Genomic DNA, 57,671 nt, shown 5'->3' on the forward strand with positions numbered 1-57,671 from the left:
GCAAATGGATAATCAAATTATTCATTTTTTTAAAAGTCATGAAAAAATACTGTAGAACAATTTGGCTTTTTCTTTGAATGTTTTAAAAAGAGTCCCATTATAGATTAAATCTCTTTATTCTTTATTGCGTTTAGATATTATTGGCCCTCCCTGTGCATAAGATGAGGTAAGATTTAATGTTACAGGGAGGCATATTGATATGGACAGGGCTGTGATTTTAGGGACCTATGAGTTTATTGGGTTTCATCTATGTCTTTCGTTACTTGAAAAAGGGATTGAAGTAATAGGTATACATCTACCTTCATTAAGTAATGACGAATATTTAGAAGAAATGCGTTTTAGTGTGGGAAGAAACAGTAATTTTATTGAAAAGGATGAGACTTTCTTCGAGCAGAAACAGACATTTTCAGATAACACCTTCTTTTTTATTGATTATTACAGTTATTATAGGAACTATAAAGAAAGCGAAATGAAAGCAATCTTAAAACAATTGATTGATCATATAAACGTTCATTATATATTCATATTTCCAATTCAAATGTGTAATGAAAAATCTGTTCAGGAATTCCCTATACAGTTAATGAAATGCCAAGATCATTTACAGATTTATTATTTACCGACAATCTACGGACCGTGGCAGCCGCTTCATTTTACATTTCAGCAAGCAATCCATAATCCTGATAAGCCTGTAAATATTGATGAACGTGAATGGATAAATGATGCCCTTTTCATCAGTGATGCTATTGATTACATAATAGGACATGTGGAGGAAAAGAAGAAACAGAAAATCCTTTTGAAAAGCACGATCGATAATCATTGGAAAAAAGCAGCTTCCTTACTATTAAAAAATACAGCTATTGAGAGGTCTAGTGAAGAAGTAAAGAATTGTCAGGATGTAATGATAGTGGATATTGACGGTACAATCATCTCAGAAGGAATAGACATACAGAAGAAACACTTGGCAAAATGGAAACAAATAAAAAAGCAGGAATAGGCTGATCCCCGTATATAAAGGAATCAGCCTATTCCTCTTATTTAATCCATTTATTAATTAAAGGACCTAGCTTAGTCAGTAATGGTTTAAACTGAGAAGCACTGTTCATGATTGTATCAATATTTTTCATTAAATCCTCTACATTTACATTTGATAATAACTCATTTAACTGATTTTCATCTTTGGAAGCAGAGTGATTCCTGTTCTGTACCTCGTCTTGTTGGAAATGATTGTTTCTCCTTTCTCCAAACAAAAATCTTGTAAATGGATCTTGCTCCATATCATGAGTTTTTTTTTGTTCTTCATGGTTCATTCCAAACCCTCCTTTTTCTATTTAGTAATAAAGATTCCTTTTGCTGCTTTAATTAACCCATAGTATAAAATATGAAAAAAAAGAAGAATGGAATGGACTTTTGGATATTCCATATATAAGAAGTATCAATTAAATATCACATATACTGTTGCGGAATATCCATATTATAGGTTAAAATTAGTACCAAGTCATAATATTTGATAATAATGATAGTGTATTTATATTTCGTTTATACGATAAAAGAACTCAGGAGTTTAAGGAGTGGACAAAATGAATGCAGGAATATTAGGTATAGGCAAAGCACTGCCTGAAAAGGTATTAACAAATCATGATTTAGAAAAAATTGTAGATACAAATGATGAATGGATTAGAACTAGGACAGGTATAGAGGAGCGCAGAATTGCTAGCGATGATACAGATACTTCAGATTTAGCTTATGAAGCTGCTGTGGAAGCGTTGAAAAATGCCAACATTTCCGCTGAAGAAATTGGATTAATATTAGTGGCAACCGTTACACCAGATCGTCCATTTCCTACTGTATCATGTATGCTGCAGGAACGTCTTGGTGCGAAAAATGCTGCTGCAATGGACTTAAGTGCAGCATGTGCTGGGTTTATGTATGGAGTGATTACTGCAAAGCAGTTTATTGAAAGTGATTCATATAAGTATGTACTAGTTGTGGGTGCGGAAAAGTTATCCAAGATCACAGACTGGAGTGATCGTAATACAGCGGTGCTGTTCGGAGACGGTGCAGGAGCTGTTGTAATGGGACGTGTTTCGGAAGGAAGAGGAATACTATCTTTTGAACTTGGCGCTGATGGAACGGGTGCAAAGCATTTATACCAGGACGAGTTCATTATCATGAATGGTCGCGAAGTATTCAAATTTGCTGTTCGTCAAATGGCTGACAGTTCTGTTAATGTGATTGAAAAAGCTGGTCTTAATAAAGAAGACGTTGATTTTCTCATTCCACATCAAGCAAATATCCGTATCATGGAAGCATCCAGACAACGCTTAGGACTTCCTGATGAGAAAATGTCAAAAACAATCAAAAAATATGGCAATACATCTTCAGCATCTATACCCATTGCCATGGCTGAGGAGTTTGAAGCAGGGAAAATTAAGGATGATGATATTATCGTAATGGTTGGCTTCGGCGGAGGATTAACCTGGGGTGCCATTGCTTTACGTTGGGGTAAATAATTGATATTTAGGAATAGATGAATGCAAATAAATAGTATAGCAAAGGAGTTGTTTTTATAATGGAAAAACGTAGAGTCGTTGTTACGGGAATTGGTGCTGTAACGCCGCTTGGTAATGATGTAGAAACGACATGGAATAATCTAATTGCAGGGGTTAGTGGAATTGGTCCATTAACAAGAGTAAATGCTGATGACTTTCCAGCGAAAGTAGCAGCAGAGGTTAAGGATTTTGAACCTGGTGATTTTATTGACAAGAAAGATGCCCGTAAAATGGATCGATTTACTCAATATGCTGTAGCTGCTTCACTTATGGCAGTTAAGGATGCGGGTCTTGATATTAATGAAGAAAATTCTGACAGAATTGGAGTTTGGATTGGGTCTGGAATTGGTGGAATGGAAACATTTGAGAATCAATACCAGAACTTTCTCAATAAAGGCTATCGAAGAGTTAGTCCTTTCTTTGTACCGATGTTAATTCCTGATATGGCTTCTGGGCAAGTTTCCATTACCCTTAGAGCAAGGGGGTTTAATTCTTGTACAGTAACTGCTTGTGCAACAGGAACAAATTCAATTGGTGATGCGTTTAAAGTTATTCAGCGCGGCGATGCGATTGCCATGGTTACCGGTGGTGCTGAAGCACCGATTACAAATATGTCAGTAGCAGGTTTTTGCGCCAATACTGCACTTAGTACAAATCCAGATCCTAAAACAGCTTGCCGCCCGTTTGATTTAGACAGAGACGGTTTTATCCTTGGTGAAGGGGCGGGCATTATGGTATTGGAAGAGTTAGAACATGCATTAGCGCGAGGCGCCCATATTTATGCAGAAATTGTTGGTTATGGTGCTACTGCAGATGCTTATCATATTACTGCGCCGGCACCTGCAGGAGAAGGCGGTGCTCGCGCAATGAAAATGGCCATCAATGATGCTGGCTTAAAACCAGAGGATATTGATTATATCAATGCGCATGGAACAAGTACGGCCTACAATGATAAATTTGAAACAGCAGCAATTAAAGAAGTCTTTAGTGACCATGCCAGAAAACTTGCGATAAGCTCTACTAAATCGATGACAGGTCATTTATTAGGAGCCGCTGGTGGAATAGAGGCGATTATTTCTGCCCTAACAATCAAGGACGGTATTATTCCGCCTACTATTAATTATCAAACACCAGATCCGGAATGTGATTTAGATTATGTTCCAAATGAAGCAAGAAAGCAGGAAGTGAAAGCCGTATTAAGTAATTCGCTAGGTTTTGGCGGACATAATGCTACGATTGTTTTTAAAAAATATGAATAATTAAAAGGGTACATTCTACTGATAAAAGCCGCATCTACCTTAGAAGATGCGGCTTTTATCATACCAATTACTGCCCAGACTAACCAAATAATCCTTCTTTCATATATTGAGGTAGGGAGGATGACTATTATGGGGATTGAAAGAACAGATGAATGGCTGAAAAATCATTTTTTTAATCCATTAAAAATTTGCACTCAACTGCGACCGTCCTTTAAGGAAAAAAGTGAATCAGAAATTTATCAATATTTATTATTCTTTGGAATGTACCGGCCTAATCGAATGAATGAAGAAATCTATCATGAATTAATAAAACTAAATATTTGGAAGCAGGCAGAAAAGATTTTGGCCCGCTATCAGAAGAAGTGGAATGGACCTGATGTTTCTGTTTATATCTTTCCTTTTGGCAAAAAAAGATATCCAATAAGCGATATGCAAGGGGGAGTATCCTTTAAAGACGGGATGTTTCTCTTTCTCTCTTCTTTTCATAAAGAAGATAAGGCGCTTGAAGCATTGATGGTTCATGAATATCATCATGTCTGTCGGCTTAATAAATCAAGTAAACCTATTCAAGATTATACCTTGCTTGATTCCCTTATAATGGAGGGACTTGCCGAATATGCGGTTACGAAATATTGTGGTGAGGCTTATAAATCGAATTGGGTCACCTGTTACAGTGATGAAGAGCTTCACTATTATTGGGAAAAAGATGTAAAAAAACACCTGCAATCAAAAAGAATGGATCCCATTCATGACGCTATTCTTTTTGGAAAGGGAAGGTACCCGCATTTACTTGGATATGCCTTGGGGCATTGGCTTATTGAAAATGCAAGTAAAAAGAGGCGTTATTCAATACATGATACCTTTTCAATAAAGTCAGAAGAATTATTGGATTAACTTGATTCCAAAATGAACAAAAAATGGCTGTAATATGTAGTTTCAGGAATAATTTAACTTCTATCTGCCTATACTGAATGACAAACAGTTAGTTGAAGTGAGGGGTTAATAAATGATGTATCTTCATGATGTTTGGGTTAACTGGTTTGAAGGGGAAGAAAATGGCTATAATGTTTGTCATTTTCATGAGTGGCGCAAAGATGACAGCGTTGAATTACTCGATCAAGTCCCTTTATTAAAAATAGACCCTGTTCTTTATAACTACATTGAAAATGACATGGCAGAATTACCACAGCAATTATTGGATGAAATTTATCAAAAAGCATTTTTGCGAAAAAACCATGAGCGTTGTCAGCTTGATTATTGTTTTGTTGTTTCGGATGGAGTAGGTATTTTAGCTGTCGATACGATTGGTTACAGTATCCCCATTCGGAAAAGCAGGCTAATTCCAAGGCAGGAGCAATTGGCTTTTGAAATGTTGGAAACGAGTGAAGTCATGCATTTTGATTTTACTCCAACTCCAACGCAAATGAAGGAATTTCATATCCTTTCACCGCAGCCAGAACTTATGAAAGGGCTTACTAGGAAGGAAAGACAGCTGAAGCAGCTATTATTTATGGCGTTGGACCAGCTGTATACTTCAAAAAATGTAGCTGAAGTCCGTTATTGGTATACGGAGTGGAGACCTGATTTGTATCAAGCCATTCAAGATCTTGAGTTCGATGAAGCATGGGAACAATTGTATGAACAATCTAAATTTGGCTGGACAGCAAAACATGAACACTTTTGTGAGAATATCATAAAGGGACAACCATTTTTTGAGAAATTATGGGATATGGAACAAGGCCATAAAGTGAATTAAAAGGAGCTGACTCATTTCAGCTCCTTTTTCATATCTTCAAATCAATTATCTTCTGCGTTTTCTCCCTAGACCCATTGCATTTTCCATCTTTTTCAGCATTTTACTTGCCGTTTGATTAGCTTTTTCAGCACCTTTATCAAGGATATCGTCTAACTCAGATGATTCCATTAAATCATGATATTTTTGTTGAATAGGACTAAGTGCCTCAATAACGACTTTTGCCAGATCTCCTTTGAAATCTCCATACCCTTTACCTTCATAAGTTGACTCAATCTCAGCAATTGTTTTTCCAGAAAAAATGGAATAAATCGAGAGCAGATTGGAGACGCCTGGTTTATTTTCGACATCATAACGAACAATACCGTCCGAATCGGTAACAGCACTTTTGATTTTCTTTTCAATTTTTTTTGCGTCGTCTAGTAAGGAAATAAATGCTTTTTGATTAGGATCTGATTTGCTCATTTTTTTGGTTGGGTCCTGTAAGGACATAATACGAGCTCCAACCTTTGGAATTCGGACTTCAGGTATAGTGAAAATATCATTGTATTTTTTATTAAATCGCTCAGCTAAATCGCGTGTCAGCTCTAGATGCTGTTTTTGATCCTCACCAACAGGAACTAAATCTGCACTATATAATAAAATATCTGCCACCATAAGCGGCGGATATGTTAGCAATGCAGCAGAAACAGCTTCTTTTCCGGCTGACTTATCTTTAAATTGTGTCATACGTTCAAGTTCGCCAATATAGGAAATACACTGCATCATCCAAGCTGCCTGTGCATGTGCAGGAACTTCAGATTGGATAAATAATGTTGCCTTTTCAGGATTAAGACCGACAGCTAGATATAGTGCAGCTAGTGAACGTATATTTTTACGTAATACGAGCGGATCCTGCGGTACCGTGATGGCATGTTGATCAACGATACAAAAATAACAGTTATACTCTTCTTGAAGTTCTACAAATTGTTTTAAAGCCCCGATATAATTTCCAAGTGTGATTGTACCGCTTGGCTGAATACCGGAAAAAATGGTTTTCATGACTGAATCCTCCTCTAATAATAAATGGTTAATAAGTTTTATCCAGCTGATATAATGGCAATTTCGTTTACTTTAAGTGTCGTGTTGTTATTCTCCTTACAATGATTGCTTAAAAAAGACCATTCGTCCCTATTATCAATAGGGACGAATGGTCCGCGCTGCCACCCTAATTACTCAAGTTTTGAGTCACTTTTTTTCTCCTTTGTAACGGAGAAGTCCCGATAACGTGAGATGAACGTCGAAGTGCAATCCGAACATTGTAAAGCGTTTCCACACGCAAGCTCAAAAATCAATCCACTACTAGGGTTGATTGTTTATGCGATCCGTAAACTCTCTAAAAACCTTCCAAATAGTGTACTAATCTTTGTCAAAGCCGTAAATATAAACTGATAAATATGTATACTTACTTAATAAAATAGCGTAATTGGAGGGAAAAATCAAGTTTAGACAAAAGATGAATATGACATTAACATTAACAATTTATTCTATAAGTGAATGATATAAAACAAAAATGAAAAAGATATATAAAGAAAATAAGAGTATAAAATTATTTCAGATAAATTGTTTTGAATTATACCGTATATGGCAGTTGTTTTTAGTAGGTGAATCAAGGTAGTTGTTAATTATTTAGGAGGGAACAACATGAAGAAAAGAAAACTACTTTTTTTAAGTATGCTGCTGGTTCTAAGTATGTTCTTAACTGCTTGTGCAGGAGGCAAGGATAATGCAGACGGCAGTAAAGATGGGGGAAAAGAAGCAGCACAAGATCTCCGAGTAAATATTAATACAGAACCGCCAACGTTAAATCCTGGTTTAGCTGAAGATTCAACCTCAGGTACAGTTCTTCGTCAAGTATTTGAAGGTCTATCACGTATTAATCTTGAAGGAAAAGCAGAATTGGCAGCAGCCGAAGACGTACAAATCTCAGAAGATCAGAAAACATACACGTTTACACTTCGTGATGCTAAGTGGACAAATGGCGACCCTGTAACAGCGAAGGATTTTGAATATGCTTGGAAATGGGCATTAGATCCTGCGAACGCGTCGCCATATTCATATCAGCTTTATTACCTGGAGGGTGGACAAGCTTTCAATGAAGGTACAGGAACTGCTGATGCAGTTGGTGTAAAAGCGCTTGATGACAAAACTTTGGAAGTGAAGCTTGCGAATCCAACTCCATTTTTCTTAGAACTTACAGCTTTCTATACGTACCTGCCAGTTAACAGCAAAGTTGCTGAGGCTAAACCAGACTGGGCAAATGATGCTGGTGATAATTATACAACGAATGGACCGTTCAAACTGGCTGAATGGTCACACAGCGATAAAATTGTTCTTGAAAAGAACGAGGATTATTGGGATGCAGAAACGGTTAAGTTAAATACCATTACAATGATTATGGTGAATGATCCAAATACAGAATTATCTATGTTTGATAGCGGTGAGTTGGATTGGGCAGGAATGCCAACAGGAAATCTACCGCAGGATGCACTTCCAGCCCTTAAAGATGAAGGAAGACTTCATACAGAATCAATTGCTGGTATTTACAATTACAAACTAAACACAACAGTTGAGCCTTTTACTAATGCAAATATTCGTAAAGCATTCGCGTTAGCTATTAATCGTCAGGAGCTTATTGATAACGTCACACAAGGTGGGCAGCTGCCAGCAATGGCTATCGTTCCGCCGACCATGTTCCCTGAAAATGAAAAAGGTTATTTCAAAGATAATGATGTTAAAAAGGCAAAAGAATACTTGCAAAAGGGTTTGGAAGAATTAGGATATAAGGATGTTTCTGAGCTTCCTCCTGTAGCTCTTTCTTATAATACAGATGAAGGCCATCAAAAAATTGCTCAAGCAATTCAGGATATGTGGAAGCAAAACTTAGGTGTTGAAGTAACTTTAAATAATGCAGAATGGAAAGTATATATCGAGCAAGTCCAATCACTTGATTATAATATTGCTCGGATGGGCTGGTTAGGCGATTTTAATGATCCAATTAACTTCCTTGAATCGTACTATTCTGCAACTGGCGGAAATAATGATACTGGCTGGGAAAATAAAGATTTCCAAGCTCTGTTAGATCAATCAGCTACTGAAGCAGATACGAAAAAGCGTCAAGAATTATTAAAACAAGCTGAAGAGATTTTTATGAATGAAATGCCTGTTATTCCAATTTACTTTTACACGAATAACTGGGTTCAGGCAGATAACTTAAAAGATGTAGCTGTTTCAGGTCTTGGAGATGTCCAATTCAAATGGGCATACTTTGAATAAGATATGAGTTTATTGACGATAGGTATATGGGCTTATGCCCCATATACCTTCGTTGCTGATTGGATATAAAAGTTTAACTTTTTAGAAATTATAATGGAGGTGTTTGACGTTGGTTAAATATATTGGGAAAAGATTGCTGTATATGCTTCTTTCATTATGGGCAATTATCACAGCAACATTCTTCTTAATGCGGTTAGCACCGGGGAACCCATTTACTTCAGAGAAAAAGCTGCCTCCTGAAATTGAAGCAAACTTGAACGCTTTCTATGGACTAGATCAACCATGGTATGCTCAATATTGGGATTATGTAGTAAGGTTGGCAAAATGGGATTTCGGTCCTTCCTTTAAATATAAAAGTCAAACAGTCAACGATTTAATTAGTGATGGGTTTCCAGTATCACTTGCATTAGGAATGGAAGCGATTCTTATTGCGGTTGCTATTGGTGTTCTATTAGGTGTGATTGCTGCACTAAATCATAATAAGTGGGCCGATTATGGTGCAATGGTTGTAGCAGTTTTCGGTATTTCTATGCCATCCTTTATCCTCGCTACTCTATTACAATATGTCCTTGCGATAAAAATGGGAATTTTTCCAGTTGCTTTATGGGAATCTCCTATGCACACCGTCTTGCCGGCATTGGCGCTTGCAGCCTCTCCGATGGCCTATATAGCTCGGCTTACACGTTCTTCCATGCTTGAGGTTTTAGCTAATGATTATATTAAAACTGCAAAATCAAAAGGGTTAAGTAAGGGAGTCATCACTGTAAAACATGCCATACGAAACGCTATGCTGCCTGTCATTTCCTATATGGGGCCTCTTTCGGCAGGAATTATTACAGGAAGCTTTGTTATCGAGCAGATTTTTGGAATTCCAGGTTTAGGCTCTCACTTCGTAACGAGTATTACCAATCGTGATTATACCGTTATCATGGGAATTACCGCTTTTTATAGTATCCTTCTGCTGGTCTGTATTCTCCTTGTCGATATTGCGTACGGACTTATTGATCCTCGCATTAAATTAGCTGGCGGGAAGAAGGGAGAATAAAAATGGAGACGAAAGATCTTTTTAAAGTAGTTGGAACGCAATCTGAAGATGCTGAAAAAATATCAAAACCAAGCCTTTCCTTTTGGAAAGATGTTTTTTATCGATTTAGAAAAAACAAACTTGCTATGGTTGGTGTGGTTATCCTTATTCTATTAATCATTATGGCGATTTTTGGTCCAATGATTTCCGGCTATGACTATGCAACAAATAATTTATCCAATAAAAATCAGTCTCCTTCCTCTGAACATTGGTTTGGTACCGATGATTTAGGTCGTGATGTGTTTACTCGTACTTGGGAAGGTGCCCGTATTTCTATTTTTATCGGTCTTGCGGCAGCGTTGATTGACCTGACAATCGGTGTATTCTGGGGTGGGATTGCAGGATTTAAAGGTGGACGTGTGGACGAACTTATGATGCGTACTGCTGATGTATTATATGGGATTCCCTATCTATTACTAGTTATTTTATTAATGGTTGTATTAGGATCTAGCGTAGGTACAATGATACTAGCCATGTCTATTACCGGCTGGGTAAATATGTCAAGGATTGTTCGGGGACAGGTCCTTTCGTTAAAAGGTCAGGAATATGTGCTAGCTGCACGTACACTTGGGGCAGGAACTTCAAGAATTATGGCTAAGCATCTCATTCCAAATGCAATGGGACCCATTCTTGTAACGATGACGCTTACCATTCCGTCAGCTATATTTACAGAAGCTTTTTTAAGTTTTCTAGGGTTAGGGTTAACACCGCCTTTAGCGAGCTGGGGAACGATGGCATCTGATGGTTTGCCTGCTTTAAGGTATTACCCATGGCGCTTGTTCTTCCCAGCAACGTTTATCTGCTTAACAATTTTTGCGTTTAATGTCATTGGCGATGGTTTACGAGATGCACTAGACCCACGACTTCGTAAATAGGAGTGAGAATATGGAAAAGTTATTAGAAGTAAAAAATTTAAACGTCTCATTCCAAACCTATGGGGGAGATGTAAAGGCTGTTCGCGGTGTTACCTTTGATTTGTATAAAGGGGAAACATTAGCCATTGTAGGTGAATCTGGTTCGGGAAAAAGCGTAACAGCACAAACTTTAATGCAATTAATTCCAAAGCCGCCAGGGAAAATTACGGGTGGACAAATCTTGTTAGAAGGCCAGGACATAGTATCGAAATCAGAGAAAGAAATGGAAAGTATTCGTGGGAAAGAAATCAGCATGATTTTCCAGGATCCAATGACTTCGTTAAACCCAACGATGAAAATTGGGAAGCAAATCATGGAAGTGTTAATCAAGCATCAAAATATGGATAAAAATTCCTCCAAGGCTAGAGCCATTGAACTTTTAAAGCTGGTTGGCATTCCGATGCCGGAAAAACGTGTGAATCAATACCCGCATGAATTTTCTGGAGGGATGAGACAAAGAGCGATGATTGCCATTGCTCTGGCAGCAAATCCGAAGCTACTAATTGCAGATGAACCTACAACAGCTCTGGATGTTACCATTCAAGCGCAAATTCTAGAGCTGATGAAGGATCTGCAGGATAAAATGAATACATCCATTATTTTTATCACTCATGACTTAGGGGTAGTGGCAAATGTTGCTGATCGCGTCGCTGTTATGTACGCTGGTCAAATTATTGAATCTGGAACAGTTGATGAGATTTTTTATGATCCAAGACATCCCTATACCTGGGGATTATTAGCTTCGATGCCAAGTCTTGAAAATGATGAGGAGGAAGAACTTACAGCAATCCCAGGAACTCCTCCTGATTTAACTAATCCTCCAAAGGGAGATGCGTTTGCTGCTAGAAACCAATATGCTCTTGCGATTGATTTCGAAGAAGAACCGCCTTTATATCAGGTATCTAATACACATTTTGTAAAATCCTGGCTTCTTCATCCAGAGGCGCCAAAGGTAGATCCGCCGGCCTCAGTAAAACGGCGCATTCGAAAATTATCCTCCACATTTGAACAACCAATTTTAGTTGAGGGGGGGAAATAAGGTGGCAGAGAAATTACTGGAAATAAAGCACTTGAAACAATATTTTAATGTTGGAAGACCCAATATGGTTAAAGCGGTTGATGATGTTACCTTTGATATCTATAAAGGGGAAACACTGGGGCTCGTGGGGGAATCAGGCTGCGGTAAATCAACAACAGGCCGTTCGATTATTCGTTTATATGATGCAACGGGTGGGCAGGTATTATTTAATGGAGAAAATGTTCATGGGGAAAAATCAAAAGCAGAATTGAAAAAATTTAATCGTAAAATGCAAATGATTTTCCAAGACCCTTACGCATCCTTAAATCCGCGTATGACGGTAGCTGATATTATTGCAGAGGGTATTGATATTCATGGTTTGGCAAATAACAAACAGGAACGGATGGAACGAGTATATGAGCTGCTTGAAACAGTCGGTCTTAACAAAGAGCATGCAAGCCGTTATCCACATGAATTCTCCGGCGGACAAAGACAACGGATTGGTATCGCCAGGGCTCTTGCGGTAAAGCCGGATTTTATTATTGCTGATGAGCCTATTTCAGCGTTGGATGTATCCATTCAGGCTCAGGTTGTAAACTTATTGAAGAAGCTGCAGCGCGAAAATGGATTAACGTATCTTTTCATCGCTCATGATTTATCAATGGTAAAATATATTAGTGACCGTATTGGTGTAATGTATTTTGGTAAGCTAGTTGAGCTTGCAAGCGCAGAGGATTTATATAGGAACCCAATGCATCCATATACAAAATCATTATTGTCAGCTATTCCTATACCGGATCCAGATACGGAAAGAACGCGTAAGCGGATAGCATATGATCCGGCGGTTCATCAGTATCCAGCAAATGAGAAACTAGAAATGCGAGAAGTTGGACCGAAGCATTATGTCTATTGTTCAGAGAAAGAATATGATGAATGGAAAAAAGAGTATAAATAAGAAAAACGATCTCATAGCGAGATCGTTTTTCTTATTTATTACTTCCTCCAACATTTTTCCATCCTGTTTGAATGCGGGCCGATTGATTAACGAATTGAGATTTTTTATTTCTGCCAAAAAGTTTATTTCCAATACCATCTGTGATAATTCCGTTAATAGCAGTTATTCCAATAACTAATAATGCAATTAATAGAAAATCTACAAAATATGCAATCATAATAAACCTCCAATGAATGGGTTTTGAAATATAAAAAATATTTAGGGATTGTCCTTTCTAATATTGTATTATAAAATCTTATGTTTTTGAATTGAAATCTTTTAAATAGTTAAAAAATAAAGTTAAAAAGTTTTATGTGAAGAATTATCTTTTTATAAAATTATATTATTATAATATTTATCTGTTTATTTTCAAATGAATATCAGCATGTTTTCAGTATTAAGACTATAATTGAGAAAATAACTACTATTTTTTAGTGGAATGAAAAGTGCTGTATGAATAATGGATAGTAAGTTATTTAAGTTGATTTCAGCTAAAATAAACAAAAACTTTTTGAAAAAAAATGAAACTTTTTCCTTTCTAAAACGTTAAATATAGTAGACTCGTGGCAGTGAAATGAAATGTTGAATAATTCAATTAATTTAAATTCTTTTTTCAAAAAAAGGATACCAAAACACTCTGTAATAGTGTATAATAAATGATATAAATTACTTATTTAAACTAATTTTAATTTAAGAATTTAAGAATTTAAAAATAACGACAAAATATTTATACGATATATAGAGTATGTCTAATGATAAGGGAGTGGATTGAAAATGGTTACGTTATATACTTCACCAAGTTGTACTTCATGCAGGAAAGCCAAAGCATGGTTAGAAGAACACGAAATTCCTTATAAAGAAAGAAATATTTTTTCAGAGCCACTAACTATCAATGAGATTAAAGAAATTCTTCGAATGACGGAAGATGGGACTGATGAAATTATTTCAACTCGTTCGAAGTCATTTCAAAAGTTAGATGTGAATCTTGAAACAATGCCGCTGCATGATTTATTTCAATTGATAAAAGATAATCCTGGTTTACTAAGAAGACCAATTATTATTGATGAAAAAAGGTTGCAGGTTGGATATAATGAAGATGAAATTAGAAGATTTCTACCGCGTAAAGTCCGTACTTTCCAGCTCCTTGAAGCGCAACGACTAGTTAACTAAAGAAAGCTGGCTCTCATTTAGTGAGCCAGTTTTTTTAATCTCTAGATGTAATTTAGTCATCAATATTATACTCTAGAATACAGAGTATAATGAAAAGGAGTCGAATCAACGTGCAGGTTAAAGTGTTTGCAAATCTTCGTCAGATATGCGGTGGTGTAACAGTAGAAGTGCATCCTGATGGTGACAGAGTAATTGATGTATTAGAGAAAATGATTTTAATGTTTCCTCCATTAGAAGAAGAGATTTTTACAGAAGAGAGAAAATTAAAACCATTTGTACATGTATATATAAATGGCAGAAATATTATTCATGAGGATGACTTACAAACGAAAGTAACCGAGACTGATCAGTTTGCACTTTTTCCACCGGTGGCAGGTGGGTAAGATGCATATAAAAGAGCTGGAATTTCGCGGGATTTCCTTACGCCATCTTGGTATGTATTTAGAAGAATTAGGCGGGGAAAAGAGCAATCATTCTTTTCCTGTTTGCTATAACGGAGGAAATTGGAAGGCTGAAATATTAAGTGAAGAAGAAATTGCCTTTACAGCTGTATTTAAGGTAAATGCAGTGCATATCCGTTTTCAAGCCGAGAATAATGAAATTCTCGAGGAGCTAATTATTAAATTTCGAAAAAAGACATTTAGAGCTGGCGGTTAGGAATTATAGTGTCAAATAAAGAAGAAAAAGGCTTCTGCTGATCAGCAGAAGCCTTTTCTATTATACCGATTGAATGGGTTCAATCCCTAATTCACGCAGTTTTTCCTCTGTTACGACACCGTCTTTCCAGCCGCGTACTTCATAGTATTCTTTTAGCATGATATCCATACGGCTGACAAGTCCGTGACTGTTACCCGTTGCAGGTTCTTCGGTAAAACGCTTAGGAAGGAAATCATCCTCAGGTTTGTCAAAGCCGGCTAGGTTATTATAATAGCGCTCTAAATTGTAAATGCGTTCTCCTGCCTTCATGACATCATCCGCAGTCATTGGGATGCCCGTCATACCACTGTATTGTTCAGCGTAATGCTCAGCATTTTCAGAGAAAGAAGAGAATTTACAAATATCCATTGAGTCACCAAAAGCATGTAAATCTTGGAATGCTTTTAATAATTCACCTTTTCCTTCTGGTATTAGACGGTCTGTAGGTTCTGGAATACCGGCAATTTCACTGGCAATGGTGTAACCCCGTAAGTGGCATGCACCACGGTTGCTTGTTGCATAACCAAGACCAATACCTTGAATACCACGCGGGTCATAAGCAGGAATAGATTGCCCTTTAACGGACATTGAAATTTCAGGAGCGTTCCACTGGGCAGCTGCACGTGCAGGTCCTTCTGCAAGAACATCTCCAATTCCTTTGCGGAAGACAATATCATTTGTTAGACGAATCATACCGTCCGCATCTCCCCACTCAAGCTTCTCGTTAATAAGCTCTTTTTCAGAAGCCTCCATAGTAACAGAAAAGGCATGTCCGAGTTCAATCGTATCTAAACCATATTCATTACATAAATCAATCATATAGGAAATAGCTTTCGCATCGCTTACTAAACAGTTTGAACCAAGGGCAAACGCAGATTCAAATTCAACGCTTTCCACTCTTGTTTTGTATGGTCCCTCTTTCACTTCTACTTCAATTTTACAGGCAACTGGGCAGGCGTGACAGGCATTGTTCGCTACAAGAAGATGCTCATTTACATACTCTCCACTAATCTTTTCAGCGTGTTCCCATTGTGTAATTTGAGAGTTTTTGGTAGGAAGGGCACCTACTTCATTAATTAGGTTCATTAATACGTTTGTTCCGTAAACAGATAAACCGCCCTTATTGGGAGCTGTTAAACCACCATCAAGGATCGCTTTAACTGCTTTTTTATTTGCGTTTTTATATTCATCAGCATTTTTAGGCTGAGGCATATTTCCTTTTTGTTCTGCTTTAATGACAATTGCCTTTAAGTTCTTGTATCCGGCAACAGCTCCTGTACCGCCTCGTCCCGCAGAGCGGTCGTGTTCATTCATAAATCCGGCATAGCGTACAAGATTTTCTCCCGCCTGACCGATTGTCATAACAGATAAGTCTTTTTCTCCATACTTTTCTTTCATTGCACTAATAGTTGCTCTTGTACTTAAACCCCAAACATCGGAAGCGTCACGAAGCTGGGCTTCACCATTTTCAATATAAAGATAAACAGGATGGTCGCTTTTGCCTTTGAAAATAATATTATCTACGCCAGCCCATTTCAGACGCGCTGCAGTCCAGCCGCCCATATGTGAATCTGTTACAGTTCCAGTTAAAGGTGATTTAGTCACAACGCAAAGGCGTCCACTCATCGATGAGCGTGAACCGGTTACAGGACCTGTCATAATACATAAAATATTATCTTCAGATAATGGTTCAACTTGCGGGCCATTATCAAGTACATATTTTACACCAAGGCCTCGTCCACCGATGTATTTTTTAGCATCCACTTCATTGATAGGTCTATACTCCACTGAACCTGCTGATAAATCTACTAAAACTTCTTTATTTGTAAAACCGCCAAGATTCATTGTTCGTTCACCTCTCCTATTATTGTTTAAAATTAATAAATTACTTGTTAATTTATCTATTATTATATAAAAATTATTATAACTCGACTACTGTTTTTAATTTTTTGCTGAAATTTTTATCTATAACTTTAATGATATAAGCTAAAATATATTAAAGAAAGAAGGGATTATGATGGGTGATAATTGGCAGCGTTATTCTCGGCAAATTCTTTTCCAGCCAATTGGATTAGAAGGACAAAAAAAATTATCAAATAGTAAAGCTGTGATAGTGGGGATGGGTGCATTAGGTACGGTGATAGCCAGTCATCTGGTTCGTTCAGGTGTTGGGTGTGTAAGAATTATTGACCGTGACCTTGTAGAATTATCGAATTTACAACGACAGACTCTTTATGATGAAGAGGATGCAGCAAATAGTCTACCTAAAGTGGTTGCAGCTAAAAGAAAACTGAATAAGATTAACTTCTCTGTTGCGGTTGAAGCAATAATATCTGATGTCAATCTGGATAATGCTGAAGATTTATTAACAGGCTTTGATATTATTCTCGATGGGACCGATAATTTTCAAACTCGATATTTAATAAATGATGTAGCGGTTAAGCATAATATTCCATGGGTTCACGGTGCTGCAGTTAGTTCAAGAGGGATGTTTTCTGTCATTATTCCTAGGAAGACACCATGCTACCGCTGTCTATTTCCAACTATACCGACAGGTTTAGGTGAAACTTGCGATACGGTTGGGGTTCTATCACCATTAACTGATATAATTGGTTCATTTCAAGCGATGGAGGCTATCAAGCTGTTAGTGGGCAGTAATCCTACCTCCAATTTAGAACAAATAGATATTTGGTATAATTCAAGTCTTCAGATGGATTTAACAAAAGGAAGAAGTCCTGAATGTCCAACGTGCGGTAATGGTCAGTATGATTTCTTGGACCGCTCTTCTAATCAGCAGATTGGCTATACGACATTATGCGGCCGAGATACAGTTCATATCAATCCGAAAAATAGACAGGAAATAAATATGAAGGAGCAGGCTGAACGATTAAAGAAAAGCGGTAAAGTGAATGGAAATCCTTATTTGATTCGATTTTCACCTGATAACGAAATAACGCTGATAGTTTTTAAAGATGGAAGAGTCTTGGTGCACGGAACAGATGATATTGTGAAAGCTAAGTCTTATTATGCAAAGTATATAGGTTCATAAATACAAGGGGATGGTGTTGTTAGAGGTGATAACGCTTTTCAAAACCTGTTAAATTTGATACAATGATGGGTAAGATATGTAGGCACATATTGGTTTTATAAAACTTGTTGCATTTTAATTCCCTTTATTGATTTTTTATCATAAAATATAAGTACAAGGTATAGAATAACCTTCATTATGAAGTTATTCGTATTTTTTTAGGGGAGTTTATTGAGCCAGCTCGATAAACAATCCGGACGCAAATTCAATGGGCGAATTTGATAAAGGGAATGATTGTTTTTCTATCTGTATGGGGGTATTTTGTCCCTTCAACCAATGCAGGAAGGGAGAGTTGCTATATGGACATTGAGCGTATTAATGATCACACCGTGAAGTTCTACATCTCTTATATTGACATTGAGGAAAGAGGGTTCGATCGAGAAGAAATCTGGTATAATCGAGATCGAAGTGAAGAACTTTTCTGGGAAATGATGGATGAAGTCCACCATGAAGAAGAATTTGTGGTTGAAGGGCCACTTTGGATTCAGGTTCAAGCGCTTGATAAGGGGTTAGAAATTTTAGTGACAAAAGCTCAGATTTCTAAAGATGGTAATAAATTTGAACTCCCAATATCTGATGAAAAGTTCAAGGATTTACCAATCGATGCAAGAATTGAAGATTTGCTTGATAATCACTTTAATCCTGTTCATGATGAAAGTCAGAGTGAGTTTGATGACCGTATGGATTTTCTTATTAGGTTTCAGGACTTTGAAGACCTCATTGCCCTTTCTAAACGAACTGATTTAGACGAATTAACAACAACACTTTTCTTCTATGAAGGAAGTTATTATCTATATACTGAATTCCAAGAGGATCAATTTGAAGAGGACCAAATTGATGATATATTAAGTATTCTTCTGGAGTATGGGCTTGAATCCGGTTTGACGATTCATCGGATTGAAGAATACGGAAAAGTTATCATGGAATCCAATGTATTTTTTCAAATCAGAAAGTATTTTGTGTGATATACCGATTTCCTTTACGGAATCGGTTTTTTTTTAGTAAGAGAAAAATTTTTCAACTTAGGTTGTTTTTCGGCGGAGGTTGGAATGAAAAATACGGTAAAAATTCTTCTTTTTTTCATTATAATAGCTGTTGTACTCTATTTTCTAAATACATACGTAGATATTATAAGCGGCTTATTTGGTTATGTAAGTATTCTGATAACGATATTGGGTACAGTCATTGGTTTTGTTATTTTTCTTGAAAATCGCCATCCGGCACAAACGTTAACTTGGCTCGTTGTTCTAGGAGGCTTTCCACTTCTTGGATTTATTTTTTATTTATTTTTTGGCCGCAACTATCGTAAGGAAAAAATGTTTCGAGAGAAATATTTTCTTGATCGACAGGCATTTTTACAGCATGAGGGGCAGGATCCAGTCAGTGAAGGAAAAATAAAACAAGCCGGGGCGCACCAAAAGAAGCTTTTTTATTTGGCGCAAAGATTGGGAAACAGTCCTATCTCATTTGGAACTGATACGAAGGTATTAACAAATGGTGATGAGACCTTCAGCCAGATAGTAGAAGAGCTCTCAAAAGCTGTACACCATATTCATTTGGAATACTATATTGTCAGAGATGATGAAATAGGGGAAAAGATTAAATCTATTTTGATTCAAAAAGCCCGTGAAGGGGTTAAGGTACGCTTTTTGTATGATGCGGTAGGGTCATGGAAGCTTTCTAAAAGATATATTCAAAATTTAATAAGTGAAGGGGTTGAAATGATTCCATTTGGTCCAGTCAAGCTGCCGTTTTTAAATAGTAAATTCAATTTCCGCAATCATAGAAAGATCATCGTCATTGATGGCAGCATTGGTTTTGTCGGGGGTTTGAATATCGGAGATGAATATTTGGGCCGGAATGAACATTTTGGTTTCTGGCGTGATACCCATCTAATGTTAAAAGGAGAGGGAGTAAGATCTCTTCAGCTAATCTTTCTCCAAGATTGGTATTATATGACAAACAGAAGTTTTTTAACCTCAGAATATTTATCACCTATTCTTGAAGAAAATAAACACGGCGGGGTTCAATTGATTGCCGGAGGACCAGATAATGAATGGAGTGCCATAAAGAATATCTTTTTTTCCATGATTACATCAGCTAAGGAATCCGTTTGGATAGCGTCGCCCTACTTTATTCCTGATGAGGATATTTTTTCTGCCATTAAAATTGCTGCGTTAAGCGGGATTGATGTTCGGATTTTAGTACCGAATAAACCGGATAAAAGGATTGTTTTTCATGCCTCACGATCTTATTTTCCTGATTTGCTCGATGCAGGTGTGAAAATATATGAATACGAGAAAGGCTTTATGCATAGTAAGTTTCTCATTGTTGATCACGAACTTGCTTCCATAGGGACATCAAATATGGATATGAGAAGCTTTCATTTGAATTTTGAAGTGAATGCCTTTTTATATCGAACAAAGAGTACGGAAAAGCTGGTTAGGGAATATATGAATGATCTTAAGAACGCTAGGGAAATTCATGCTGGGACGTTTAGAAAAAGACATCTTGGTTATCGCTTGCTTGAGTCTACATCTCGATTATTATCACCGCTATTATAGCGGCTCAAAAATCCATTCTAATTAGGATGGATTTTTCTTTTCTAAAGGCTTTGTTAAAGTATCATGTTGATAACCAGATTTTTGATTCATCCGTGTGAAAGGTTCATTTCACACGCCTTTCAGCATAGCTTAAATGAGTAAAAATCAGCAATATTATTTAACAAAGCCTTTCTAAAAAGAAGGAATATGCTTAGCTTTAGCGAAATCTTTTCCAGAAGGAAAGGAGTTGTGAAACAGTAGTTAAAAATGTATATAAATAGATACAAAAGTGAGCAAATATACTTAACATAATGGGTTTGATTCCTTCTTCCATTTATAATCCCGTTTTATCGTTTAGGCATCCATCCATCTAACCTTTCTATATAGGTCATTTTCTGATAACTATTCCATCTTCTCCCTTGTATTTTATAGTAAAATGGAACTGTAAAATAGGTAAACATAAAGGGGGGATGGTCATGAAAAAAGCCTATAGGACAGAAATTCTATTAAATGAAAAACAGCAACAAAAAGTCCATCAAACCATCGGTGTTTGTCGTTATGTTTACAATCTCTATCTTACTACTGCGCAAACACACTATAAAGACACAGGCAAGCACTTATCAGGCTATGATTTTTCCAAGTGGTTGAATCGTGTTCATACGAAACAAACGGATTTTTGAATTAAAGACGTATCCAGTAAAGCGGTGAAGAAGTCCATTATGAATGGAGATCAAGCCTTTAAAAACTTTTTCAAAGGAATCGCTCAGTTTCCGAAGTTTAAGAAAAAGAAACATCAAGAGGTGAAAGCCTATTTTCCCAAGAATAATCCGACCGATTTGTTAGTGGAGCGTCACCGAATTAAGATTCCTACACTTGGATGGGTTCAGCTAAAGGAATACGGCTACATTCCATCTAACGCAAAGGTTTCCAGTTGTACGGTGTCGCAAAAAGCCAATCGGTACTATATATCTGTTTTGTGCGAGGTGGAACAAAAACAAGAGGTTCAGCTCCCTGTTCATGACGGAATAGGGGTTGATTTAGGGGTGACAGATTTTGCTACCTGCAGTCATCATGAAACCTTTAAAAATATCAATCAAACACAGAAGGTCAAGAAACTGGAAAAGAGTCTTACACGTCAACAACGAAAACTGAGTAGAAGTTACGAACAAAATAAAAACCGAGAGCGAGGTGAATTCTGCGCTAAAAACAGGCAGAAGCAACTGATAAAAGTTCAAAAACTGCATGCTAGACTAGCCAATATTCGAAAAGAATATGTTCGATTGGTGGTCAATCAGCTGGTGAAAACCAAGCCGGCTTATATCACCATCGAAGATTTAAATGTGAAAGGCATGATGAAAAATCGACATGTATCCAAAGCAGTCGCCGGGCAGCGCTTCTACTATTTTAAAGAATGGCTCACTTCTAAATGTAAGCAGTACGGAATTGAGCTTAGACAAGTCGACCGATTCTATCCATCTTCTAAGCTTTGTTCTTGTTGTGGGCAGAAGAAAGTGAAGTTAAGTTTATCTGAACGAAAGTTTATATGTGATGCTTGTGATACGGAATTAGATCGAGATTTTAATGCCTATTTAAATCTGAAATATGCAACAGAATATACAGTATTAACCTAAATAATCTGTATATATGTAGGGTGGGCTACATCCGAATGAACGCCTGTGGAGTGTTATACCAACCGTAGTAGCGAGTTTTGGCAAGGCGGAACACGTAGAAGCAGGAAATAGTCTAGCGTAGATAGATGAGTACATTTGTCTATGTTTTTAGTAGCAGGAGATGGTTTTGTTAACTGCCATCCGTAAAGACGGGACACTTGTTCATTTGCTTCCAAGGCGTCCAAAAGAACTGCTGAAAAGAGAGAAAGGAAAGGGGGAATTTTTTTGTCCAGAATGTAAAGAAAAGGTAATCATGAAAATTGGAACGAAAAAAATGGAACATTTCGCTCATGAAAAAGGTTCAGTTTGTGCTGAAAGCTATGAAAGAGAGACAGATTATCATATAAATGGAAAACTTCAATTATATCAATGGCTCGAAAAGCAGCAATTTGCTCCACAATTGGAACCTTATTATTCATCCATCCGGCAAAGACCTGATATTGGAGTTTCTTGTTTTGACAAGAATTTCGCTATTGAATTCCAGTGCGCAGTAATTCCTTCAGAGCTTATGGGGAAAAGAACAAATCAGTATCGGTCCAAAGAAATTGTCCCCATTTGGATATTAGGAGGTAAAAATATTAAACGAAAAGGAAAAGGCAAGGTTTCTCTTTCGAGTTTTGATTATTTATTCCTCACAAAAAGTTCCTCAGGACTATGGTATCTTCCTGCATACTGTCCTTCATCAAATTTCTTTATCCTCTTATCCAATATTTCACCTGTTACGACCAAAAATGCTCTATGCGATCTATCCATTTTTTCACATCAATGTTTTCTGTTTCAACATCTGATTGCACCTGTCAAAAGAAATATCACATATAACAGCAGTGCTTGGAGGCATGAAATAGGAGCGCAAAAGTCAAACTTGCTTGTGCAAGGGTACTATTCTAGTCATTTTATAAAAGAGCTGTACCTTCGAGGGATGAATATTTCTCTTCTGCCTTCCATAATCGGCTTACCTGTACCAAATGCTCCTTTCATTGAAACGCCGCCGCTGATTTGGCAGGCATATTTGTTTATGGATCATATATATAAGAAAAAAGAGGGAATCATAACATTGGGAGAAGTATACCGCAGTTTTGTGCAACGTATCAATAAAGGGCAAATCAAATTACGTTCACTCCCTTTAGTTCCTGAGTGTACTCCTGCGAGACCATTATCAGAATATCTTCACTTATTAGTTAGACTGAAAGTGTTAGAAGGAGTGAATTTTAATACATTTAAAATTAGAAAAGAAGTGCAAATTCCTGAACATTATATAAAGCAGCAGGAGCAAGAGGATGACTTTTATCATCAGTTTGAACATGAACTTTTTAAATAGAACATATAGGGGGAAACTTTTTTAATTGGGAGGAAATTGCGGTAAACTAATAGAAGTTAGTAGTAATCTTTTTTATAAAGTTTTGCCAGTATGTCTTTAAATAACAAGTGAATGGAGGAGTACGATGGCGAATGAAGCAGCAGTAAATAAACTTCCTTCAAGAAGTGGAATTGCAGTTGAAGATACGTGGAGACTAGAAGATATTTTTGAAAGTGATGAAGTATGGGAACAGGAATTTCAAGAAGTAAAGTCACTTATTCCTGGTGCGAAAGAATTTCAAGGTAAACTTGGCGAAAGTGCAGATACACTTTACCGCGCCTTACAATATCAGGATCAATTGTTAGAGCGTCTTGGCAAGCTTTACACTTATTCTCATATGCGATTTGATCAGGATACGACAAACTCCTTTTATCAAGGTCTCGATGATCGGATGAAAAATCTGTATGCACAGGCTGCCAGCAGTCTTGCGTTTATTGTTCCTGAGTTACTATCAATAGAGGAAGACAGGCTGAACGGCTTTTTAGCTGAAAAAGAAGAATTGAAGCTTTATGAACACTCACTAGAGGAAATCAACAGGCAGAGACCGCATGTGCTGACAGCTGAGCAGGAGGCCTTACTTGCGGAAGCCTCTGAAGTGCTGGGTGCTTCAGGAAATACATTTAGTACATTAAATAATGCAGATCTTGAGTTTCCGTGTATTAAGGATGAAAAAGGAGAGGAAATCGAAGTAACACACGGCAGATTCAGCCGCTTTTTAGAGAGTGCAGATCAAAGAGTACGACATGATGCCTTTAAGGCGGTATATGATACGTATGGAAAATTCCGCAATACATTTGCGAGCACATTAAGCGGGAATGTAAAAAAGGATAATTTCTATGCCAGAGTGCGTAATTATTCATCCGCACGTCATGCCGCCCTTTCGGAAAATAATATTCCTGAAAGCGTATATGATAATCTAGTTAGTACGATTAATGAAAACCTGCCTTTATTACATCGCTATGTCAAGCTTCGTAAGAAAGTGTTGGGCCTTAATGAGTTACATATGTATGATTTATATACTCCGCTTGTGAAGGATGTAAAAATGGAGATTAGTTATGAGGAAGCAAAAGACCTTATTTTGAAGGGATTAGCGCCACTTGGCGAAGAGTATATTGGGGTCTTAAAGGAAGGCTTTGAAAACCGCTGGGTAGATGTTCATGAGAATAAAGGAAAACGAAGCGGCGCCTATTCTTCAGGGGCTTATGGTACAAATCCATATATATTAATGAACTGGCAGAATAATGTTAATAACCTTTTTACTCTTGCACATGAATTTGGTCACTCGGTACACAGCTATTATACGAGAAAAACTCAGGCCTATCCTTATGGCAATTATTCAATCTTCGTTGCAGAAGTTGCTTCAACCTGTAATGAAGCATTGTTAAATGATTATCTATTAAAAACGATAGATGATGAACAAAAACGAATCTATTTATTAAATCATTATTTAGAGGGCTTTAGGGGAACTGTATTCAGACAAACGATGTTTGCCGAGTTTGAGCATTTAATTCATCAGAAAGCACAAAACAATGAAGCATTAACAGCAGAAAGCTTAACGAAGGATTACTATGAATTAAATAAAAAGTATTATGGTGTTGAGGGAATGGTCATCGATGAAGAAATTGGATTAGAATGGTCCCGGATTCCACACTTCTACTATAATTATTATGTCTATCAATATTCAACCGGTTTTAGTGCAGCAACTGCTTTGAGTAAAGGAATTCTTACAGAAGGGGAACCAGCTGTAAAACGTTATATTGATTTCTTAAAAGCCGGAAGTTCTGATTATCCTATCGAAGTGTTGAAAAAAGCAGGTGTGGATATGACAAGTAAACAACCAGTTGAAGATGCATGTAAAGTCTTTGATGAAAAACTGTCAGAGTTGGAGCAGCTACTTTAATGAAAAAGAGTTGGCCTCTAGAGGCCAGCTCTTTTAGCAATCAAATTCCATTTTAAAAACCTTTAAATCTTTTTCTGTTATTAATGTAGTGCAGTAATAAAAAAAGAGAAAGAAACAATAGTGGTGAAGTAAAATAAATAGGCAGTAGTTCCATTAATCCTAGGACCTGTAAGAAGAAGGAAAAGATAATAAACAAGATAAGGAAGATGAAATAAATTTTCTTCAAAGCTTTATCCTCCTAAATAAGAATATAAATAAATGAAACATAGCTCATAGTTATATTAATATGTATGCTGAACATGCCAAAATAGGCTTGCTTTTTGACAATTATGTGAATCCTAACACAAACTCCTTGTCACCGGTTTTAGCAAATGATATATTATTGGTGTGAAGTTGATCACAAGCAAACATATACCCCTTTGTTTGACCGTGAAAAATTTCTCCCATCCCCTTTGTTCGTATTTAATTGAAAAAGACCTTGCGAGAGCAAGGTCTTTTTCGTTTTATAACATATAAAATTTTATTGTGATTCTGGCAGATATCTCCAAAATGTTCCGTATTTTGCAGGGACCTTTTCAACAAGCTGTTTTAATTGCAGTTTCTTAAGTTCCCGTTCGACTTCCTGTACGGTCTTATTATAAACCACTGAAATTTCCTTTGAAGCAACTAAATGAAAATGCTTAAGAAATACCTCTAACGGCGGTGGATTGGATTTTACTGGCTGCTCCTGTAACATTTCCTCAATGATTTGCACATAAACCTCATAAGGATAATTTCCTGTAATCTTAATTCCTTCTTCTTCAATATTTTCATTAAAAAATACAAGCGTTGGAATTTCTGAAACATCCATTTCAGACGTAATTTTTAAATCACATTGGAATGCTTTCGCGGCACTATTCGAATGAATATCTGAAATAAACTCTGGTACATCTAACCCCGCACTTTCTGCGCAAGATTGTAACACTTCAAGCGTGGAGATATTTTGCTTCTCAAGAAATAAAGTTTCCTGAAGCTTTCTCAGAAAACGAATTCCTGCTTTTCTGCCTTGAAGTTCAGCGGCTTTGATAGCAATCGATGCAAGATATGGAGCTGAGATAGGGTTCTCCAACCATAGACTTCCGTCACAGGACATTCCAAATCTGCTTCCTGTTTTATCCCATAGTTCTGCAATATTTTCATACTTTTGTTTCCTGCCTAGATTAAGCATGGCCAACCGTCCACTAACAACGTGTTTTATTTTAAAATATTGTCCATATTCAATTTGCAGTTTTTTCATGATTGGTTCAAGAGCCCAGCATTCCGGGCAAATCGGATCGATGAACCTATAGATTTCAATAGGCTTTTTCTCATTGCAGTGAAAGGGATGGGAAGCAGTGTTAAATTCAAATGCTTCTTCGTTTGTCACGTTCTCTCACCTTTCATGTCTTGGTTTTCATCAGTGTTTATCATATGTTGAGCAGTTTGGACTAGCCTTGCAAAGAAGAAATCACGAAAAGAACCTGTAAGTTCAACCTCATCCATTGCTTTATCCATACAGGAAAGCCAAGCCTTGGCTCTTGTCTCTGTTATTTCAAATGGCATATGCCGTGCTCGAAGCATTGGATGTCCATGCTCCGAAGTATATAAAGGCGGTCCGCCCAAAAATTGTGTCATAAATTGCTTTTGTTTTCGGACAGTCTCTGTTAAATCGTCTGGGAAAATGGGTGCGAGATTAGGATGGTTTGCAACACGACGATAAAAAGCATCAATTAACCGGTACAGATTTTCTTCCCCAATCATATCGAATGGTGTAGGTGCGTTTTCGACCATATATAAATCCCCTTTGCCATGTAGTTTAAGCATCCTTGATAATAAAAGATATATTGGGCTGATATATAACAATAAATAAATATACTTCTATTTTAACAAGCTGACTTTTATATCTCAATTAAATAGCCTTAATGTAGATAAATTATAGGGATTTATGGGAATAAAATAAAAAAAACGCATATTTTAGTTAAAATTCAGATAATTAGGCGGAATTTGTCAATTTATTATTTAATAAAAAACCCGTTATTAAACGGGTTCGTTTTGTTGGCTGCTATGCTAAATAATGACTTTTTACTTTTTGAACGTAATTTTGCGTTTCTTTAAAGGGAGGGATTCCTTGATATTTGTCTACATTACCTGGACCAGCATTATAGGCTGCGAGTGCAAGCTCTGTATTCCCATTATATTTTTTTAACATTTGACTTAAATATTTACTGCCGCCCATTATATTTTGATAAGGGTCAAAAACATTTTCAACTCCAAGCGATTTTGCTGTTTTCGGCATTAATTGCATGAGTCCGCCTGCCCCGGCAGAGCTGATGGCATTTGGGTTGAAATTGGATTCTTGTTGAATCACCGCTTTAATTAGTTTGGCTGGAATTTGGTAAGTTTCAGCAGCATCATTTATAATGTTTTCAAAGTTATCATTTGAGATTGACAGCTTTGTCAACTGTTTTGGAAGAATGGATAAAGTATTTACTCTGGTTGCTGAAGTATTACCTGTCTCTGCTGTTGTGAGGGTTCCTTCTGTTGGTGTAAGGCTATTTAATATATTATAAAATAAACTAGTTTGGTCAGAATTAGCTTTGCTCTTGAAATTTAAATTTTGCAAGGCCTGTAATTCGAGCATGACTTTTATCTGATTAACATTCATCGTTTTATCACCCCATAATCTAAACAACTATTTATCTATCTTTTCTATGGGCGGTTCCCTTTTAATACTTTGTAAAAACGCTTCACCTTGTTTTCTGTTTGACGAATAGGAATATGATTATCACTTAATAACTGTAAAAAGGTGGATCTTCCAGTATCCCAATTACTCACTTCATATTCTACCTCATAATCTTTTACATTTAAATAGGAACTAGAATCCAACACAAGCAGCCCTCCTTGATAGGCAGTTTCTGCTCTTTCGGTTACCAGAGTTCCAAAATAGTGCAGGCTATCTATGTCGATTCCTAACTTAGTCATCTGTGTATGAATGATTCCAGCATGTATTTGTCCGCCATTAAGCAACATTTGTGCCTGTTCTGGGGTAAGCATCTCATTTGTTTCAAGCAGGCCGTCAGGATGTGGTTCTTTCAATGTCATTTCATATTGACCTTGTTTTTCTCTAATTCTGAGAGCGCATCTTTTTTGCTTTAAGGAAAAGTCTTTTGTATCGAAATAATGATTTTCTTGCCTGAAAAAGTCTGAAGATGTTAATTGAAATACCGTAAGTAATCGTTCAAATTCTTCTTTTTCTAACATATTTTTAAATTCAATTTCTATATTTTGAGACATTTTCTACTTCCTTCTCCAATCTTTGTTCATGTTGTATAACAATTAATGCAGGCAGTGCTGACGTCTATGTTCGCCACAGGACGTGGCGGTTTTTAGTAGATGTTCCGCTTTCAAGGCGCTTACGCTTTTCCTAGCTCCAGCGCCTAGCCCCTCGAGTCATAAGCCACTCCTGAATTGAAGGCAAAAAACGCCTTCTATTCAGGATCGTCTTATGCTAGCCGGACTTGCGCAGGCAGTGCTGACGTCTATGTTCGCCACAGGACGTGGCGGTTTTTAGTAGATGTTCCGCTTTCAAACGCTTACGCTTTTCTTATTATCTCTCTTTCCATTAATGAAGGCAATTTTTAGGGTATAATAGATGTTCATATGATAAAATAAGTATAGGATAGGAAGGAAATATTATCATGACGAAACGACTAACAGTAACAGATGTAATAATCATTCCTGATAAAGAAGTACAGTTTAAATTAGACAGCCAGGATAGTCTAAATGATTTGAAGCCAAGCGGGCAAATGCTTGTTGATTCAGAAGGCTTGTCATTTATTTATTTGTTAGAAAATGAAGAGGCTTATACATATATTTCAGTGCCTGACACTGTATGGAGCAGTTTAAAGGAAGTAATCTCTAACTCTCTTGCAGTCGTCGTTATAAACGGAGGAGAGCGGTTGCTGCTTCCTCAGTTTCAAGAGGAGCTGGAATATTTGATAGATAATATTAAAGGAAACAGTAATTATGGTGAAAAAATGATGAACAAGGTTGAGGCTGTTTTTGGATAGGGTGGTGTTTTTTTGGAAGATTGGCAAAGTTTTTTATCCCCATATAAACAAGCTGTCGAGGAGCTAAAGGTTAAGTTAAAGGGAATGCGAGGTCAGTTTGAACTGCAATCCAGTCATTCGCCAATTGAATTTGTAACTGGCAGAGTAAAACCAATTGCCAGCATTTTAGATAAAGCTCAAAACAAAGGAATTCCGCTCGATAAGCTTGAATTAGAAATGCAGGATATTGCCGGATTAAGAATGATGTGTCAGTTTGTTGATGATATTAGTAGAGTAGTTGAGCTGCTTCGTAAACGGAATGACTTTGAAATTGTTGAGGAAAGAAACTATATTTCAAATAAAAAGAAGAGCGGTTATCGCTCCTATCATATGGTTATCCGTTATCCGGTACAAACGATTAATGGAGAAAAGAAGATATTAGTTGAAATTCAAATACGTACATTAGCTATGAATTTTTGGGCAACGATTGAACATTCATTGAATTATAAGTATAAAGGACAATTTCCTAAGGATATTCAAATGAGACTGCAGAGGGCTGCAGAAGCAGCTTTTCGATTGGATGAGGAAATGTCCTTAATAAGAGGTGAGATTCAAGAAGCACAGGCATTTTTTAGCAGTAAAAAGGAATCCTAGCAAGAAGGGGGTAGCAAATAAAAGTTGATGAAAAGGGAGCTTAAACCGATGAAATTCGCAATTACTTCAAAAGGTGATTCAAACTCCAATACGCTTATGCATAAAATTAAAATGTATTTGCTTGATTTTAATTTGCAGTATGATGAGGATCAACCGGATATTGTCATATCCGTTGGCGGAGATGGAACACTTCTCTATGCTTTTCACCGTTATTGCAGCCGCTTAGACAAAACGGCATTTGTTGGAGTTCATACTGGACATTTGGGTTTTTATGCTGACTGGGTTCCGGAGGAAATTGAAAAGCTTGTTATTGCGATAGCAAAGACACCGTTTCAGGTAGTGGAATACCCATTGTTGGAAATCATTATCAGGTACCAAAATGGAGAAAGAGAATCAAGTTACTTAGCCCTGAATGAATCAACTGTTAAATCGGTCGAAGGAACGCTTGTAATGGATGTGGATATTCGAGGGCAGCATTTTGAGCGATTTAGAGGTGATGGATTATGTATAGCCACACCATCAGGAAGTACGGCTTATAATAAAGCGTTAGGCGGGGCAATCATACATCCGGCTATTCCTGCTATTCAGTTAACAGAAATTGCATCAATCAACAATCGTGTGTTTCGTACAGTCGGTTCTCCGCTGATTCTGCCAGGGCATCATACCTGTACATTGAAACCGGTTAATCAAACAGATTTCCATGTTACTATTGATCATCTCACCCTCTTGCATAAGGATGTGAAATCCCTTCAGTTTAGGGTAGCAGACAATATGATTCGATTTGCACGTTTTCGTCCATTTCCATTTTGGAAAAGAGTGCATGATTCATTTATCTCCAACAGCTAACTGATGTAAAATCGGAATAGGAGCGGTACTTTTATGTCACATTTTGTACTGCAATGGGAGATTCGCTCCCAGGATGCAGGAAAAATGATTAGAGAATTTTTGAAAGAAAAGAGCATTTCCAAAGCGGCCTTAACGGATATTAAGTTTAAAGGCGGCAGGATAGCTGTTAATAGCCAGGATGTCAATGTCCGCTATTACCTGAAAGATGCAGATCAGCTAACAGTTCATTTTCCAATGGAGGAGCCTAGTGAAGGTTTAGCAGGGGAAGATATCCCATTAGATATCCGGTATGAGGATGATTATATTTTGATTGTCAACAAGCCTTCTGAAATGAATACGATTCCTTCTCGAGAACATCCAACAGGAAGTTTGGCAAATGCGTTGATTGGCTATTTTAATAAGATTGGATTACAAGCAACGACGCATATTGTAACAAGGCTAGACCGAAATACAAGCGGACTAGTCTTGATTGCCAAGCATCGTCATATCCATCATTTACTGAGTCGTGAGCAAAAAGCAGGCAGAATACAAAGAACATATGAGGCATTTGCAGAGGGAGTATTTAAAGAGAAGTTCGGTAAAGTTGAGGAACCAATTGGCCGAAAAGAAGACAGTATCATTGAACGTGAAGTTAGAGAGGATGGACAGTATGCATTGACCCATTATCAGGTTATTCAACCATTCCCTCGATTTACATGGCTCAAGCTGCAGTTGGAAACGGGAAGAACACATCAAATTCGGGTCCATCTCTCTTATATCGGACATCCATTAGCAGGGGACACTCTATATGGGGGTCATATTGATTTGATTAAACGACAAGCCCTTCATTGCCAAAAAATCATGTTTACTCATCCCATCCTTGGGAGCCCGTTTGAATTTACTGCCGAATTGCCCTCAGATATGCAAAGTCTGTTGGAAATCGACTAGATATATAGAATAAAAGCCGGCACAGTGCCGGCTTTTATCTGTTAATGGGATCTATACACCTGACATATTTATTACTTTAACTCGCGAAATTTTTCTGGAACAAAAGGCATGGATGATGGTACCGAATAAATCTCAAACTCTGGGTACCTTAATGAAGAGAGTTTGCCGCCAAAGACTGCACCAGTATCAATATTATATGTATTGCCCACTTTTCGAACTTCACTTACGGGAGTATGACCATACACAATATAGGCCGGACCCTTGTATTCTAGCGCCCAGTCCTTTCTAACCGGTGAACCGTCAGCATGTTTTTCACCAGTTATATCACCGTAGAGGACAAATGTTTTCACTCTTGAATTTTGCTTGCCAATTAATTCTTCGCTTATTCCTGCATGGGCGATAATAAGTTTCCCGTTATCAAGGATACGATATAAGGGAGCATTTTCATATAATTGCATAAATGCACGGCGAATTTTTTGTTGTTCTTTTCTTTCGAGGGCTTCGTACTCTGCTACAGTTGTTTCTAATCCGTGTGTAACTTGCACTTTATTGCCCAGAAAATAACGATAAAGCTTGTTACAATGATTTCCTGGTACATAATAAGCCAAGTCCTTTTGGATAAGAGAGAAAATAGTGTTAATGACACGGATAGATTCTGGTCCACGATCTGTTAAATCGCCTACAAAAGCAAGCTTTCGGTTATCTGGATGAATTGGAATCCCAGTATTCCAATCGTACCCAAGCCTTACAGTTAAATTATGGAGTTCCTGAAAACAGCCGTGAATGTCTCCAATAATGTCGACTTTCATACTTAACCCCTCCTTTTTGTTTCAATATTAAATACTAATGATAGAACAAATGAATAATGATATTATCCTTACAGTTTTATTTTTCTTTCTTAATATGTTCAATTATTTGTTAAATAGTACCCAAATTGTCAATTACTTGATATAGGGTATTCCTTATTTCTAGCAATATTAACTTTTTTATGATAAAAATTTAAAATAGATATTTACTGACCGAATAACTTCGAGATTTCTATATTATTTTTAATATTGCTAAGAATAATACAAGGGGGCTTTGTATGGAACATGGATTATCTGTTACATCTTTATTAATTGTCATTTTAGTTGCTTTTTTAACACCTTTATTATTACACCGATTAAAACTGACCATTATTCCTGTTGTAGTTGCGGAAATTTTAATGGGTTTAATCATTGGAAAAAGTGGATTTAACCTTGTGGAAACAGATATGTGGATTGAAACATTATCAACGCTAGGTTTTATTTTCCTCATGTTTTTAAGTGGACTGGAGATTGATTTTAAAGCTTTTACAGGAGGAAGCAAGCGAGTAAAACTTCCAAATGGCAAGCTAGAGCCGAATACGTTCCTAGCTGCATCTATTATTTTCATCGGTATTTTTCTTATCTCTCTAATCTTATCCTATGTTTTTGTTTTGACAGGTTTTACTGATAATGCCTTTCTTATGACATTAATTATCTCTACTATTTCACTCGGTGTAGTCGTTCCTACTTTAAAGGAAGCACATCTTATGAAAACAGCAATAGGGCAAATTATTTTACTAGTCGCTGTTATTGCTGACTTAGTTACGATGATTCTGCTGGCTGTATTTGTTTCTTTAAACGAGGGTGGAGGGAATACTTGGCTTCTCCTTGTTTTATTTGGAGCAGGAGTTCTGCTGTATTTTGTCTTAAAGTTGTTCAAAAATCGCACCTTTATGGAAACAATGGCAACAGGTACAGTTCAGATAGGAACGAGAGGCGTTTTTACCTTAATCATTATGCTTGTTGCTATTTCTGAAACTGTCGGCGCTGAAAATATTTTAGGAGCTTTTCTGGCAGGTGTCTTAGTATCACTCATGTCACCAAACGCCGAATTAGTTCATAAACTTGACTCATTTGGCTATGGATTTTTAATTCCAATCTTCTTTGTTATGGTTGGAGTTGATTTGGATTTATGGACATTGTTTGGAAATCAAAAGATATTGATGCTCATTCCGTTATTGTTGATTGGATTATTCATTTCAAAAATTATACCGGTTTATTTATTGAAAATTTGGTATGATCATAAAACGGTTGTTGCTTCAGGGTTCTTATTAACATCAACTTTATCGCTTGTCATTGCTGCAGCAACAATTGGTGAGAGAATGGGTGTTATCTCAAAGGAAATGGGAGGTATGTTTATATTAGTCGCCATTATTACGTCGATATTTACTCCCATTGCTTTTAAGAAATTGTTTCCATTTGAAGCAGAGCATATTAAAAAAACAAAGGTTGCAATTATCGGAGCAAACCAATTTACACTTCCTGTTTATTCAGAACTAAAAGCTGGAGCTTATGAACCAATTATTTACCATAAAGTACAGGGGAAAACAGATCATTCAAACAGCCAATCTTTGTTTGATATTACTGAGATTCAAGATTTTACAATGCAAGCATTAAACAAAACAGATGTTTTTGAAGCTGAAATTGTTGTTATTTCAACCGGTGATGAAAAGGTAAATGCTGAGCTTGGTTCGGCGTTCAAGGAAAAGGGCATTGAACGGGTTATATGCCGTATCGAAAGCCAGGAGCTTGAAGTCAGCTTAAAAGACAAGGAAATAGAAGTTTTTTCGGTGCTGCTCTCAACGAAAACCTTATTACGTGCTTTAATTGAATCACCGCATGTAATGAACATATTAACGAATCAGGAATCGGCATTATACGAAATTAATTTAACTAATCACAGGTTCGAGGGAATGACATTACGTGAATTTCCTTTTACGGGCGATGTTATATTTGTCCGTATCTTCCGTGGAAAAGACTCCATCGTTCCGCATGGAGAGACGGAACTGCATGTAGGGGATCGTTTAATTGTAACGGGTACGAAAGAATATGTAGAAGAATTGAAACAAGAGCTTCAATTCGGACTTTACTATTAAGAGTAATTAAAAGAAAGAAGATCAATGTCTATAATAGGAACTTCTTTCTTTTCTTTTCAATTAAACTGTAGTAAAGTTAGTACTAGGTACTAATAACTTGTTATAATAATGGAGGTATAAGATATGACGATAAGTTTAGCTGGTAAAACATTTGTTGTCATGGGTGTTGCAAATAAACGCAGTATTGCCTGGGGGATTGCCCGTTCATTGAACAATGCAGGTGCTCGGTTAATTTTTACATATGCTGGTGAACGCCTTGAGAAAAGTGTGAGGGAGTTAGCTGAGTCTTTAGAAAAAAAGGATACACTTGTGCTTCCTTGTGATGTGACAAAGGATGAAGATATCGCACAATGTTTCCGAGAAATCAAAGAACAAGTGGGCACCATTCATGGTTTGGCACATTGTATTGCTTTTGCCCATAAAGAAGAGCTTGACGGGGAGTATATGAGTACAACGCGTGACGGTTTTCTTTTAGCACATAATATCAGTTCCTACTCTTTAACTGCTGTTGCAAAAGAAGCGCGTTCTTTAATGACAGAGAGCGGCAGTATTGTAACGCTTACTTATCTTGGCGGCGAACGAGTTGTACAGAATTATAATGTCATGGGTGTTGCAAAAGCTTCTCTTGATGCGAGTGTTAAATATTTGGCAGCAGACCTTGGAAAAGAAAATATCCGTGTCAATTCTATTTCGGCTGGCCCAATCCGGACGTTATCAGCAAAAGGAATCAGTGATTTCAATTCAATTTTGAATGTTATCGAAGAACGTTCTCCACTGCGTAAAACAACAACTCCTGAAGAAGTTGGTGACACAGCAGTTTTCTTATTCAGTGATATGGCAAGAGGAATTACAGGAGAAAATATCCATGTTGATTCAGGATACCATATTTTAGGATAAACTAGAGGTTTAATTATATGTAGGACAAGACCTGCTTTCTTTTAGAAAAGAAAGGCAGGTCTTTTTTTGCTGCAGGATTGAGATTTTTTAATATTTATGGCCAATTAAGAAACCAAATTTCAGTTATTGCATAAATATATTCATAGATTCCTTAGAGGAGGAGAGAAGTATGCCTGAAAATCAATCGCGTGATCCGCTCCTTTATATTCAACAGCCTGATTTTGCTTATCCAAAGGCTGATATGCAACAAACATATATCGTGAAGAGGCCAAATCAAAAAAGGGAAAAATCTACAATCGCTCCGTTTCCCGAATTAGACAGCGGGGAATCACTATCAGACCAAACGGCTGAGCTGATTGAGAATGAAACGGAAAAAGCGGTTGAAGAAAAGAAGCAAGCAGTAACAGATGAACAGCCATCTAAAAAGGCTATTGATGCTGATAAAAAACAACAAAAGCAGGAGCTTGATCGAAAAGCAGTTCAGGAAGTAATCAATCAGTATCATCAACAAAGAGAGGAAAAAGAAGAGCCAGGCCAGGCAAAATCAAAACAGCATTCTTATTCATTTAAAAGAGTGAAAAGTTTTAAAGAGATGAATACGTTAGAAAAACTCAATTATCTAGATCATTTTCCGAAGCTGCTCCCTCCGGTACCTTGTATCTTCGCAACTGGAAGCAGTTCTGTGAGAGGATATTTATTGAATAAAACAGAGGATTTTATTGAAATTAAATTGTTTAATGATAAAACATTGGAAATTCCAATTGAACAAATTACAGAGGTAAAAATGCTTGGTTTACAATAGTTATAACTGGCATTATACGTAGAGAAGCCAGCTTGAATTGCTGGCCTCTTTAATTGATTATTCACAAATGCCAAGATCTACGTCAGCAATACATTGAACTGCGCAGAAGCAGTTTAAGTCAACTGTAATACAGTCATTCGTGCTTTCGAATCCGCATAGCTCACAGAATGAGCCTAAATCAATGCAGCAGTTTTTAACCATGTTTAGAGGTGCCATTTGACCATTCTCTTTCGTAATTGGTTTAATTACGCGTAATGTTGCACAGCAGTTGTCAAACACTTCCTCTACTCTAAAGAAAATGGATACGCATGCACAGTCTTTGCCTTTAAAGAAGGCATGGAATGGAGATCCGTCAGCGGTTTTTAAAACAAATACTCTCGTGTCGGCATTAGTTCTTCTTGCTGGTGAAACCAGCGAGCCAAGCGGTTCTTGAAAACAATTTTTCGGACATTCACATACATCTTCCGCATTATCTTGGATATCTTTAATCGCACGAACTACATCACATACACAGCCTCTTGTATCAGTTGTACCTAATACATCATCGTTTCTTCCGCAACCCATAATGTTTTCCTCCTTATTTATTTCTTATGTGTTTCTACACTAATAACATATTGTTGGATGGTAATTTGGGATACGGACAAACGCCTTGTTTTGTGAAATTGGGCTTATCAAGCGGCAAAAGAGAGCTGTTAACTCGTATAGGATTAGACCGCTTAAGATAAGTTTGGAGGGTAATGAAACATGGAGATTACTTTTCTTGAGTTGATAATTTTAGGGTTATCTTCTTTTCGACTTACTAGATTATTTGTATTTGATAAAATAACTGCTTTTATTCGGGATATGTTTATTGATGAAGTAGAAGAGATAGATGAAAGAGGGAAAACGGAAATTTATCTAGTTCCGAAACCAGGATTAATAAAAGGGTTTATTGGGGAGTTATTAAGCTGCTACTGGTGTACCGGTGTTTGGACTTCTATCTTTTTATGTGGTTTATATCTATTATTTCCTTCTGTCGCTATCCCAGTATTATTAGTACTTTCTGTCAGCGGGCTTGCAGCCATAATTGAAACAATTATCCAATTATGGCTTTAACTTCATTCATCCTCCATTTCAATAAATGGAGGATGAATGTACAAAGGCTCTCTGATTCTATAGGGGTTCAGACGCTGGCTGAATGAAGTTAAGTCTCCGGCAGATGCCACGGATTTTTTTAGGGAAATTCGACGAGCGAATTTGATGTACAACAATTGGAACGGTAGGCACCTGATTTACACAAGCTATTCTTTCCTGCATAAACTGCTATATGGAGTGGAAGCTATGTGAAGGGAGGATAGCCTCATGAGTCAACCGTGGAAGAAAAATGCGTCGTCCCAAAATGTAAAAAGTAGCAGTACCAAATCGGCTGCAAAAAAGAAAGGCTGCGGGTGCGGTAAAAAATCATCTGGTTAAAAACGTAAAGAAGTCTTCCATCAGTGGTTTTTTTCCACTGATGGTTAGTCGCGCTTAGCCTGACTGACCTTTATGGGCCGGATACCTAACCTAACTTCTTTGTATAATATATTCGAGTTTTAGGATGAGGATACTATTGCCCGTTAAGGTGGGGCAAATATAAATGAAACGGTAAAGGGTTCTTAATAAGAAGAAAAAATAGTATCTGTGTTCAGATGCTATTTTTTTCTGGAAAATATCTAATCTTATAAGATTGGTAATTATTTTTGTAAAGCAAATCATCATAAATTTGTTTATTAGGAAGAAAATATAATCAACGGTAAGTATTATTACATAGGAAGGGTCGCAAATGAAAAATATACAGAAGATACTTTACGTTTTTATTATTCTATGTCTGGAAGTTATGGCGGCAGGTTGTACCCCAAGAAATCAGACTAATCAGGATTATTTAGTCTTGATGAAAACGACTAATCCCGCTCCAAAAGCTATTGCTTCAGATTCAAAAGGAAAAGATCTTATTAAAGAAATTGAAAAAGATATTGAAGCTCATAAAGATCTTTATGATGTTGCTGTGATTAAAGGAAAAGAGCACATTCTTGTCGTGTATAAGGTAAAGCATATGCAGCGATTTCATATGAAAAAAATTGAAAAGGAAGTGAATGAAAAGCTGGAGAAAAAGCATCCAGGTGAGAACTTTATTGTTTCAAGTGATTACAAAATTTTCTTAGAAGCAGTCAGGTTGGAAGAAAAGATGAAGGATCCGAACTACCCTGAGAAAGAGGCCGAAAAGGAGCTAGAAAGAATTGTTAAGCTTAAAAAGGAATTAACCTAAGAAAGGAGATGCTAGAAATGGGGAAGCAGAATAAGACACCGGAGCAGCAGCAATATGAGCAGCTGCAGCAAAAACATGAGACAAAACGGCCCGTTTTCAAAAATTGCCTAAAAGCATTCTTTGTTGGGGGATTTATTTGTACCATAGGACAAGCAATCAGCTACTTTTATATCTATTTCTTTAATTTCACAGAACAAACAGCGGGAAATCCAACGGTTGCAACGATGATTTTTATTGCGATGCTGCTGACAGGTTTTGGTGTATACGACCGTATCGGCCAATTTGCCGGGGCAGGCAGTGCCGTTCCGATAACCGGCTTTGGAAATGCCGTTATCTCGGCTGCAATTGAACATCGAACAGAAGGATTTGTTTTAGGTGTCGGCGGAAATATGTTCAAGCTTGCAGGTTCTGTTATTCTATTTGGTGTTTTTGCGGCATTTGTAGTCGCATTAATTAAAACATTACTAATAATGTGGGGTGTAATCTAATGCTTGTTGGAAAACAATCTTGGATTTTTCAGCAGCATCCGGTAATTGCTGCAACCGGAGTTTCAGGCGGACCATTTGAGGCTAATGGGCACTTAGCTGAAGATTTTGATATTCTGCATGATGATTTATGGATGGGGCAGGACTCTTATGAAAAAGCACAGCGAGTATTGATTGAGGAAGCCATCCAAACTGTAGTGCAGAAAGGTAATATACAAAAAGAGGATGTCCAATTTTTGATTGCCGGAGATTTAATTAATCAAATTACACCGACAAGTTTTGCAGCAAGAACGGCTCAGATTCCATACTTTGGTCTTTTTGGTGCATGTTCGACGTCGATGGAAGGGCTTGCATTAGCCTCATTTATGGTTAATTACCAAGGTGCGAAGAATGTACTAACTGGTGCATCTAGTCATAATGCGGCAACTGAGAAGCAATTCCGTTACCCGACTGAATATGGCGGACAAAAACCACCGACAGCACAATGGACCGCAACTGGTGCAGGAGTGGCTCTTGTAACGGAAAATAAGAAACAAGAGAATCTCCCGTATACAACATCAGCTACAATTGGGAAGGTGATTGATATGGGTCTGACGGACCCGTTTAATATGGGTGGAGCCATGGCGCCGGCTGCCGCTGATACTATTTCAGCCCATTTTACAGACCTGAAGCTTGATCCTTCTCATTATGATTTAATTGTGACAGGTGATTTAGCAAAAATTGGCCGGGAAACCGTGCTGGACTTATTAGAAAACAAAGGTCTAAAAATGAATCCTGACCGTTTCTTGGACTGCGGTCTTATGCTTTATAAAGAGGATCAGCCGGTTCAAGCGGGAGGAAGCGGTGCTGGCTGTTCGGCTATTGTATTATATGGTCATTTATTGAACCAAATGAAGAAAGGGATATATAAACGAATTCTCCTCGTAGCTACAGGTGCATTGTTATCTCCGCTCAGCTTTCAGCAAGGTGAATCCATCCCTTGCATAGCCCATGCAGTTTCTATTGAAATATAACTAATACAGTGAATGATTAGGAGGGGAACGTAAAATGCTGCCAATGTTTTTTTGGGCGTTTGTGGTAGGAGGACTAATTTGTGTAGTTGGACAATTATTATTTGATGTAGCTAAATTAACACCTGGCCATACTCTTAGCCTATTGGTTGTTTTCGGGGCGATATTAGATGGGCTAGGTCTGTATGAACCGCTCGTCGATTTTGCCGGTGCGGGTGCAACCGTACCAATATTAAGCTTTGGTAATTCCCTTGTTCATGGTGCATTGCAGGAGGCAGAGCAGCATGGACTAGTAGGAGTTTTGACTGGAATGTTTGAAGTGACTAGCGCCGGAATATCAGCAGCCATCGTTTTTGGTTTTTTAGGGGCACTAATGTTTAAACCAAAAGGTTAAAATGAATGGCATAAGGCCGGTTTCTTTTTCTTTTGATGTTATGGGAGAAAAGGAATCGGTTTTATGCTTTTTATTTTTCAGCTTGCCCTCACACTTTCTATTCCTGTACATATTTTATATTGACTCCACTTTTAAGTGAGGTGAATGGATATGTACGGATGCGGTGGATTTGGCTATGGAGGCGGCTACGGCGGTGGCTATGGTTACGGCGGCAACACATTTGTTTTAATTGTTGTGTTGTTTATTCTTTTAATTATTGTAGGTGCAAGCTTCTATAACTAATCAATCCAATGTAGAGGGAAGAGGCCACTCAATTATTTGAGTGGCTTTTTTTAGGCAGTTTGTGTAAAAATGACACGATTTTTTCTGCTTCTCATAGTATATAAAAGGCTTGAAAGGGAGGCATTATTTAAAATGGATAATCAGTTTTTCAAAAATATTGAGAAAAAAACCGGCGTTAATATGAAGGATATTTTAGATTTAGCTAACTCATTGCAAAATGCAAATTTTAAAGATGAAAATACTGTTCGTCAAGTGGTTAGACGTGTTTCACAAATTGCTAATAAACCAGTTTCAAAAGAAACAGAGGATAAGATTGTTCAGTCAATCGTGAAGGATGGCAAACAGCTTGATCTTAATACCATTTCTAAAATGATCAATAGAAAATAGGCAATGAAAAAAGCTGTCCCAAATGGGGCAGCTTTTAATATCGAATCGATGTCAAGAAACGAGATGGACTTGCCTTTTTTCCACGCCTGTTTTGCGGAACGGATAGGAATAATTTCTCTTGTGCTCGTGTAACTGCTACATATAGCAAACGTCTCTCCTCTTCAAGCGGTTCACTGTCACCGGCGCGGAGAGAATCCAGCGCGTAATCATGCGGGATACTGCCATCGACAGTTCCAATGACGTAAACAATCTTATATTCGAGACCCTTTGCACGATGAATCGTGCTTAATGTAACAGCATTTTTTCGTTGTTTACTTTGCTGTTTCATTTCCTTATTCATAGCAGCCATATGGTCTGCATGTTCAAGGAATTCATGAATCGAAGTAAAGTTTTTCGCAGCTACTTTGAGGTCACGTATATCGTCTGATCCTTTATCCCACTGATTTCCTTCATTTCCCCGTTTTTTCAGAAACTCTTGAAAGCCCAGTTCTTTCTCAATTTTTTCAATTGCAGCGAGTGGTGTCTTCGCTGTAAGTGAGCGGATAATAGGAACGGCCTTTTTCAATTTCTTTTCTTGAAAAGAGAAGTTTGTCTTAATGCGACCGATGCATTCAAGCAGGGTACAGTCATTCAAAATACTTTCTGCTTTTAAATCGGTAAGTACAGTTTGTTTAAGAAAAAGGGTCGGCAGAATGTTAGCTATTGCATGCTGATCATCTTCATTCAACGATAATTTTAAAAAGGAAAGCATGCTTTTAATAATAAAGCGCTCATAAAAGGAGTCTATGTCTTGATCAATTTTAAATGGCAGGCTTGAAGTAGTGAGTCTTTCAAACACAGCTCTGCTCGCTGTATTGGTGCGAAAGAGAATAGCAAAATCACCAGGATCCGCACCGGAAGCAATTTTCTCCCTTATATCCGTTATAATCATAGTGGCTTCCTCTTCCTCATCCTCTGGGAAGAATAATACAGGTGCATAGTTATTGGTAAATTGAGCATGCATTTGTTTTGGGCGTCGCTGCTTATTTTGGGCAATGATTTTATTTGCAGCCTCAACAATTGAATGAGAGGAGCGGTAATTTTCACTTAATAGAACTACATCTGCCTTCGGGAAGTCTCTCTCGAAATAGCGGATATACTGTGGATCGCTGCCGCGAAAAGCATAGATGGATTGATCATCGTCTCCAACGACACAAACATTTTTCTTTTTATCAGACAGCAGTTTAATCAGCTCATATTGAACCTTATTCACATCCTGGAACTCATCAATTAAAAAATAATCAAAGCGGTTTTGATAGCGTTCAAGCAAGAGAGGCTCTTCTTGAAATAGTTGATAACAGCCTATCAGCATATCATCAAAATCAAATAGTGCCTTTTCCTTTTTGAAATTTTCGTACCGTTCATATAAAAACAGGACCTTTTCATCCCAGCTTGTTTCTGTCTTAACCTGCTCAGGAGTCACCAGTGAATTCTTCCAATAACCAATTTGTTGAAGGGCTGCATCATAGGCAAATTCTTTCTCTTCAAGGTCTAGTTCTCTGCCCGCATCTTTTAAAATTTGCCGGCGTTGCCATTCAATATTTAAGAGCCTTTTACTGTTCCATTTTTCCGGATAATGATAGGCAAGTATTCGATAGAAAATACTATGGAATGTCCCTGTAACAAGACCGTTTATTTGGCTTTTTGAAACATTGGGATAGTTTAATAGTCTCGTTTTCATTTCAGCAGCAGCTTTTGCCGTAAATGTAACAAGCATAATCCGATTTGCTTGTACCTTTTGTTCTGTTAACAAATAAGCTGTCCTAGCAGTAAGAACTCTTGTTTTACCGCTGCCTGCACCGGCTAGTACAAGAAGGGCCCCATTTGAATGGATAACTGCTTCCGCTTGATTGTCATCTAAATAAATATTTGCTTTCAAAAGAGCCTTTATATAAGGAGAATGTATGGTAGACATCGCTTTATCTTTTGTAATAAATGGGGGAAGATGAGCTATAGCCTTTGCAGATTTAAAACGGGTTCCGCTGTTTTTTGTCATGGTAATCACACGATTAGCTGGAATGCGGAAGCCATTTATCTCTGTTTCTATGTCGGTTGTAGACTGTACTTCAGTTTCTTGATCCTTACAATTTGGACTTTTTGTATGAAGGTGTTGAAAATAGGGATCCTTATCGATTCCTAGAAATAGTCGGACTTTTTCAGAGCATACTGGGCATTCTAAGTGCCCCTTTTTTCCTTCTTCATATATACGCTGATAGGATGATCGATTCGTGTTATCAAGATCGATTAATTGATTTCCTTGTTTAGCAGTTCTCATATATATTTCTCATCCTTTTTACATCAATAAATAAGACAAATTTAATCATATCAAAAATGAACCCCTTACAAAAGGATGATTTCGAAAAAGGATTTGTTTGGCAGGGGGGATCAATAGAAAAAAACCCTGCTATTTGCAGAGTTTATATTTCCTTTATCATGGTTTTATGTGGAATTCCGGCATCGAGAAATTCCTCTGAAACAACCTCATAACCTAATTTACTATAAAAAGGTATAGCGTGTATTTGTGCATTAAGCTTTAAACGCTTAAGGCCTTCTTTTCTTGCAAAGGATTCTATTTTTTTCATAATGGCATTACCAGCACCAGTACCGCGGAAGTCTTTTAATACACATATCCGTTCAACCTTGCCATATCCATCAACCGTTCTGAATCGGCCGGCACCTGCTGGCTCTTCGTTGACATATAATACAAAATGCGTAGCCTCTGATTCAAGGTCATCAATTTCTTCTTCTGGCGGAACTTGCTGCTCTTCGACAAAGACCTTTTTGCGAATATCGAAAGCGTCATTTAGCTGCTGTTCATTGCTGATAATCTGTACATCCATTGATTTTACATTCATTGTTGTTATTCCTTTCCGAGACGAAATGTTTCATATACGGTCCAAGATCCATTTTCAAGCTGATATAAAAGATGAAAACGATCCACTTTATCCTGCATATTTACTTTTAGCATTTGTAATGAACCAAATACATCAGAATGTTCATCGTTTGTCAGCTGTTGGCCGACTGTAATATGGGGTACGTAAACATATTCTGATACATGACCTGGGATTTTTGTATCAATTTCATTGTGCAAGTATTCTAAGTTGTCCTTTGGATCAATTTTTAGATAAATGACATTATTAACCGGTTTAAACGAACTGAATTTTGTGATTGTAATATCAAAGGGTTCAGTTTTTTGAGCAACCTCATGAAGTTTTTGCACGATGTCATTGATTTGATGGTTTTCAGCATCAAAGCCTGGTTTTAATGTGATATGTGGAGGTATATGTGTATAATGTGGGTCGTATCGTTTGCGATATGAATTAACAAAATCTTGTAAAGGCTTTGCAGGGAAAATCACAATACCATATTTCATCTATTTACCTCCGTTTAGGAAATTTGTCTTAAACTTAAGCTTTGTTTATTAACATTGTTTATTTTTGACCCATCCGTGAGAAATGGACATTTCTCACGGATGGGTCAAAAATCTGAATTATCAATATTATTGGTTAACATAGCCTAAATTTATGATAAGTAATGCGAGATTATTGGTTTTCATTATATCAAAATTTGTCTTAATGCTGAACTAATCAAGCTTAGAAGATATGTTTAAGAGCTCTCTTTAAATCTGGCTGCCAATACTTCCAAGTGTGGTTTCCATTATATTCCTCATAAAAATAAGAGAAATTTCTTTCCTTTAGCAGTATCGATAGCTCGCGGTTAGGTGTTAAGAAGTCTTTTATGAATCCATCGGTTGTTTTTACTTTTGTTTCTTCAGTACCTATCACATGATAAATGGTTAATCCAGTTGCCTCTGCCTGTTTAACAGCGTCCATAACATCTTCGTTTACAAACGGTGATTGCATAAGCACGTTTCCAAATGTATTCGGATATTCAAGTGCAGTCATGAAGGATACCGTAGCACCTAGTGAATCTCCAATCAAGGCTCTTGTTGATCCAACTTGTAATGTTGGATACTCTCGATCTAAAAAGGGAATTAACTCATGAGCCAGAAATCGTATATAAGCCTTCTGTTGGGCTCCGTTAGGATGATATTTGTTCCTGCGATCCGTTGTATTTTGATAGGGAATACCAATAATAATGACATTGTCAATTTCCTCATTCCATAATAATTCATCTGTTATTCGTCCGATTCGGCCAAGCTGAAAGTAATCACGGCCATCCTGAGCAATAACTAAATAATATTTTTTTAGCGGAGTATAGGAAGCCGGCAAATAAACAAGGAGCTCGATTTCTTCATCAAGTTCTTTGCTGTACAACGTCACGTCCTGAATGGATCCTCTAGGAACATTCATGAAAAAACCTCCCATTAATAAAATCACCAATGATTTTAACACAATGAAGCAGAAAAGGGTGGCGAAGGAGCCCAAAAGTCAAAGAAATTTTATTGGTTCTAGGAAATATTTAGTATGAATGAACAAAGTCAACAAAAAATATGATAAGATTATAGTTGGAAAATTAAGATTTTATTAATTTTTCCGAAAACTATTGCAAAGGGGGAAATCTTTTGAAGAAAAAAACCTCATATTTTATGACGGTACTAGTTGTAGCTCTTTCGTTGATTTTGGCAGCCTGCAGCGGTTCAAGTGAAGAAACAAGTGGGAATTCTGATAAAGGTGGTGCTGATTCTGAAAAGCCGAAATTTATCAGTATCCTGACAGGTGGAACAGGCGGTACATATTATCCGCTTGGCGGGGCTTTTGCAAATATTATTTCTGAAGAGACAGGAATTGAAACAAATGCGGAAACATCAGGTGCATCAGCTGAAAATATGACTACATTAAAAGATGGGAATGCAGAGATTGCTTTTTCACAAACAGACATTGCTGCGTATGCTGCGGAAGGAAAATTAATGTTTGATGGGGCAAAAATTGAAAATGTACAAGCGATTGGAACTCTTTACCCTGAAACCATTCAAATAGTTACAACTGAAAAATCAGGAATTCAATCAGTTGAAGATTTAAAAGGGAAAAAGGTGTCTGTTGGTGCACCAGGATCCGGTACAAATCCAAATGCTGAGCAAATTCTTGAAATGTACGGCATGACTTTTGAGGATATTGAAAAGAAAGATCTTTCCTTTGATGAATCCACTGCTGGAATTCAAGACGGTACAATCGATGCTGCCTTTGTTACAGCCGGTACCCCTACAGGAGCCGTTGAAGGTTTGTCGGCTACAGAAGATATTGTAATTGTGCCGATTGATCAGGACAAAATTGATGCGCTTATTAAAAAATATCCATATTACATTCAAGACGAAGTAGCAAAGGGAACCTATGGCCTTGAAGAAGCCGTTCCGACTGTTGCTGTACAAGCAATGCTGGTTGTAAGAGATGATCTTGCAGAAGATGTTGTCTATGATATAACCAAAGCAATTTTTGAAAACCTTGATCAGGTTACCCATGCTAAAGCAAAATTAATTAAAGCTGAAAATGCTCTAAATGGGGTTGGAATTGATGTACACCCTGGAGCGAAGAAATACTTTGATGAAAAAGGTATCAAAGCAGCAGAGTAGCTATCAGTTTTATAGCATAATTGCAATTACCTTTTCCTAACAGGGAGATTTCTTCTTAGAATAATAATAAATGGCCGGCTTGCAATCATTTGGTTATAGGCCGGCCATTTGTCTTTTACTTGGGGAGAGGAGAAAACATGATGAAGGGTAAATCTGTTCATGTGCTCTTTTTATTACCTTTATTTCTGTTCATTATCTTCCTTCTTTTACTCACTCCTGTAACGACAGCACTTGTATTTCAATATCAAAACAGCGGGAAAACACTTGCCTATATCCCCATTTCGGAAGGACAAACCTTTAAGATGAAATACACACATTCGATTCATTTATCAGATGTTGTGGAAAGTTATAAAGTTATGAGTGATGGACAAATCAAACAATATGAATTGATGTATGAAGATTTTGCTATAGGCATGCCGGAAAATGCATCTAAAGGAGAAACCTTTGAGCAGAAAGATGGAAAATATTATTTGAGGAATATGGATAGAAGGTTTCTGTCCTTTGATCTGCGAGTTGGAAAGGTGCGGGCTAACCATACACTGATTTTTGCAGAACAGGAATATCTACTTTCACATTTTATAGAGCCCGGAACTTGGATACGAATTAAGATTGATCGAATGAATCTATGGGAGAGATGGAAAGGAGTGAATATGCTTGAGTAATCAATATGAAACACTTTCGGAGGAACAGCAACAGGAGCTGTTGGAAAAATATGATCCTGAGGCTGGGACACGGAAACTAAAGGGAATCATGGGATGGATTGTATTCTTTGGTCTGCTAGCCTTTTCTCTTTTTCAAGTGTATACATCGGTGTTTGGTGTATTAACGGCACAGCTGCAGAGAACTATTCATTTGGGGTTTGCATTGGCATTAATTTTTTTACTTTTTCCTGCAAGAAAAAGAGAGGCAGGAAGACGAAATAAGGTTGCTTGGTACGATATCATTTTTGCCCTTCTTTCTGTTGCGGTTGGTGCTTACTGGCCATTAATGATTGATGAACTGGTGAATCGTGTGGGACGCTTAACACAGCTGGATTTTATTGTCGGTTTACTTGCCATTCTATTGGTTTTAGAAGCAACAAGACGGACGGTTGGATTGCCGATTACGATTATTGCCACCTTATTTCTTGGTTATGCGATATATGGTCCCTACATGCCTGGTCCCTTAGCGCATCGCGGCTTAGAGCTTGACCGGCTTGTTCAGACGATGTTTTATACAACAGAAGGGATTTTGGGAACACCATTAGCGGTCTCATCCACGTTCATTTTCTTATTTTTACTTTTTGGTTCATTCCTAATTAAAACAGGTGTTGGGGAGTATTTTAATGATTTATCGATAGCCATTGCAGGGCGGAGTATCGGAGGTCCAGCAAAGGTAGCTGTATTTTCAAGTGCCTTACAAGGAACAATCAGCGGAAGCTCTGTTGCAAATGTTGTGACGAGCGGGGCATTTACCATACCAATGATGAAAAATCTCGGTTATCGCAAGGAGTTTGCCGGTGCAGTAGAAGCGGCCTCTTCAACCGGTGGTCAGCTAATGCCTCCTGTTATGGGTGCAGCTGCTTTTTTAATGGCTGAATTTATTGGCATTCCTTATGCGGAAATTGCGCTAGCGGCTGTTATTCCTGCAGTCTTGTATTTTACCGGCGTCTGGATTGTAACTCATTTTGAAGCAAAGCGAACAGGATTACGCGGCTTAACAAAAGAAGAGATGCCCAACAGAAAAGAGGTATTGAAGAAATCCTACTTACTCATTCCAATTATCGCGATCATTGTTCTCCTTATGACCGGAATGTCTGTTATGCTGGCTGCTCTTTATTCCATCGTGATTTCCATTGTGGTGAGTGCTTTGAATAAAGAAACGAGAATTGGTTTTAGAGGAATTATTGATGCATTAGTAGATGGAGCTAGAACGGCGTTGGGTGTTGCAGCCGCAACAGCCGCCGCCGGAATTATTGTCGGGGTAGTTACGAAGACAGGACTTGGTTTAAAATTAGCAAACGGATTACTGGATATTGCGGGTGGGGCGTTGCTGCCTACGTTGATTTTGACGATGATTGCTTCTCTCATTTTGGGAATGGGTGCACCGACAACTGCTAACTATGTTATTACTTCAACCATTGCTGCTCCAGCTATTATTATGCTTGGTGTACCGGATTTATCGGCTCATCTCTTTGTATTTTATTTTGGAATCATTGCTGATATCACACCGCCTGTTGCATTAGCAGCTTTTGCAGCTGCGGCGATTTCCGGAGGAGAACCGATTAAAACCGGATTTGAGTCGTCAAAGCTCGCGATTGCGGCTTTTATTATCCCTTATATGTTTGTCTTTTCTCCAGAACTCCTCATGATTGATACAACTTGGTATCAGGTTCTTTGGATTATTGTTTCAGCCTTTACCGGAATGATTGCTATTGGGGCTGGGGTTGTGGGGTATTGGTATAGAAAAATTTTCTGGTATGAGCGCATACCTGCGATAGCTGCCGGATTACTGCTTATTCACCCAGGAGGAATGACAGACTTCTTAGGTTTTGCCATCTTTGCTGCGCTAATAGTAGTACAGTTTATTTTTAAAGGTCATGATACACCTAAGGCTCAGGTATCAGGATGATAAATTTATAGAAGGGGGTTGTCCTGTAGGTGTCAAGCATCCACAATTTTGTCTTGTGGTGCCTGATACCTTTTTTTGCATCTTATACAAACGTGCGTTCTTTTATGCGAGAAATAAGCAGTTAATCACACAAAAAAATCTCTATCATAAAATAATAACAACCGTTTATGATAACTTGCTTGCATCGTTCCTTGGATTATAACTATACCTTTATTGGTGGTGAGATTATTGTCAATTTTTATTATAAAAGCAAAGAAAATTATTACTGTCTCAAAAAAAGGAACAATCGACCATGGAGCAATGGTTGTTCAAAATGGAAAAATTATTAACATCTCAACCTGGGAAAAAATAAATCAGAAATATCATCAAGTACAGGTGATAGATTGCGGTGAAAACATTATTTGCCCTTCCCTTGTTGATTGCCATACACATCTACTTGAATTTGCCCCTCCATCACAATTTCCAATTACAAAAGAAACCCATCTGCTTGCAGGTAAAGCAGTATTATTGGATGCCCTTTACTCAGGAATAACAGCGTTGGGCGAGCAAGTATGCGGCAATCCAATATGTGATTTACGTGTACCCGACCTTAAGCAGGCTGTTCAGGACGTACCGATGGATATAAGCTTTGCAGCGGACTGTTTATCAATAGGATTTCAGAGAATCATTCATTTTTCAGCCGTAACGGGATCTACTCCTATTCCTCGTGAGAATCTTGTTAACAAAGAAATCATTGAAGCTTTGGCAACCGAAAATGAATATGCTGGTGAGAACATCTTTATTACTGCTACTCCAGCTAATTTTCAAAAAAGTGAAGTGCCAAATGCGGGCAAACTGATTTATTCTAAGCAGGAGTTAACAACTATCGTTTCAATATTTCATGACTATGGAAAACAAATCGGAGCACATGCAGCGGGAGAGCAGGGAATACAAATGGCTCTTGAATCTGGTTTTGATGTGCTTCATCATGCTCAAGGGATAACAGATAGTCAAATAGAGAAAGCGGCTAGACAAAATACTAAGGTGGTAGTTACGCCTTTAGGAGGACCCTATCTTGAGTCTAATTCCCTTGAAGAAATCTTGAAATTGGTGAATGCTCATCTTACGGTTTCTATATCTACAGATGCATTTCTACCGCCATATGAAAAAAAAGCTGTCGCATTGTCAAACGATAGGAAAACCTTAATGGGTCCTGAAGCGTTAATGGCCATTGCTAATCCTTATATGAAAGGCATGCTGGCAAATGGATATGATGAAAATGAAGCATTAGCATTAATCACAAGGAATCCGGCCAAGGTTTTGGGGAAGGAAAAACACTTTGGCAGTTTAGAAGCAGGAAAAGATGCAAATTTTCTTGTAGCTGAAGGGATTCCTGGAATTGATATCATCAATCCAAGCAAAATTAAAGCGGTTTACTTTCGAGGGGAAAAGGTAGTCTCACGATTATAAGTTTCACCTAGCTGCTGCATGGTAAAATGCTGAGCCTGTTTATTCATTACCTTATGGCAGTAATTAAGAGAGCATCCTATATGGATGTTTTTTTGTTGAGGAAACATACTATCGGGAGGAGGTGAAATGAATGGGGAACGAAGAGCTTTTTGATAGGGAAGCAAATGAGGCAAACATTAAATTAAATCAGGAGTTAGATCAAAACGGTTACAGATCTAATAACAATAGGATAAGTGCAGAAAATTCAACCACGGAAGCAAACTTGAAAATGCAAGAAGACTTTTATAATGATAATAATGCAGATGGAGTTATCCCGATGTATTTGAATAATAATAATACACCAGCAATAATAATTACAGGAAATAAATAACTGCAGAAAAAAACCGGTCTGGCTGACCGGTTTTTTTCTTAGACAATACCATCTGTTTTGTCACTTTTATCTTTATTACGTTTATTACCTTTACTGTTATCTCCGCTAAAAGGCACTTCGCCATGAAGCTTTGGTGAATTCTGATTTTTACTGCCTTTATTATATTTTTTCGTCATAGGGTACCTCCGTTAATCGTTCTTGTGAATGTAATTTCTATTACTGGCCGTCTGCACCATTAGATGTTACTCTGCGGGTATGGCCGTCTTCAAAGTTATTTTCCCTTAGTTCCTTTACTTTGTCATTTAATAATTTTTTCTGATCCACTTCAGGAGATGGAGTTTGCTTTTTCTTTGACATGTGAAACCCTCCTTAAAATTGCTGTTAAGCACCATTAGTATGCTTCATTTTCTACTTTTCATAAGGATGAGTTAAAACTGAATGAAAAAATGTTATTTTTGAAAGCGATGTTTTTCGATGATTTCTAATTGAGTAATTTTTCCTTCATGAATGACAATATTGAGTGAACCAAACTTTATTTTCTCCAATATATCTATTATGTTTTTAATTTTTTCTTGATCAACCACTGCCATTTTCTATTCCCCCTGATTCTTTAGTGTGATTTATTAAAAATTTATGCTTTAAAACTATCCTGCCATTTAAGCAATTGATTTTCCAAAAAGCGGACAATGGAGTCAGAAATTTTACCAGCAAGTGCAAATATGATAATACCTACAAAGACAATGTCTGTCTGCATAAATGAACGGGCATCTTGAATCATAAATCCGACACCTTGATCAGCTCCTAATAACTCAGCAACTACTAAGCACATCCAAGCTGTGCTTAACGCCAGGCGAATTCCAAGTAAAATATTGGGTAAAGCAGCGGGTATCATAAGTTTTGTTATTTTTTCTAAGCGACTATATTCTAATATCTGAGCAACATCGTAAAGTTTTTGATCAACATTGCGAATGCCTAAAAAGGTTTGTAAATATAGAGGGAAAAAAGTGCCTAATGCAATTAGCAATACTTTTGATAATTCTCCAAACCCAAACCACATGATGAATAGCGGTGTCATGACTAGTAAAGGGATGGTACGCAGCATTTGGATGGTAGGGTTTAAATATTGTTCTGATCTTTTATTCATTCCAACAATGATCCCAATTAAAAGACCGAAGAAACCACCAAGAGAAAAGCCGAGAAGCGCACGGGTTAAACTTATTTGTAAATGTGCTCCTAATTCTCCTGATTGTATGAGTTCAAGAAAGCTAGTAAGAATTAATAATGGTGATGAAAATAATTGAGCTGGCAGAATTCCAGAAGAGCCCAATATTTGCCATAATAGTAAAATGGCTAAGGGAAGGACTAATCCTCGAAATAGAGTTTTACTTTTTTTAGATTTTGGTTTCTTTCTCTTAATGGAGATAGATTTGTTTTGAGTAATTGTTTGCGTTGACATATTCGTCATCCTTTCATAAATAAATTAAATACTCCAGTCTTCTGCATCTTCAGCCTTATGATCAAGATGATTTAAAATAACCGTTCTAAATTCCTGAAACGATTTACTTGTTCTTCTTCTTGGATAAGGCAAATCAATAGTTACATTTGCTTTAATTCGCCCTGGTTTCGCATCCATTACGATAACGCGGGAAGATAAAAAGATGGCTTCATCAATATCATGGGTAACTAGAACCATAGTGGTCTTATTTTTCCCCCATATGTCTATTAAAGCTTCTTGAAGGTGGCTGCGGGTAAACGCATCTAAGGCGCCAAATGGTTCATCCAGCAGTAAGATTTCAGGGTTTCGAAGCAACGCTCTGGCTATCGCAACGCGTTGTGACATACCACCTGATAATTGTCTTGGATAAGCTTTCTCAAATCCCTTCAAATTCACCAGTGAGATTAAATCATCGACTTTTTTTCTCGTGTCTGAGTCTTTTAATGAGAGATTGCCAGCAATATTTTTTTCAACTGTAAGCCATGGGAATAATCGGTGCTCTTGAAAAATAAAGCCGCGTTCTTTGGAAGGACCATTCACTTCCTGGCTGCCCACGACTATATTTCCTTCATAATCTAGATCCAGTCCGGCAATTAGCTTTAATAATGTACTTTTTCCGCAGCCGCTCGGTCCAATAACGGATAAAAAATCACCATTCTTTACGGATAGATTAATGTTGTCTAATACATGAACCTTCTCATTTTCATTGTTAAATGTTTTACTTACATCATTGATTTGTAATGTCGCAATCATCATTTTTCATCATCCTTTCTGAAAATAAAAAGAGATTCAGCTAAAAGACACAAATAATCTTTAGCTGAATCTCTAGTGGACTAGTCGATTCGTCTTGAATTTTTAATTTTCTATAAATTAACACGAAATGGTTCGATAAGCAATACCTAATTCCAATTATTTTTATAGGATTAATTATTAAAAAGGGATTGACAGAATATTTCCGCTTCTGTTAAGATTCATTCATATCACAAATCCCTTACAAATATTGTTAAATGAATAGTATGAAAGAGAATCAACTGGTCGACCGGAGATTCAATAAAGAGATGAGCCTCTCATCCTCTTTGTTGGATCTCTTTTCTTTTTACTTATAAATCTGACTATATAGGTTTGTTAAGTAGGAAATGTGATATAAGGAGTACTAAAAATTAATTATTATTTAGGAGGAATTAACATGACAACTCAAACAAATCAATTAAAAGTAGTTCCTGTAGCGGGAAGAATTGGAGCAGAAGTTCAAGGTGTTCAACTAGGAAAGGATTTAGATATTACAGTATTACAGGAATTAAAGCAGCTATTAAATCAATACAAAGTTCTATTCTTTAGAGGTCAACACAATTTAGACGATAGCAGTCAGGAGGAGTTTGCTGGGTTATTTGGAGAACCTTATGCTCATCCAACTGTGCCAGTAAAAGATAAATCTCAATTTATTTTTGAGTTGGATTCTGAACAAGGGGCAAAAGCAAACCATTGGCATACAGATGTTACCTTTGTTCCGGAAGTTCCAAAATACTCTATTTTAAGAGGTGTAACAATTCCGAATGTAGGTGGGGATACGGTGTGGGCAAATACAAATACTGCATATGAAGGACTTCCTGAAGAATTGAAAAGATTAGCAGATGAATTATGGGCCATTCATACAAATGAATTCGATTATGCCCAATTAGTGGCTAAGGCAATAGATGAACAGGATGAAGTCAGACAAAAATATCGTTCTGTATTTGAATCAACCGTTTATAAAACAAAACATCCAGTTGTTCATGTCCATGCTGAAACAGGTAAAAAGCATTTATTGCTGGGAGGCTTTGTTGGAAAATTAGAGGGTTATTCTACAAGTGAATCTGAAAAATTATTTAGCATCCTTCAATCATACGTTACTCGTCTTGAAAATACGGTCCGTTGGAGCTGGACTGAAGGAGATGTTGTTATTTGGGATAATCTGGCTACACAGCATTATGCTGTTGCAGATTACGATGAGCACCGTGTTGTACGCAGAGTAACGGTTGGAAAGGAAATCCCTGTAAACAAAGATAATCAACGAAGCACATTAATAACTAAGCAATAATGAACTTGTAATCTGAGATTCAATAAAGCGCAGGAGTACTATCTCTTTATTGAATCTCTACTTTTTACTAAACATAAATCACTAGTTTAATTGATTAACAGGAATGAGTGATAGGGGAGGGAACCATGAAGAAATCTCAAAAAAGTCTATTAGGAACAGTCTTTATATTTATAGTTGCGATTATTTTAACGGGATGCAGCACAGGCACAAGTTCAACAACGCAAAAAAGTAAAAAAGATGAACAGATTATCGTCAAGATTGCATTAAATGGCAAAATGAGTCCATTAACAATTGGGAGAGAAAAAGGGTGGTTTGAGGAAGAATTAGCTCCTTTAAATGCAAAGGTTGAGTGGAGTGAATTTACTAGCGGGCCTCCGCTTCTTGAATCACTTGCAGCTAACCATGTTGACCTATCTTATCTTGGTGATGGGGCACTTATTGCCGGATTAGATAAAAATCTGCCTTTCGAAGTAATTGCTCAAACTAGTACCGGAAAATCAAACGTGCGAATTATTACACCTAAGGACAGCAAAATCAATAGTATTGAAGATTTAAAAGGGAAAAAAGTGGGAGTGGCATCGGGAACAACAGGGCATGTATATTTGGCTAAGGCATTGAAATATCATGGTTTAACTCTAGATGATGTAAAAATTATTAATTTACAGCCTGATGATGCTCAATCAGCTTTCGAAACAAAACAATTGGATGCTTGGACAGTATGGGAGCCTTATATAACTAATACGGTTGAAAAAGGAATGGCGAAAGAAATTAAAGTAGAGGGAGAGATACTAGCACCTGGAGCTATTATTGCCCGTGCTGGTTTTGCAAAGGAGTATCCAGAAATTGTTGAAGCTTATTTGAGAGCTTATAAAAAGGCTGCTGACTGGAGAATTGAGCACCCGGATGAAGCAGCAGAAATTTACGCAAAAGTAACTAAAATTCCAGTTGAAACAATAAAAAAAATCATCACAGCTGATGAACCGGATATTTTCTTTAGTAAGGAATCGATAAAAGCACAGCAAGAGTCGATCGAGACTTTAGTTGAAGTTGGTTATATCAAAAATGAATTTAGCTTCGAGGAACGTATTAACTATCAATATATTGATGAGGCTTTTAAAAAATAATAAAGATTCTAATGTAAATAAAATTGCAGGTCAAGACAATAGTATAAAAACACATGCTGGAGAAAAAAGTATAAATATCTCCAGTATGTGTTTTTGTTATTTTTACCGTATTTAAAGTTTTGGCACAGAGGTATAGGACAAAGTTACGTCTACTAATCATTGTTTGGAAACGCTTTATAATTTAACATCATAGTTGTAAAGCAATGTTAGAAGGGAGTGGATAATATGTCCCAAGATAATAAAGGTATTAAAGTTAAAGTTCAGAAGTTTGGAAATTTTTTAAGTTCCATGGTTATGCCCAATATTGGTGCTTTCATTGCATGGGGTCTTATCACAGCGTTATTTATTCCAACAGGTTGGATACCTAATGAAAATTTAGCAGCACTTGTTGATCCAATGGTTAAATATTTACTTCCATTATTAATTGGTTATACAGGAGGTAAATTAGTTTATGATACCCGTGGGGGTGTAGTCGGTGCGATTGCCACAATGGGGGTAATCGTCGGTGCAGGTATGCCGATGTTCTTAGGGGCTATGCTCATGGGCCCAATCGGCGGTTGGGTAATTAAAAAGTTTGATTCATTAATCGAAGGGAAAGTAAAAACCGGTTTTGAGATGTTGATTAACAATTTCTCTTCTGGTATTCTCGGCGGTATTCTTGCCATTATTTCTTATTTAGCGATCGGACCAGGGGTTACTGCGTTAACAACTGCATTAGTAGCAGGCGTAGAATGGATGTTAGATGTTGGAGTGCTTCCGTTAACAAGTATCCTGATTGAACCGGCAAAGGTACTATTTTTAAATAATGCGATTAACCATGGTGTATTATCACCAATTGGAATCGAACAGGTAAAACAAACAGGACAATCAATTCTTTTCTTACTAGAAGCAAACCCAGGACCAGGAATTGGAATTCTGTTAGCTTATTGTTTCTTTGGAAAAGGTACAGCAAAGCAAACGGCACCAGGTGCTGCTATTATTCACTTCTTTGGCGGGATACATGAGATTTATTTCCCGTATGTATTAATGCATCCAATGTTATTCTTTGCAGCCATTCTAGGTGGAGTAAGCGGCGTATTCACATTATCCATGCTAGGCGGAGGATTATTAGCTCCTGCTTCTCCGGGAAGCTTTCTTGCCATCCTGGCAGTAACACCGCAGGGTGCAGGTTCTTACCTTGCTAATATCGCAGGCGTACTAGTTGCAGCAGTTGTGTCATTCCTTGTATCCGTTTTAGTGTTAAAGACAAGTAAGTCTAAAGAAGGCAATTTAGAAGAAGCAGCTGAGAAAATGCAAGCAATGAAAGGAAAGAAAAGCAGTGTAGCAAATGCATTTACTGCGAATGAAACAACAGATGCGGAATTAAACCCAAAAAATTTAAAGCATGTTATTTTTGCCTGTGATGCTGGCATGGGATCAAGTGCAATGGGTGCATCACTTTTACGCAAAAAAGTAAAAGAGGCTGGGTTGGACATTAAAGTAACGAATACAGCGATAAGCAATCTTCCAAATGATGCACAGGTTGTTATCACACAAGAAGAATTGACACCGCGTGCCAAACAAAAAGTACCAGCTGCTTATCACATTTCAGTTGATAACTTTTTATCAAGTCCAAAATATGATCAATTAGTAAGCCAATTAAAGGATGGAAACAACAGTAAGGCTGAACAGCGTTCTGAAGAACCAATTGA

Annotated in this window: 60 protein-coding genes and 1 pseudogene (2 of these 61 cut by a window edge); 42 read left to right on the forward strand and 19 right to left on the reverse strand. The window is 37.3% G+C overall.

Annotated features, from left to right (window positions below; translation table 11 throughout):
* On the forward strand, positions 1-55 hold the end of the coding sequence (locus F4V44_RS05980) for a lipase family protein (protein WP_150439086.1). 686 nt of this gene lie to the left of the window's left edge; only the last 55 of its 741 coding nucleotides appear in the window; its start codon lies beyond the left edge, outside the window; it ends in the stop codon at positions 53-55.
* 144 nt (positions 56-199) lie between these two features.
* Positions 200-994: a hypothetical protein gene (locus F4V44_RS05985; protein ID WP_150439087.1), complete on the forward strand. Its 795-nt coding sequence runs from the start codon at positions 200-202 to the stop codon at positions 992-994.
* 37 nt (positions 995-1,031) lie between these two features.
* Here F4V44_RS05985 and F4V44_RS05990 read toward each other — a convergent pair whose 3' ends face one another.
* Positions 1,032-1,307, reverse strand: a complete 276-nt coding sequence (locus F4V44_RS05990) for a hypothetical protein (RefSeq protein ID WP_150439088.1) — start codon at positions 1,305-1,307, stop codon at positions 1,032-1,034.
* Between the two features lie 270 nt (positions 1,308-1,577).
* Here F4V44_RS05990 and F4V44_RS05995 point away from each other — a divergent pair, with 270 nt between their 5' ends.
* The 4 genes from F4V44_RS05995 (at position 1,578) to F4V44_RS06010 (ending at position 5,564) form a co-directional block, all read left to right on the forward strand.
* Positions 1,578-2,510, forward strand: a complete 933-nt coding sequence (locus F4V44_RS05995) for a beta-ketoacyl-ACP synthase III (RefSeq protein WP_150439167.1) — start codon at positions 1,578-1,580, stop codon at positions 2,508-2,510.
* Between the two features lie 59 nt (positions 2,511-2,569).
* The gene (gene fabF / locus F4V44_RS06000) at positions 2,570-3,808 is read left to right on the forward strand and encodes a beta-ketoacyl-ACP synthase II (protein ID WP_150439089.1); all 1,239 of its coding nucleotides are present in this window, start codon (positions 2,570-2,572) and stop codon (positions 3,806-3,808) included.
* A 129-nt stretch (positions 3,809-3,937) separates the two neighbouring features.
* On the forward strand, positions 3,938-4,702 hold the full coding sequence (locus F4V44_RS06005; protein ID WP_191090585.1) for a DUF2268 domain-containing protein: 765 nt from the start codon (positions 3,938-3,940) through the stop codon (positions 4,700-4,702).
* Between the two features lie 112 nt (positions 4,703-4,814).
* Complete coding sequence (locus F4V44_RS06010) at positions 4,815-5,564, forward strand: YjbA family protein (RefSeq protein WP_150439091.1); 750 nt, start codon at positions 4,815-4,817, stop codon at positions 5,562-5,564.
* A 45-nt stretch (positions 5,565-5,609) separates the two neighbouring features.
* Here F4V44_RS06010 and trpS read toward each other — a convergent pair whose 3' ends face one another.
* Entirely contained in the window at positions 5,610-6,602 is a 993-nt protein-coding gene (gene trpS / locus F4V44_RS06015; RefSeq protein WP_150439092.1) for a tryptophan--tRNA ligase, read from the reverse strand.
* 642 nt (positions 6,603-7,244) lie between these two features.
* On the opposite strand from trpS, the gene F4V44_RS06020 reads away from it, so the two are divergent.
* From F4V44_RS06020 to F4V44_RS06040, 5 genes are all read left to right on the forward strand, one after another.
* The gene (locus F4V44_RS06020) at positions 7,245-8,876 is read left to right on the forward strand and encodes a peptide ABC transporter substrate-binding protein (protein ID WP_150439093.1); all 1,632 of its coding nucleotides are present in this window, start codon (positions 7,245-7,247) and stop codon (positions 8,874-8,876) included.
* A 109-nt stretch (positions 8,877-8,985) separates the two neighbouring features.
* Positions 8,986-9,921 (forward strand): ABC transporter permease, encoded by a 936-nt coding sequence (locus F4V44_RS06025; protein WP_150439094.1) that lies wholly within the window; start codon positions 8,986-8,988, stop codon positions 9,919-9,921.
* Positions 9,922-9,923: 2 nt separating this feature from the next.
* The gene (locus tag F4V44_RS06030; RefSeq protein WP_150439095.1) at positions 9,924-10,835 is read left to right on the forward strand and encodes an ABC transporter permease; all 912 of its coding nucleotides are present in this window, start codon (positions 9,924-9,926) and stop codon (positions 10,833-10,835) included.
* Between the two features lie 10 nt (positions 10,836-10,845).
* Positions 10,846-11,913: an ABC transporter ATP-binding protein gene (locus F4V44_RS06035; protein ID WP_150439096.1), complete on the forward strand. Its 1,068-nt coding sequence runs from the start codon at positions 10,846-10,848 to the stop codon at positions 11,911-11,913.
* A gap of 1 nt (position 11,914) precedes the next feature.
* Complete coding sequence (locus tag F4V44_RS06040) at positions 11,915-12,847, forward strand: ABC transporter ATP-binding protein (protein WP_150439097.1); 933 nt, start codon at positions 11,915-11,917, stop codon at positions 12,845-12,847.
* Positions 12,848-12,878: 31 nt separating this feature from the next.
* On the opposite strand, the gene F4V44_RS06045 is transcribed toward F4V44_RS06040, so the two are convergent.
* Complete coding sequence (locus tag F4V44_RS06045) at positions 12,879-13,064, reverse strand: hypothetical protein (protein WP_150439098.1); 186 nt, start codon at positions 13,062-13,064, stop codon at positions 12,879-12,881.
* A 596-nt stretch (positions 13,065-13,660) separates the two neighbouring features.
* Between F4V44_RS06045 and spxA the strand changes: the two genes are divergently transcribed.
* The 3 genes from spxA (at position 13,661) to F4V44_RS06060 (ending at position 14,713) form a co-directional block, all read left to right on the forward strand.
* Positions 13,661-14,056, forward strand: coding sequence for a transcriptional regulator SpxA (gene spxA / locus F4V44_RS06050; RefSeq protein ID WP_150439099.1), 396 nt, complete (start codon positions 13,661-13,663; stop codon positions 14,054-14,056).
* 110 nt (positions 14,057-14,166) lie between these two features.
* Entirely contained in the window at positions 14,167-14,439 is a 273-nt protein-coding gene (locus F4V44_RS06055) for a ubiquitin-like small modifier protein 1 (protein WP_150439100.1), read from the forward strand.
* Position 14,440: 1 nt separating this feature from the next.
* On the forward strand, positions 14,441-14,713 hold the full coding sequence (locus tag F4V44_RS06060) for a hypothetical protein (RefSeq protein WP_150439101.1): 273 nt from the start codon (positions 14,441-14,443) through the stop codon (positions 14,711-14,713).
* A gap of 60 nt (positions 14,714-14,773) precedes the next feature.
* Here F4V44_RS06060 and F4V44_RS06065 read toward each other — a convergent pair whose 3' ends face one another.
* A complete protein-coding gene (locus tag F4V44_RS06065) occupies positions 14,774-16,597 on the reverse strand; it encodes an aldehyde ferredoxin oxidoreductase family protein (protein ID WP_150439102.1) in 1,824 nt (607 codons plus the stop codon).
* A 169-nt stretch (positions 16,598-16,766) separates the two neighbouring features.
* On the opposite strand from F4V44_RS06065, the gene F4V44_RS06070 reads away from it, so the two are divergent.
* From F4V44_RS06070 to pepF, 6 genes and pseudogenes are all read left to right on the forward strand, one after another.
* Positions 16,767-17,801 (forward strand): ThiF family adenylyltransferase, encoded by a 1,035-nt coding sequence (locus tag F4V44_RS06070; protein ID WP_396897478.1) that lies wholly within the window; start codon positions 16,767-16,769, stop codon positions 17,799-17,801.
* A gap of 338 nt (positions 17,802-18,139) precedes the next feature.
* Positions 18,140-18,805, forward strand: coding sequence for an adaptor protein MecA (gene mecA, locus F4V44_RS06075; protein ID WP_150439103.1), 666 nt, complete (start codon positions 18,140-18,142; stop codon positions 18,803-18,805).
* A gap of 84 nt (positions 18,806-18,889) precedes the next feature.
* The gene (gene cls / locus F4V44_RS06080) at positions 18,890-20,404 is read left to right on the forward strand and encodes a cardiolipin synthase (RefSeq protein ID WP_150439104.1); all 1,515 of its coding nucleotides are present in this window, start codon (positions 18,890-18,892) and stop codon (positions 20,402-20,404) included.
* Between the two features lie 455 nt (positions 20,405-20,859).
* Positions 20,860-22,014: pseudogene (locus F4V44_RS06085) on the forward strand (RNA-guided endonuclease InsQ/TnpB family protein).
* 166 nt (positions 22,015-22,180) lie between these two features.
* A complete protein-coding gene (locus tag F4V44_RS06090; protein WP_191090586.1) occupies positions 22,181-23,371 on the forward strand; it encodes a competence protein CoiA in 1,191 nt (396 codons plus the stop codon).
* Positions 23,372-23,495: 124 nt separating this feature from the next.
* Positions 23,496-25,310, forward strand: a complete 1,815-nt coding sequence (gene pepF / locus F4V44_RS06095; protein WP_150439106.1) for an oligoendopeptidase F — start codon at positions 23,496-23,498, stop codon at positions 25,308-25,310.
* 520 nt (positions 25,311-25,830) lie between these two features.
* On the opposite strand, the gene F4V44_RS06100 is transcribed toward pepF, so the two are convergent.
* The 4 genes from F4V44_RS06100 to F4V44_RS06115 all read right to left on the reverse strand — a co-directional run bounded on the left by F4V44_RS06100 (position 25,831) and on the right by F4V44_RS06115 (position 28,622).
* Positions 25,831-26,715, reverse strand: a complete 885-nt coding sequence (locus tag F4V44_RS06100; protein WP_150439107.1) for a ClpXP adapter SpxH family protein — start codon at positions 26,713-26,715, stop codon at positions 25,831-25,833.
* The gene (locus F4V44_RS06105) at positions 26,712-27,119 is read right to left on the reverse strand and encodes a globin domain-containing protein (protein ID WP_150439108.1); all 408 of its coding nucleotides are present in this window, start codon (positions 27,117-27,119) and stop codon (positions 26,712-26,714) included. Before F4V44_RS06105 ends, F4V44_RS06100 begins: the two co-directional genes overlap by 4 nt.
* A 271-nt stretch (positions 27,120-27,390) precedes the next feature.
* Positions 27,391-27,993 carry a lytic transglycosylase domain-containing protein gene (locus F4V44_RS06110; protein WP_150439109.1) on the reverse strand — a complete coding sequence of 201 codons (603 nt, stop codon included), beginning with the start codon at positions 27,991-27,993 and terminating at the stop codon, positions 27,391-27,393.
* 44 nt (positions 27,994-28,037) lie between these two features.
* Positions 28,038-28,622, reverse strand: a complete 585-nt coding sequence (locus F4V44_RS06115; RefSeq protein WP_150439110.1) for a CYTH domain-containing protein — start codon at positions 28,620-28,622, stop codon at positions 28,038-28,040.
* A 404-nt stretch (positions 28,623-29,026) separates the two neighbouring features.
* Between F4V44_RS06115 and F4V44_RS06120 the strand changes: the two genes are divergently transcribed.
* The 4 genes from F4V44_RS06120 to F4V44_RS06135 are packed head-to-tail and all read left to right on the forward strand — an operon-like array spanning position 29,027 to position 31,804.
* On the forward strand, positions 29,027-29,398 hold the full coding sequence (locus F4V44_RS06120) for a UPF0738 family protein (RefSeq protein ID WP_150439111.1): 372 nt from the start codon (positions 29,027-29,029) through the stop codon (positions 29,396-29,398).
* A gap of 12 nt (positions 29,399-29,410) precedes the next feature.
* Positions 29,411-30,031, forward strand: a complete 621-nt coding sequence (locus F4V44_RS06125; protein ID WP_150439112.1) for a GTP pyrophosphokinase — start codon at positions 29,411-29,413, stop codon at positions 30,029-30,031.
* A 48-nt stretch (positions 30,032-30,079) separates the two neighbouring features.
* Positions 30,080-30,877 (forward strand): NAD kinase, encoded by a 798-nt coding sequence (locus F4V44_RS06130; protein ID WP_150439113.1) that lies wholly within the window; start codon positions 30,080-30,082, stop codon positions 30,875-30,877.
* A 33-nt stretch (positions 30,878-30,910) separates the two neighbouring features.
* Positions 30,911-31,804 (forward strand): RluA family pseudouridine synthase, encoded by an 894-nt coding sequence (locus F4V44_RS06135; RefSeq protein ID WP_150439114.1) that lies wholly within the window; start codon positions 30,911-30,913, stop codon positions 31,802-31,804.
* A gap of 71 nt (positions 31,805-31,875) precedes the next feature.
* On the opposite strand, the gene prpE is transcribed toward F4V44_RS06135, so the two are convergent.
* On the reverse strand, positions 31,876-32,613 hold the full coding sequence (gene prpE, locus F4V44_RS06140; protein ID WP_150439115.1) for a bis(5'-nucleosyl)-tetraphosphatase PrpE: 738 nt from the start codon (positions 32,611-32,613) through the stop codon (positions 31,876-31,878).
* Between the two features lie 275 nt (positions 32,614-32,888).
* Between prpE and F4V44_RS06145 the strand changes: the two genes are divergently transcribed.
* From F4V44_RS06145 to F4V44_RS06155, 3 genes are all read left to right on the forward strand, one after another.
* Complete coding sequence (locus F4V44_RS06145) at positions 32,889-34,745, forward strand: monovalent cation:proton antiporter family protein (protein ID WP_150439116.1); 1,857 nt, start codon at positions 32,889-32,891, stop codon at positions 34,743-34,745.
* Between the two features lie 123 nt (positions 34,746-34,868).
* The gene (fabI, locus tag F4V44_RS06150) at positions 34,869-35,642 is read left to right on the forward strand and encodes an enoyl-ACP reductase FabI (protein ID WP_150439117.1); all 774 of its coding nucleotides are present in this window, start codon (positions 34,869-34,871) and stop codon (positions 35,640-35,642) included.
* Positions 35,643-35,811: 169 nt separating this feature from the next.
* Entirely contained in the window at positions 35,812-36,444 is a 633-nt protein-coding gene (locus F4V44_RS06155; protein ID WP_150439118.1) for a CotO family spore coat protein, read from the forward strand.
* A gap of 57 nt (positions 36,445-36,501) precedes the next feature.
* On the opposite strand, the gene F4V44_RS06160 is transcribed toward F4V44_RS06155, so the two are convergent.
* On the reverse strand, positions 36,502-37,008 hold the full coding sequence (locus tag F4V44_RS06160; protein WP_150439119.1) for a CotY/CotZ family spore coat protein: 507 nt from the start codon (positions 37,006-37,008) through the stop codon (positions 36,502-36,504).
* Positions 37,009-37,188: 180 nt separating this feature from the next.
* Between F4V44_RS06160 and F4V44_RS06165 the strand changes: the two genes are divergently transcribed.
* The 7 genes from F4V44_RS06165 (at position 37,189) to F4V44_RS06195 (ending at position 41,286) form a co-directional block, all read left to right on the forward strand.
* Positions 37,189-37,539 (forward strand): DUF1360 domain-containing protein, encoded by a 351-nt coding sequence (locus tag F4V44_RS06165; RefSeq protein ID WP_150439120.1) that lies wholly within the window; start codon positions 37,189-37,191, stop codon positions 37,537-37,539.
* Positions 37,540-38,245: 706 nt separating this feature from the next.
* A complete protein-coding gene (locus F4V44_RS06170; RefSeq protein ID WP_150439121.1) occupies positions 38,246-38,728 on the forward strand; it encodes a sporulation protein in 483 nt (160 codons plus the stop codon).
* Between the two features lie 17 nt (positions 38,729-38,745).
* Entirely contained in the window at positions 38,746-39,216 is a 471-nt protein-coding gene (gene spoVAC, locus F4V44_RS06175; protein WP_150439122.1) for a stage V sporulation protein AC, read from the forward strand.
* Complete coding sequence (gene spoVAD / locus F4V44_RS06180) at positions 39,216-40,226, forward strand: stage V sporulation protein AD (RefSeq protein ID WP_150439123.1); 1,011 nt, start codon at positions 39,216-39,218, stop codon at positions 40,224-40,226. Before spoVAC ends, spoVAD begins: the two co-directional genes overlap by 1 nt.
* Before the next feature lie 34 nt (positions 40,227-40,260).
* Positions 40,261-40,617 carry a stage V sporulation protein AE gene (spoVAE, locus tag F4V44_RS06185; RefSeq protein WP_150439124.1) on the forward strand — a complete coding sequence of 119 codons (357 nt, stop codon included), beginning with the start codon at positions 40,261-40,263 and terminating at the stop codon, positions 40,615-40,617.
* Between the two features lie 144 nt (positions 40,618-40,761).
* Positions 40,762-40,899 carry a YjcZ family sporulation protein gene (locus tag F4V44_RS06190; protein WP_071393935.1) on the forward strand — a complete coding sequence of 46 codons (138 nt, stop codon included), beginning with the start codon at positions 40,762-40,764 and terminating at the stop codon, positions 40,897-40,899.
* 132 nt (positions 40,900-41,031) lie between these two features.
* Positions 41,032-41,286 (forward strand): stage VI sporulation protein F, encoded by a 255-nt coding sequence (locus F4V44_RS06195; RefSeq protein WP_150439125.1) that lies wholly within the window; start codon positions 41,032-41,034, stop codon positions 41,284-41,286.
* A 34-nt stretch (positions 41,287-41,320) separates the two neighbouring features.
* Here the strand turns inward: F4V44_RS06195 and F4V44_RS06200 are convergent, their stop codons facing one another.
* The 4 genes from F4V44_RS06200 to F4V44_RS06215 all read right to left on the reverse strand — a co-directional run bounded on the left by F4V44_RS06200 (position 41,321) and on the right by F4V44_RS06215 (position 45,638).
* Positions 41,321-43,600: an ATP-dependent helicase gene (locus F4V44_RS06200; protein WP_150439126.1), complete on the reverse strand. Its 2,280-nt coding sequence runs from the start codon at positions 43,598-43,600 to the stop codon at positions 41,321-41,323.
* A gap of 142 nt (positions 43,601-43,742) precedes the next feature.
* Positions 43,743-44,165 (reverse strand): GNAT family N-acetyltransferase, encoded by a 423-nt coding sequence (locus F4V44_RS06205; protein ID WP_150439169.1) that lies wholly within the window; start codon positions 44,163-44,165, stop codon positions 43,743-43,745.
* Positions 44,166-44,185: 20 nt separating this feature from the next.
* Entirely contained in the window at positions 44,186-44,698 is a 513-nt protein-coding gene (locus tag F4V44_RS06210) for a YjcG family protein (RefSeq protein WP_150439127.1), read from the reverse strand.
* A 220-nt stretch (positions 44,699-44,918) separates the two neighbouring features.
* Complete coding sequence (locus tag F4V44_RS06215) at positions 44,919-45,638, reverse strand: alpha/beta hydrolase (protein WP_150439128.1); 720 nt, start codon at positions 45,636-45,638, stop codon at positions 44,919-44,921.
* A gap of 236 nt (positions 45,639-45,874) precedes the next feature.
* Here F4V44_RS06215 and F4V44_RS06220 point away from each other — a divergent pair, with 236 nt between their 5' ends.
* The 5 genes from F4V44_RS06220 (at position 45,875) to F4V44_RS06240 (ending at position 51,284) form a co-directional block, all read left to right on the forward strand.
* Entirely contained in the window at positions 45,875-46,855 is a 981-nt protein-coding gene (locus F4V44_RS06220; RefSeq protein ID WP_396897482.1) for a TAXI family TRAP transporter solute-binding subunit, read from the forward strand.
* 137 nt (positions 46,856-46,992) lie between these two features.
* Entirely contained in the window at positions 46,993-47,517 is a 525-nt protein-coding gene (locus tag F4V44_RS06225; protein WP_150439130.1) for a DUF1850 domain-containing protein, read from the forward strand.
* Positions 47,510-49,465, forward strand: coding sequence for a TRAP transporter permease (locus tag F4V44_RS06230; RefSeq protein WP_150439131.1), 1,956 nt, complete (start codon positions 47,510-47,512; stop codon positions 49,463-49,465). The genes F4V44_RS06225 and F4V44_RS06230 overlap by 8 nt, the downstream gene beginning before the upstream one ends.
* Before the next feature lie 228 nt (positions 49,466-49,693).
* Positions 49,694-50,914 carry an amidohydrolase family protein gene (locus F4V44_RS06235; RefSeq protein ID WP_150439132.1) on the forward strand — a complete coding sequence of 407 codons (1,221 nt, stop codon included), beginning with the start codon at positions 49,694-49,696 and terminating at the stop codon, positions 50,912-50,914.
* 130 nt (positions 50,915-51,044) lie between these two features.
* Positions 51,045-51,284 carry a hypothetical protein gene (locus F4V44_RS06240; RefSeq protein WP_150439133.1) on the forward strand — a complete coding sequence of 80 codons (240 nt, stop codon included), beginning with the start codon at positions 51,045-51,047 and terminating at the stop codon, positions 51,282-51,284.
* A 38-nt stretch (positions 51,285-51,322) separates the two neighbouring features.
* Here F4V44_RS06240 and F4V44_RS27255 read toward each other — a convergent pair whose 3' ends face one another.
* The 5 genes from F4V44_RS27255 to F4V44_RS06255 form a co-directional block, all read right to left on the reverse strand.
* Positions 51,323-51,460 carry a hypothetical protein gene (locus F4V44_RS27255; protein WP_191090587.1) on the reverse strand — a complete coding sequence of 46 codons (138 nt, stop codon included), beginning with the start codon at positions 51,458-51,460 and terminating at the stop codon, positions 51,323-51,325.
* A gap of 40 nt (positions 51,461-51,500) precedes the next feature.
* Positions 51,501-51,641 (reverse strand): hypothetical protein, encoded by a 141-nt coding sequence (locus F4V44_RS27260; RefSeq protein WP_191090588.1) that lies wholly within the window; start codon positions 51,639-51,641, stop codon positions 51,501-51,503.
* Positions 51,642-51,733: 92 nt separating this feature from the next.
* Entirely contained in the window at positions 51,734-51,874 is a 141-nt protein-coding gene (locus F4V44_RS06245) for a DUF2292 domain-containing protein (RefSeq protein ID WP_150439134.1), read from the reverse strand.
* 41 nt (positions 51,875-51,915) lie between these two features.
* Positions 51,916-52,740, reverse strand: coding sequence for an ABC transporter permease (locus F4V44_RS06250; protein ID WP_396897479.1), 825 nt, complete (start codon positions 52,738-52,740; stop codon positions 51,916-51,918).
* A 24-nt stretch (positions 52,741-52,764) separates the two neighbouring features.
* Positions 52,765-53,535, reverse strand: coding sequence for an ABC transporter ATP-binding protein (locus F4V44_RS06255; protein WP_396897480.1), 771 nt, complete (start codon positions 53,533-53,535; stop codon positions 52,765-52,767).
* A 430-nt stretch (positions 53,536-53,965) separates the two neighbouring features.
* Between F4V44_RS06255 and F4V44_RS06260 the strand changes: the two genes are divergently transcribed.
* The 3 genes from F4V44_RS06260 to F4V44_RS06270 all read left to right on the forward strand — a co-directional run.
* Positions 53,966-54,856: a TauD/TfdA dioxygenase family protein gene (locus F4V44_RS06260; protein WP_150439136.1), complete on the forward strand. Its 891-nt coding sequence runs from the start codon at positions 53,966-53,968 to the stop codon at positions 54,854-54,856.
* Positions 54,857-54,981: 125 nt separating this feature from the next.
* Positions 54,982-55,980: an ABC transporter substrate-binding protein gene (locus F4V44_RS06265; protein WP_150439137.1), complete on the forward strand. Its 999-nt coding sequence runs from the start codon at positions 54,982-54,984 to the stop codon at positions 55,978-55,980.
* A gap of 225 nt (positions 55,981-56,205) precedes the next feature.
* A protein-coding gene (locus tag F4V44_RS06270) for a PTS mannitol transporter subunit IICBA (protein ID WP_150439138.1) crosses the window boundary here: on the forward strand, positions 56,206-57,671 show its 5' portion. Its footprint extends 454 nt past the window's final position; only the first 1,466 of its 1,920 coding nucleotides appear in the window; its start codon is at positions 56,206-56,208; the stop codon falls past the right edge of the window.

The sequence above is a fragment of the Niallia endozanthoxylica genome (genome assembly GCF_008710145.1).
Classification (GTDB): domain Bacteria; phylum Bacillota; class Bacilli; order Bacillales; family Cytobacillaceae; genus Bacillus_BD; species Bacillus_BD endozanthoxylica.

Excerpts from the sequence above, each read along its gene's own strand:
- F4V44_RS05985 (WP_150439087.1), top strand. The coding sequence starts at position 200 with ATGGACAGGGCTGTGATTTTAGGGACCTATGAGTTTATTGGGTTTCAT.
- F4V44_RS05990 (WP_150439088.1), bottom strand. The coding sequence starts at position 1,307 with ATGAACCATGAAGAACAAAAAAAAACTCATGATATGGAGCAAGATCCA.
- F4V44_RS05995 (WP_150439167.1), top strand. The coding sequence starts at position 1,578 with ATGAATGCAGGAATATTAGGTATAGGCAAAGCACTGCCTGAAAAGGTA.
- fabF (WP_150439089.1), top strand. The coding sequence starts at position 2,570 with ATGGAAAAACGTAGAGTCGTTGTTACGGGAATTGGTGCTGTAACGCCG.
- F4V44_RS06005 (WP_191090585.1), top strand. The coding sequence starts at position 3,938 with ATGGGGATTGAAAGAACAGATGAATGGCTGAAAAATCATTTTTTTAAT.
- F4V44_RS06010 (WP_150439091.1), top strand. The coding sequence starts at position 4,815 with ATGATGTATCTTCATGATGTTTGGGTTAACTGGTTTGAAGGGGAAGAA.
- trpS (WP_150439092.1), bottom strand. The coding sequence starts at position 6,602 with ATGAAAACCATTTTTTCCGGTATTCAGCCAAGCGGTACAATCACACTT.
- F4V44_RS06020 (WP_150439093.1), top strand. The coding sequence starts at position 7,245 with ATGAAGAAAAGAAAACTACTTTTTTTAAGTATGCTGCTGGTTCTAAGT.
- F4V44_RS06030 (WP_150439095.1), top strand. The coding sequence starts at position 9,924 with ATGGAGACGAAAGATCTTTTTAAAGTAGTTGGAACGCAATCTGAAGAT.
- F4V44_RS06035 (WP_150439096.1), top strand. The coding sequence starts at position 10,846 with ATGGAAAAGTTATTAGAAGTAAAAAATTTAAACGTCTCATTCCAAACC.
- F4V44_RS06045 (WP_150439098.1), bottom strand. The coding sequence starts at position 13,064 with ATGATTGCATATTTTGTAGATTTTCTATTAATTGCATTATTAGTTATT.
- spxA (WP_150439099.1), top strand. The coding sequence starts at position 13,661 with ATGGTTACGTTATATACTTCACCAAGTTGTACTTCATGCAGGAAAGCC.
- F4V44_RS06060 (WP_150439101.1), top strand. The coding sequence starts at position 14,441 with ATGCATATAAAAGAGCTGGAATTTCGCGGGATTTCCTTACGCCATCTT.
- F4V44_RS06065 (WP_150439102.1), bottom strand. The coding sequence starts at position 16,597 with ATGAATCTTGGCGGTTTTACAAATAAAGAAGTTTTAGTAGATTTATCA.
- F4V44_RS06070 (WP_396897478.1), top strand. The coding sequence starts at position 16,767 with ATGATGGGTGATAATTGGCAGCGTTATTCTCGGCAAATTCTTTTCCAG.
- mecA (WP_150439103.1), top strand. The coding sequence starts at position 18,140 with ATGGACATTGAGCGTATTAATGATCACACCGTGAAGTTCTACATCTCT.
- cls (WP_150439104.1), top strand. The coding sequence starts at position 18,890 with ATGAAAAATACGGTAAAAATTCTTCTTTTTTTCATTATAATAGCTGTT.
- pepF (WP_150439106.1), top strand. The coding sequence starts at position 23,496 with ATGGCGAATGAAGCAGCAGTAAATAAACTTCCTTCAAGAAGTGGAATT.
- F4V44_RS06105 (WP_150439108.1), bottom strand. The coding sequence starts at position 27,119 with ATGGTCGAAAACGCACCTACACCATTCGATATGATTGGGGAAGAAAAT.
- F4V44_RS06110 (WP_150439109.1), bottom strand. The coding sequence starts at position 27,993 with ATGAATGTTAATCAGATAAAAGTCATGCTCGAATTACAGGCCTTGCAA.
- F4V44_RS06115 (WP_150439110.1), bottom strand. The coding sequence starts at position 28,622 with ATGTCTCAAAATATAGAAATTGAATTTAAAAATATGTTAGAAAAAGAA.
- F4V44_RS06120 (WP_150439111.1), top strand. The coding sequence starts at position 29,027 with ATGACGAAACGACTAACAGTAACAGATGTAATAATCATTCCTGATAAA.
- F4V44_RS06130 (WP_150439113.1), top strand. The coding sequence starts at position 30,080 with ATGAAATTCGCAATTACTTCAAAAGGTGATTCAAACTCCAATACGCTT.
- F4V44_RS06135 (WP_150439114.1), top strand. The coding sequence starts at position 30,911 with ATGTCACATTTTGTACTGCAATGGGAGATTCGCTCCCAGGATGCAGGA.
- prpE (WP_150439115.1), bottom strand. The coding sequence starts at position 32,613 with ATGAAAGTCGACATTATTGGAGACATTCACGGCTGTTTTCAGGAACTC.
- F4V44_RS06145 (WP_150439116.1), top strand. The coding sequence starts at position 32,889 with ATGGAACATGGATTATCTGTTACATCTTTATTAATTGTCATTTTAGTT.
- fabI (WP_150439117.1), top strand. The coding sequence starts at position 34,869 with ATGACGATAAGTTTAGCTGGTAAAACATTTGTTGTCATGGGTGTTGCA.
- F4V44_RS06155 (WP_150439118.1), top strand. The coding sequence starts at position 35,812 with ATGCCTGAAAATCAATCGCGTGATCCGCTCCTTTATATTCAACAGCCT.
- F4V44_RS06160 (WP_150439119.1), bottom strand. The coding sequence starts at position 37,008 with ATGGGTTGCGGAAGAAACGATGATGTATTAGGTACAACTGATACAAGA.
- F4V44_RS06165 (WP_150439120.1), top strand. The coding sequence starts at position 37,189 with ATGGAGATTACTTTTCTTGAGTTGATAATTTTAGGGTTATCTTCTTTT.
- F4V44_RS06170 (WP_150439121.1), top strand. The coding sequence starts at position 38,246 with ATGAAAAATATACAGAAGATACTTTACGTTTTTATTATTCTATGTCTG.
- spoVAC (WP_150439122.1), top strand. The coding sequence starts at position 38,746 with ATGGGGAAGCAGAATAAGACACCGGAGCAGCAGCAATATGAGCAGCTG.
- spoVAD (WP_150439123.1), top strand. The coding sequence starts at position 39,216 with ATGCTTGTTGGAAAACAATCTTGGATTTTTCAGCAGCATCCGGTAATT.
- spoVAE (WP_150439124.1), top strand. The coding sequence starts at position 40,261 with ATGCTGCCAATGTTTTTTTGGGCGTTTGTGGTAGGAGGACTAATTTGT.
- F4V44_RS06190 (WP_071393935.1), top strand. The coding sequence starts at position 40,762 with ATGGATATGTACGGATGCGGTGGATTTGGCTATGGAGGCGGCTACGGC.
- F4V44_RS06195 (WP_150439125.1), top strand. The coding sequence starts at position 41,032 with ATGGATAATCAGTTTTTCAAAAATATTGAGAAAAAAACCGGCGTTAAT.
- F4V44_RS06200 (WP_150439126.1), bottom strand. The coding sequence starts at position 43,600 with ATGAGAACTGCTAAACAAGGAAATCAATTAATCGATCTTGATAACACG.
- F4V44_RS06205 (WP_150439169.1), bottom strand. The coding sequence starts at position 44,165 with ATGGATGTACAGATTATCAGCAATGAACAGCAGCTAAATGACGCTTTC.
- F4V44_RS06210 (WP_150439127.1), bottom strand. The coding sequence starts at position 44,698 with ATGAAATATGGTATTGTGATTTTCCCTGCAAAGCCTTTACAAGATTTT.
- F4V44_RS06215 (WP_150439128.1), bottom strand. The coding sequence starts at position 45,638 with ATGAATGTTCCTAGAGGATCCATTCAGGACGTGACGTTGTACAGCAAA.
- F4V44_RS06220 (WP_396897482.1), top strand. The coding sequence starts at position 45,875 with ATGACGGTACTAGTTGTAGCTCTTTCGTTGATTTTGGCAGCCTGCAGC.
- F4V44_RS06225 (WP_150439130.1), top strand. The coding sequence starts at position 46,993 with ATGATGAAGGGTAAATCTGTTCATGTGCTCTTTTTATTACCTTTATTT.
- F4V44_RS06240 (WP_150439133.1), top strand. The coding sequence starts at position 51,045 with ATGGGGAACGAAGAGCTTTTTGATAGGGAAGCAAATGAGGCAAACATT.
- F4V44_RS27255 (WP_191090587.1), bottom strand. The coding sequence starts at position 51,460 with ATGACGAAAAAATATAATAAAGGCAGTAAAAATCAGAATTCACCAAAG.
- F4V44_RS27260 (WP_191090588.1), bottom strand. The coding sequence starts at position 51,641 with ATGTCAAAGAAAAAGCAAACTCCATCTCCTGAAGTGGATCAGAAAAAA.
- F4V44_RS06245 (WP_150439134.1), bottom strand. The coding sequence starts at position 51,874 with ATGGCAGTGGTTGATCAAGAAAAAATTAAAAACATAATAGATATATTG.
- F4V44_RS06250 (WP_396897479.1), bottom strand. The coding sequence starts at position 52,740 with ATGTCAACGCAAACAATTACTCAAAACAAATCTATCTCCATTAAGAGA.
- F4V44_RS06255 (WP_396897480.1), bottom strand. The coding sequence starts at position 53,535 with ATGATGATTGCGACATTACAAATCAATGATGTAAGTAAAACATTTAAC.
- F4V44_RS06260 (WP_150439136.1), top strand. The coding sequence starts at position 53,966 with ATGACAACTCAAACAAATCAATTAAAAGTAGTTCCTGTAGCGGGAAGA.
- F4V44_RS06265 (WP_150439137.1), top strand. The coding sequence starts at position 54,982 with ATGAAGAAATCTCAAAAAAGTCTATTAGGAACAGTCTTTATATTTATA.